Source organism: Sinosporangium album (assembly GCF_900100605.1).
Classification (GTDB): domain Bacteria; phylum Actinomycetota; class Actinomycetes; order Streptosporangiales; family Streptosporangiaceae; genus Sinosporangium; species Sinosporangium album.
The window spans coordinates 228,342-270,505 of sequence record NZ_FNCN01000009.1 but is presented as its reverse complement, the minus strand read 5'-3'; the positions used below and the strand labels follow the sequence as shown (position 1 = coordinate 270,505).

Below are 42,164 nucleotides of genomic sequence, written 5' to 3'. Positions count from 1 at the left end.
CGTTCGTCCTGAGCCAGGATCAAACTCTCCAAACAATGTCTGTCAAGCAGAACCCGGCTGAGCACCCCAAAAAAGGGTGTCAACCAAAGGAACCATCCCCCACCATCGGTGGGTGGACGGAGGTAATGCATCATGCACTGGCTTTTAGCACACTGTTGAGTTCTCAAGAAACGAACGCGTCCACCATCCGCCCGGACCCTCAGGCCCGTTCTTCTGGGGCGTACCCATTCGCTTTTCGCTTGATCCGATTCTACAAGTTCTGGTCGATCTCGGTCAAACCGGCCGATCTTCCCGAACCTGTACAATCTTCACTGCCCCGTCTCCGGAGCAACCCTTCTAACTTACCAGGCCTTCTGGTCAGAAGCAACCAAGCTTCTAGATCCAGGAGATCTGAGGACAGAAGGGGCAGCTACCTCGTCGTCTTCGCCCCTCACTGGGGGCTTGCGATCGGCTCGCTGCACCGCAGACTCTAGCAGTCCGCCGCGCCGTCCACATCACAGACGCAATTTATGAAGCGTTCCCCCTCCGTACACCCCTCAAACACCCCCAAACTTTCAGGCGGGTGTGGCGTGAGCGCAACCGTTCGGCAAGCGCTTCGCAATCAGGCGCCGGTACGAAGTACTCACGAGCCAGTCCTCCTGTGGAGGTGTTCCACTATGACCCGATCGGAGTTCGACGACATCCGGGCTTACATCGCCGCGGAGGCGAACCACGCCGGGGACCTGCTACGGGTCGCCAGGAACCTGCTTGACGACCTTGAGCATGCCCGCATGCGCGAGGCGAACCTTCGCACGCACTACCTGCGGCTCCTCACCGCCGCGCGGGCCGCGATCGCGGCGCAGATGGCGGGTGACGGCGATCCGCTGACGTTCCTTCAGCACGAGTTGGGTGCCCACGGCCAGCTGCCCGGCGTGGGCGAGGGGGTGAACCAGGTCCTTTCCGATGCGCGGAGTGCGTCGGAGATGGTCGCGGCGCTTGAGCCGGCGCCGCCGCGTACGGCGGGGCCGCGGCTTCGCCGGTGTGTGGGCGCCAGCCGTACGTTGCCGGGTTGACGGACGGGTCGGACGGCGCGGTGGGCACCGGATGCGGTGAGCACGGGAGGGGCGGCGCCGTCCGGCGGAGGGTCCGAAGGAAGGGCCGACAGAGGGAAGGTCGAGGGGCCGCACCGGCGTCCGAGGGGGCCGGGTCGGTGCGGTCAATAGGGTCACGAAAGTTGTTGACCTGCACTTGAGGCAAGATCTGTAACACTGCACACATGTGGCAACGGGGGTTGAATTGGGCGGCTATCGCCCTGGTGGGCGGCTTCGGTTTTCTCTGGCTGGGCGTGGTGCTCTTTGCGGCGGTGGACAGTGCGCCGGTGGCGCGTTTGGCGCAGGGGGCGTTCGGGATGGTTCTGATGGCGTGGGCTCTGTACAAGGCGACGTTCATGCTTCGGAGGCCGCGGGAGGACGGTCGGCCTGAGGACGGCCGGGCGGCGAGTGTGCCCCACATCTGACGCCCCCGGTCGGGGGCGTGCGGCGGCTGGGCCTGGCAGGGGCGTCCCCTGCCAGGCCCAGCGGTCGTTAGGTCGGGGGATGCCAGGTGGACCGGGCGGGCGCGGAGCGGGGGTGCACGGGGGTCGTGGCGTTCTTTACTTCGGCTCCGCGGGGGCGTCGGAGAACGAAGTGGCAAGAGAGCCGATGTGATTTGCGTAGCGATGTGAATACCGGAGGTAACTCCGCCTATCCGGCGGGACGACCGGGATGTCGGGGCGGTTCGATCACGCAGGGCAGGCGGGGGAATGCGCGCTCGGAGGGCGCGTGGGAGGTGCGGGAGGGGCCGACCTACGCGCATCGGGTGCCTGCGCCGAGTGGAAGGCCTCCCACTGTGGCCTTAAGGCTGGACGGCGGATATATTTAGATTTCCTACTTTCTGACTAGGTTGTGTCGCTTATCTCGTCGGAGAGGAAGGGCTCAGTGACCGTTTACAGCCGCCGTCGGGCCTACGCGGGGGGTCGTCGGCATGGGATGGCGGAGCAGCGTGGCGCTCTCCGCCCTCTTGATCAACCACGCGGCCGAGCAGCATCGGGCGAGCGTGCGGGCGAAGGGGAGATCTGGCATGCGGTTGTCGCAACTGTCACAACCCGTGGGCGCAGTGTCGGCGCGGAACGCGACAGGCTGTCGCGAGTGTGGCCGGGGGGCCGGCGACACGAAAACTCCATAGGCTTCCATCCATATTCCGTCTGTGACGTCTGCATACGGTGAGTGATTTCACCGTGCTCGACCGAGCAGCGGATCCCAGAACGAGACTCTTTTCTCACACCCCACCTGCCGGACGAGCGACGACAGGCGTGAATCGACGTGCCTTCGGTAAGGGCGGCGAGCGACGTGGTGAGCGACGTGGCGATCGGGGCCTGAAACGTGAGGCGCAACCTACACCGTTCAGATCACTTCAGGGGCATGGAGAACGCCAGGTGGAGTGCATAGAAAGGAATTCACCGGCGATCGGCCGCGTGGAATCGGTCATCGCGTTCCCGGCCCGCACGGTGCGACACCGGGAGAGACGTTTGCTGCGTGAGGCCGTCGACTCCCTGGAGCTGGGGCGGGGCCAGGTCGTGGAGTTGACGGGAGACCCGGGAACGGGCAAGACCCGGCTGGTCGCCGAACTGCTGGGTTACGCGCAGCGCCGGGGGGTGCAGGTCGCGCATGTGAGGAGCACGGAATATGAGCGGCAGGTGCCGTACAGGTCGCTGGCGCTCCTGTTGGAGGAGCAGCCGCTCAGCGGATGGCGATCGCATCTGTCGGCGGAGGAGCACGAACTGATCGGCAAGGCGGTCGGCGCGCGCTCCGGGCAAGCGATGTCGGGGACGCGATCGCGGTGTGGTCAGCGCGTGGCGGGGGCGATGCGCACGCTGCTTGAGCAGCGCATTCGCCACAGGACCATCATTGTCCTGGAGGATTTCCACTGGGCCGATTCCGAGTCCGCGGATCTCGTCGACTTTCTGGTCCGCCACCCGCTGGCCGCTCCCCTGCTGCTGATCGTCGTGCAGCGTCCCCGCCAGACATCTCCCCGTTTCCGTGGCACGCTCGCGCACGGCCTGGAGATGGGTACGGTGACCCGCATCGAGCTGGCGCCGCTGTCGCTGGAGCAGTCGGCCCATTTCCTGGGCACCACGCTGCAGGATCCGCAGCTGCCCGACCTGCACACGGCCTCCCGCGGTATCCCGCTCTATCTGGCCGCGCTCGCCGACGGGACGGGGGAAGGCGGAGACGCCACCCCCTGTGATCACGTGCCGACGCAGATCGCCGATCTGCTGCTCGGCGAGATCGCCGCGCTCGATCCGCGGGATTCGCTCGTGGCGGCGGCGGCGGCGGTGCTGGGTGACCGGTGTGAGGCGGCCTTGCTGGCCTCGGTGACGGAGCTGGGAGAGGAGGACGTCGACGCCTCGATCGGGTCGCTGCTTGAGCGGGACATCTTGCGTACGGGGGTGAACAACTCCGGGTTGACGGTGCGCCACCCGATTCTGCGTAAGGTCATCTACAACAATGCGCTTTCGTCGTGGCGGTGGACCGCGCATCGGAACGCCATCGCAGCGCTGTCCGGGCGCGGGGCGCCGGCGGGCGTGCTCGCGGAGCATGTCGAGTGTGCCGTGTCCGGTGCGGACCTGGGCGATCTGCACATTCTCCGGCAGGCGGCGGAAGACGCGCTGCTCACCGACCCTGAGAGGGCGGCTCACTGGCTGGAGGTCGCCTATCGCGATTTTCCGGAGGAGGCTCTGGAGCCGCGGATCCGGGCGGAGTTGCTGCTGCTGGGCAGCCGGGTGCTGGCGATGTCCGGGAGGCTGCCGGAAAGCCGTGACCTATTCCACCGGACCATCGCGGCCTCCGCGCCGGAGGACGGTGACGTGCGCGCGTCGGCGGTCGCGTCGTGTGCGGTGGTCGAGTGCCTGCTCGGGCACTTCGCCGAGGCGAGAGCTCTGCTCGCCGAGGAGATCGAACGTGCGACGGCCAGCCCCGACCCACCCCGTCAGACCCCGATCCTGCTCATCGAACACGGGCTGATCGGGAGTTTCGACGGTCAGATGCCCACCTGCGACCAGGTGGAGCGCGCCGTACGGTTGGCCCGGCAGCACGGGGACCGGCTGGCGGAGAGCGGGGCGTACGTCCTCAAAGCCCTGTGCGACGCGTTCAACAACCTTCCGAGGGCGAGAACGTCGCTGGCGGTGGGGGCGGAGGCGGTCGACCGGCTTCCGGACGCCGAGTTCGCCGCCCATCCGGAGTTTCTGGGGATGCTCGGGTGGGCGGAGACGCTGGCGGGGCTGTACCAGGACGCTGAACGGCACTTCACCCGCGGGGTGGAGATCGCGCGGAAGTCGGGCCACTCCCACATGCTTCCCGCCCTGATGATCGGGCTGGGCAACATCCACCGGCACATCGGCCATCTGGAGGAGGCCCGGCGGACGGCCGTCGAGGCCAGAGAACTCGCCGACCGTATCAATGCCGAGCACGTCAGCGGCCTCGCGCTGGCGCTGGAGGCCCTGGCCACCACGTGGTCCAGTGGTGAGGAGACCAAGCGGGCGGTCGAGCTGGCGGAGCGGGCGCTGCACGCGCTGCGGTCGCGGGACTTCTACTGGAGCGTGGCGGGCGCCGTCGCTCTCGCCACGACGGCGTGCCTGGACGGCGACCACAACCGGTGCGTGACCATCCTCATCGACGCCGGTCGCGGGCCGGAGCTCTCCCGACTGCCGCCGTTCATTCGCGCTCAGTGTTTCGCGATGGTGCTCGCGGCCACACTGGAGACGGGCGAACCGGCCGACGACTGGGCGGAACGCGCCGAGGAGGCGGCCGAGGGCCTGGAGTTGCGGACTCCGTGCGCGTACGCGTTTCTGGCCCGCGGCGTGGCGTTGCGCTCTCGGGGAGACCTGCTGGCGGCGGCCGACCGCATCCAGCAGGCGGCGGATCTGTTCGCCGAGTCGGGGATGAGCCACGCCAAGGCCCAGATGCTCCTGCTGGCCGCCCGGTGTCTCATCGACTACCACTGCCCGCGGCAGGCCACGCGCCTGCTGGTGCTCGCCAAGGAGCTCGCGCGGCGATGTGGCGGGGGGCGGGTCTATGAGGAGGCCGTACGGCAGGAGCACATCGTGGCGGCGCTGCCCGCGACGCCGGACGCGGTGGGCTGCAACCTTTCGGCGCTGACCAGGCGAGAGCGGGAGATCGCGGGGCTGGCGGGCGACGGGCTGAAGACCCGGGAGATCGCCGCGAGGCTTTCGCTGAGCCCGCGGACGGTGGACGTCCATTTGACCCGGGTCTACCGCAAGCTCAACATCAGCTCGCGGGCCATGCTGGCCCGGGTGCTCGTCGGCAGCAGGCCGCCGGGCGATCGGTGACGCGGCGCCGATGCCGGCGCACGCGCCGGGGCCGGGGGGAGGGCCGGGGCCGGGAGCGGTGCCGGGAGCGGTGCCGGGGGCAGGGCGGTACCGGGGCTGGGGCGGCTGCTTGCTGCTAGATCGGCTTTAGGTCGATCGCGGAGGGTGGGGGCGAAGCGTAAGCCCGCCCGAGCCGACGGAAGGACCGGGATGCACGCCTCGGACCCTTACCTGCTGCCCGACATGCTCGACCTGCTGGATATGCCTGGCCTGCCGAGCCTGCCCGACTTGCCTGACTTGCCCGACTTGCTCAACCCGCTCAACCTGTCTCACGTGCACGGCATGCACGCTATGCACGGCATGTCGCATGTGCGCGGCTGGTCGCGCCGGCCGAACTTACGTGGTCTGCCGGGCGACGCGGCCTTTGTGCATTCGCCGTACGGCGGTGCGGTCGCGTGCGGCGGGACCGGGCTCGTGGCGGGGTGGCCGCGATGAGCGTTGAGCGTGTCGCGGAGCTGTTTCGCGCCGGACGCCTGGCCGCCGAGTATCCGCTGGTCCGCGGGCTGCTGTCCGCCGCGGACGGCGACGGCCTGCGGCGGGCCGGACATGTGTTGGAACGGCTCCGGCCGGACGATGTCCTGCGTGAGCACCCGGACACCTCCGTCCTGACGGTGGCGGTCATCGGCCATGGGACCGTGGGCACGGTGGTGCCGGTTCTGACCGCCGAACTGGCCCGACACGGGCTGCTGATGCGGCCGTTCCTGGGGGATTTCCAGGGCTATGTGGTGGAGCTGGGCGATCCCGGGAGCGATCTGTACGCGGCCGACCCGGACCTCGTGCTCTGTGTGCTCGACCCGGCCGTCGTGTTCGACGAGGTGGGGGTGCCGTGGCGGGTCGACGATGTGGAGCGGGTCCTCGGCGAGAAGGTGCGGCTGGTGGAGCGCCTGGCGGCGCGGTTCGCCGAGACCGCGCGAGGCACGCTGGTGCTCAACACGCTGCCGCTGACATCGCATGCCACCGCACAGGTCACCGATCACCGGTCGCGGGCCCGGCTCGGCGCGGTGTGGCGCGCGGCCTGCTCTGATCTGCTGCGTCTTGGAGAGAGCAACCCTTCGGTGGTGACGATCGACCTCGACCCTCTGATCGCGGAGGGCATCGCCGTGACCGACCAGCGGCAGAGCCTGTACGCGGGGCAGCATCTGTCGGCCGAACTGCTGGCGAGATACGCGCGTGAGATCGGGCACCTGGCGCGGCACCTGGCGGGTCTGACCAAGAAATGCCTGGTGGTCGATCTGGACGGGACGTTGTGGGGCGGGATCCTGGGCGACGACGGGGTTGAGGGCATCGAGGTGGCGGGCGGCTACAGGGGCAGGGCGTTCACCGCCTTCCAGCGCACCGTCAAGCAGCTCGCCTCACACGGTGTGCTTCTGGCGGCGGTCAGCAAGAACGACCTGGGGGCGGTGCGCGAGGCGCTGGACAAGCATCCGGAGATGACGCTGCGGGAGGACGACTTCGTCCGTGTCATCGCCAACTGGCGGCCGAAGCATGACAATCTGCGGGAGCTCGCGGGCGATCTCAACCTCTCGGTGGACTCGATGGTGTTCGCCGACGACAGCGCGTTCGAGTGCGGGCTGGTACGGCGGGAGCTGCCCGGAGTGGCCGTGGTCGCCCTCGACGAGGAGCCCGCGCTGCACGCGGCGAGGCTGCTGGCGGACGGCTGGTTCGACTCCCGGGAGCTGACCGTGGAGGACCGCTCCCGCCCCCGGCTCTACCGGGAAGAACTGGTCCGTAAGGATTTCCTGGACTCTTTCGCGTCGCTGGACGACTATCTCACCTCACTGGACGTGCGGGTACGGCTGGAGGACGCGGCCGACACGCACGTGTCGCGGATCTCCCAGCTCACTTTGCGTACGAACCAGTTCAATCTGACGACCCGCCGGTTGCAGCCGGCCGATGTCCAGGCTTTCGCCGCCGAGCCCGGTCGGCGGGTGCTCGCCGTACGCACTTCGGATCGGTTCGGCGAGAACGGCCTGACCGGGGCGATCTTCGTGCGGGTCGTCGGCGAGGTGCTGCACATCGACAACTTCCTCCTGAGCTGCCGGGTGTTCTCACGGGGCATCGAGCAGGCGTGCCTGCTGGCGGTGCTGCGCCACGCTTCGGCGGCCGGGTTGCGGGAGGTCCTGGGCACGTATCGTCCCACCGCGAAAAACGGCAAGGTCCGCGATTTCTATACGCGCAACGGCTTCGTGTCCGTCGATGGCGGGGCGGACGGCGGGGTGGACAGGGCCGCCGACGGCGGGGTGGACAGGGCCGCCGACGGCAGAGCAGACCGAGCCGCCGACGGCGGAGCGGACGGAGCCGCGTGGTTCCGCCACGACCTTGACGAGATCGCCGATCCGCCGGCGCACGTGCGCCTGTTCGACGGCCTGGCCGTACCGGAAACTGGAGGGACCGCTTCGTGACCACGATCGATGACTTCGTCGCCCTGCTGAGGGACGAGCTGGGCCTGGACGTAGGGCGTGAGGACCTCGGGCGGAGCCTGGACGAGGTGGCGGGCTGGAACTCGATCCACCTGCTCGCCCTGGCGACCAGGTTGGAGCGGGTGAGTGGGCGGCCGGTCGTGCTGCCTGAGCTGTTGAAGGCGGGCTCCCTGGAGGAGATCTACGCGGCGGCGGTCGGGCCGTGACCGCGAGGCCGACCGGCCGGCGGGCCGGCGGAGAACGGGGCGCTGGAGAAGCCGACCGGCGGACCACCGAAGAACGGGTCGCCGCGGAACAGGTCGTTGGAGAACGGCTCACCACGGAAGGGGTCACCAGGGAAGGGGTCGGCACGGAACGGGTCGTCAGGGAACGGCGACACACGCTCTACTTCCTTGATGAGATCCGGCCTTTCTCGCCGGTGTTCCTCGACACCGAGGTGAACATGAGCGCGGTGCTCGCGCATCGCCGGGCCGGCCGGGCGCAGGGGCTCCGCCGTTCGGTGGTGACGTATGTGGTCCGCGCGGCGGCCGGTGTGCTGGCCGTGCATCCGGAGGCGAACGCCGCGATCCGGGGATGGTTCAATCCGCGCGTCGCGCGGTTCGGGCGGGTCCACGCGAAGATCACGCTGGACAAGACCGTCGGGGGGCGGCGGGTGGTGCTGTCGGCGGTGCTGAGGGATGTGGACCGGGCGGACCTGGACGAGGTGCAGCGCCAGGTGGAGAGGTTCCGGGACGGCGACGCCGAGACGATGGACGAGTTCGCGGGGGCGCGGCTGCTGCACCGGCTGCCGGTGCTGGTGGGGCGTGTCGCGTATCGCCGGGTCGTACGGCCGCTGCGGAGGCGGCCGGAGCTGTTCGGCACGTTCGCCGTCACGTCGCTGGGCCATCGGCCGGTGGACGGGTTCTACTCGGTGGGCGGTACGACGGTCACGCTGGGCGTCGGGCGGATCGCCGACCGTCCGGTGGTGCTGGACGGGGTGCTCGGCGTCGCGCCGACCATGCGGCTGAGCCTGGCCTTCGACCACCGGGTCATCGACGGGGCGGAGGCCGCCGACGTGCTCGCGGAGATCAAGGACGCGCTGGAGAAGGCCGCGGAGTTCTGATCGGGTTGCAGGTTCGGGTTCCGGGCTCGGGTCGGGATTCCGGATTCGGGTCTGGGTTCCGGATTCGGAATCCCGCCCCGGTCAGGGTTCGGGCTCGGGTCCAGATTCCGGATTCCGGGTTCGGTCTGGGTTCGGGCTCAGATTCGGGGTTCGGGTTCTGGGCTCGGGTTTTGGGTTTCGGGCTTGGGTTGGGCGTTCTGTTGGCGGGTTCGAGGCTCTGTGGCGGGCAGGGCTCTTTAGACGGCGCCAAGGATGCCCTTTAGCCGCCGAACGCACGCTGGCTGTATGACGAGTGAGGCTGTTTCCGCCCGCGATGAAGCCCCCGACGACGCCAGCGCACGCGGCCGTGAGAACCCCGGCGCAGATCCCCGTGACGACCTCAGGGACGAGGAGGCGGTCGCGATCGTCGGGGTCGCCTGCCGGCTGCCGCAGGCGCCGGACCCGACGGCGTTCTGGGAGATGCTGCGGGCGGGCCGCGACGCTGTCACGGGGGTCCCCGAGGGCCGGTGGGTGGGGGCGGACGCTCCGCGTTTCGGCGCCTTCCTGGACCGGATCGACGCGTTCGACGCGGCGTTCTTCGGGATCTCGCCGCGTGAGGCGGCGGCGATGGATCCGCAGCAGCGGCTCATGTTGGAGCTGAGCTGGGAGGCGTTGGAGGACGCGGGGGTGGTGCCCGGGTCGCTGGGCGGCAGCCGTACGGGGGTGTTCGTCGGGGCGATCTGGGATGACTACGGCACGTTGACGCTCGCCGAGGGGAGCGGGGTGATCGGCGCGCACACGATCACGGGCGTCCACCGGAGCATCATCGCCAACCGGGTGTCGTATGTGCTGGGGCTGCGCGGACCGAGTCTGGTGGTGGACACGGCGCAGTCGTCGGCGCTGGTCGCGGTGCACATGGCGGTCGAGGCCCTGCGGTCGGGCGAGGTCGACCTGGCGCTGGCGGGCGGGGTCAACCTCAACATCCTGCCCGCGAGCGCCACCACGACGGCGCGGTTCGGTGGCCTGTCGCCGGACGGGCGCTGTTTCACCTTCGACGCCCGTGCCAATGGTTATGTGCGGGGTGAGGGCGGCGGCGCCGTGGTGCTCAAGTCGCTGCGCCGTGCCGTGGCCGACGGCGATCCGGTGTATGCGGTGATCCTGGGGAGCGCCGTGAACAACGACGGTCCGGCCGACGGGTTGACCGTGCCGAGTGCGCAGGCGCAGTCGGAGGTGCTGCGGCGTGCTTATGAGCGGGCAGGGGTCGCGGCCGGGGAGGTGCAGTATGTCGAGTTGCACGGCACGGGGACGCGGCGCGGCGATCCGGTGGAGGCGTCGGCGCTGGGTGAGGTGCTCGGGGCGGCGCGTACGGCGGGGACGCCGCTCGTGGTCGGCTCGGCCAAGACGAACGTCGGGCATTTGGAGGGTGCGGCGGGCATCGTCGGGTTGATCAAGGCGTCGTTGAGCATCCGCCACCGCCTGCTGCCCGCGAGTTTGAACTTCGCGACGCCTAATCCCGATATACCGCTGGACGATCTGCGGCTGCGGGTGCAGACCGAGTTGGGCGCGTGGCCTCGGCCGGAGCGTCCGCTGGTCGCGGGGGTGAGTTCGTTCGGCATGGGAGGCACGAACTGCCATCTCGTCCTGTCCGATCCGCCGCGTGCCGCCGAGCGGGTACGGCCCAGGCACTGGCGTCGCGAGCCCGGCGACGCCGTTCCGGTGGTGCCGTGGCTGCTGTCGGCGCGGACGGCGTCGGGGCTGCGTGGGCAGGCCGAGCGCCTGCACGCGTTCCTGGCCGCGGCGGAACAGGCGGACGGGCAGGCGGCGGAAGAGACAGCCGATCCGGTGGTCGGGCAGGCTGTCGGGCAGGCGGGCGGCGCCGGGGAGGACACCGGTGTTCCGCGTTCGGTGGATGTGGCTTATTCGCTGGTCTCGACGCGGACCGCGTTCGCGCACCGGGCGGCGGTTGTCGGGTCGGATCGGGCGGCGTTGATGAGCGGTCTCGCGGCGCTGGCGGCGGGGTCTCCCGCGCCGGGGGCGGTGCGGGGGCAGGTACGGCGGGGGCGCACGGCGTTCCTGTTCTCGGGGCAGGGGTCGCAGCGTGCCGGCATGGGCCGCGGGTTGTACGAGGCGGTACCCGAGTTCGCGGAGGAGCTGGACGAGGTGCTCGCGCACCTGGCCCCCGGGGTGAAGAAGTCGATGTTCGCGCCGGACGGCAGCCCGGCAGCAGCGCTGCTGGAGCGGACGGAGGTGGCGCAGAGCGCGCTTTTCGCGCACGAGGTCGCGCTGTTCCGGCTGTTCGAGCGGTGGGGGGTGGTGCCCGACTTCCTGATCGGGCACTCGGTGGGGGAGCTCGCCGCCGCGCACGTCGGCGGTGTGCTGTCGCTGCGCGACGCGGCCACGCTGGTGGCGGCGCGCGGGCGGCTCATGCAGTCGGCCCCGTCGGGTGGTGCGATGGTGTCCATCCGGGCGTCGGAGGAGGCGGTCATCGCCGACCTGGCGGAGTGCGGGGAGTACGGCTCGCGCATCGACGTGGCGGCGGTGAACGGTCCGGCGTCGACGGTGGTGTCGGGCGACGGGGACGCGGTGGCGGCGTTCGCGGCGCGCTGGGACGACCGCGGGGTGAGGACGCGTGCGCTGCGGGTGAGCCACGCGTTCCACTCGGCGCATATGGACGGTGTTCTCGCGGACTTCAGGGTCGTCGCCGAGGGGCTCCACTACCGTCCACCGGTCGTCCCGGTGGTGTCCAACGTGTCGGGGGCTTTCGCCGGGGAGGAGCTGTGCTCGCCGGACTACTGGGTGCGTCACATTCGTGCGGCGGTGCGGTTCTACGACGGGGTGCGCGCGCTGCGCGACGCGGGGGCTTCGATGTTCGTGGAGGTCGGGCCAGATTCCGTGCTGGCTCCCCTGGCGCATGCGGCGGTGGGGGACGGCGGTGCCGTGGTGGCGGCGCAGCGGCGCGGCCGTCCGGAGGCCGAGGTGCTGGTGGCGGCGCTGGCGCAGGCGCACAACGCGGGTGTGGCGGTGGACTGGGAGGCGGTGCTGTCCGCGCACGGTCCGCGGCGTGTGCCGCTGCCGACGTATGCCTTTGAGCGGGAGCGGCACTGGATCGCCGTGGGCGCGGCCGGTGGAGGCACGGCCTCGGCAGGTGGAGGCGCGGGGGCGGGCGGCGGCGCCGTGCCGTACGGGCCGGATGCGCGGGCTGGACGGGCTGGACGAGATGGATCGGGCGAATCGGGTGGATCGGGTGGGTCCGAGGGGCCGACCGTGCGGGTCGCCGCCCCCGAGGTGAAGGACCGGGAGCGCCACATGCTGGACCTGGTGCACGGGCATGTGGCGGCGGTCCTCGGCCATGGCGCGGGCGGCGCGCCGGACGCGGCTCAGCCGTTCAAGGACGTGGGGTTCGACTCGATGATGGGGGTGGAGCTGAGCGGCCGACTCTCGGAGGCGCTCGGGGTGCGGCTGCCGGACACGTTGATCTACGACCATCCGACGGCGGCGGCCCTGTCGGAGCGGCTGCTGGCGGAGGTGTACGGCGCGGCCGACGACGCCGGCGAGGGCCCGTGGGCCGGCGGAGAGCAGCACCTCGGGGAGCCCGGGGAGCCCGGGGAGCCGATCGCGATCGTGGGCATCGGGTGCCGTTACCCCGGCGGGGTCGATTCGGCCGAGAGTCTGTGGGAGTTGGTGGCGGCGGGTCGTGACGCGATCGGCGAGTTGCCCGCGGACCGGGGGTGGGACCTGCGGCGGCTCTACGATCCGGACGGCGATCGGCCGGGGACGTCGTATACGCGGCGGGGAGGGTTCCTCTACGACGCAGCGCTGTTCGACGCGGGGTTCTTCGGGATCAGTCCGCGTGAGGCGGCGGCGATGGATCCGCAGCAGCGGCTGCTGCTGGAGACGTCGTGGGAGTCGCTGGAGGCCGCGGGGGTCGATCCGTCGGTGCTGCGCGGGAGCCGTACGGGTGTCTTTGTGGGGGCGAGCGCCCAGGATTACGGTCCGAGGCTGCATGAGGCGGCCGACGGGCACGACGGGTATCTGTTGACGGGCACCGCGGCGAGTGTGGCGTCGGGGCGGATCTCCTACGCGCTGGGGCTGGAGGGTCCGGCGGTGACGGTGGACACCGCGTGCTCGTCGTCACTGGTGGCGCTGCATCTGGCGGCGCGGGCCCTGCGCGGCGGCGAGTGCGATCTGGCGCTGGCGGGCGGTGTCACGGTGATGGCGACGCCGGGGATGTTCGTGGAGTTCAGCAGGCAGCGCGGGCTGTCGCCCGACGGGCGGTGCAAGCCGTTCGCGGCGGCGGCCGACGGCACCGGGTGGTCGGAGGGTGTCGGCGTGCTGGTGCTGGAGCGGCTGTCGGACGCGCGGCGCAACGGCCACCGGGTGCTTGCGATGATCCGCGGTTCGGCGGTCAACCAGGATGGCGCGTCGAACGGGCTGACCGCGCCGAACGGGCCTTCGCAGCAGCGTGTCATCCGGCAGGCGCTGGCGGCGGCGCGGCTGTCGCCGGGCGACGTCGACGCGGTCGAGGCGCACGGGACGGGCACGCGGCTGGGCGACCCGATCGAGGCGCAGGCGATTCTGGCGACGTATGGGCAGGGCCGCGACCGGCCGCTGTGGCTGGGGTCGATCAAGTCGAACATCGGCCACACGCAGGCGGCGGCGGGTGTGGCAAGCGTCATCAAGCTGGTGCAGGCGCTGCGGTACGGCACGCTTCCGCAGACCCTGCACGTGGACAGGCCGACTCCGCACGTCGACTGGGAGTCGGGTGCGGTGCGGCTGCTGACCGAGCCCGTGCCGTGGGCGGAGGGGCGGGACGGCGGATACGGCGGCCGGCCGCGCCGGGCGGCCGTGTCGTCGTTCGGGATCAGCGGCACCAACGCGCATCTGATCCTGGAGGAGGCGCCGACGGCCGAGCCGGCCAGCGGCGCGACGGCCGCGACGGCCGAGGCCGGGCCCGGCCTTGTGGTGTGGCCGCTGTCGGCCAAGAGCGAGGCGGCGCTGCGCGCGCAGGCCGTACGGCTGCACGCCCACGTGACCGGCGACCCCGCGGTCGCGCCCGCCGGTGTGGCGCGGACGCTGGCGGAGGGGCGTGCGGCGTTCGGGCACCGGGCGGTGGTCGTGGGCGGTGACGGGGCCGAGTTGGCGGCGGGGCTGGCCGCTGTCGCGGGCGGTGGCCAGGCACCGGGTGTGGTGCGCGGCACCGCGCGCGAGGTGGGGAAGACGGTGTTCGCGTTTCCCGGCGCTGGGTCGCACTGGGTGGGCATGGCGACGGGGCTGGCGGAGTCGTCGCCGGTGTTCCGCGAGGCGCTCGAATCGTGCGCCGAGGCGCTCGCTCCGCATGTCGACTGGTCGCTGCTGGAGGTGATCGGCGACGAGGAGGCGCTGCGCCGGGTGGAGGTGGTCCAGCCGGCGGTGTTCGCGGTGATGGTGTCGCTGGCCGCACTGTGGAGGTCGCACGGCGTGGTGCCGGACGCGGTGGTGGGGCACTCGCAGGGCGAGGTCGCCGCCGCGTGTGTGGCGGGCGTGTTGACGCTGCCGGACGCGGCGCGGCTGATCGCGCTGCGCAGCCGTACGCTGACCGCGCTGGCGGGCCGGGGCGGGATGGCGGCGGTGCCGCTGCCGGTGGAGGAGGTGCGCCGGCGTGTCGAGGCGGGGATGTCGATCGCGGCGGTGAACGGCCCTGCCACGACGATCGTGTCCGGCGACGCGGAGGCGGTGGACAGGTTCCTGGCGGCGTGTGAGGCGGACGGTGTGCACGCGCGCCGCGTCCCGGTGGACATCGCCTATCACAGCGCGCACACCGAGGCGGTGCGGGAGGAGCTGCTGGCGGCTCTGGCGGACATCGCCCCCCGGCCGGCGGAGATCCCCATGGTGTCGACGGTCACCGGCGGCCTGGTCGAGGGGCCGGAGCTGGACGCGGAGTACTGGTATCGCAACCTCCGGCAGACGGTGCTCTTCGCGCCGGCCGTGCGGAGGCTTCATGAGGACGGGCACGGTCTGTTCGTCGAGGTGGGCGCGCATCCAGTGCTCACCGCCGCGATGCAGGACACGGCCGTCGGCGCGGTGGTGGCGGGGACGCTGCGCCGGGGCCGCGGCGACCTGCGGGCGTTCATGACGTCGCTCAGCGAGGTTCATGTGAACGGCGCGGCCGTGGATTTCCGCCCGCCGCCCGGCGCGGCGGTGGAGCTGCCCACTTATCCTTTCCAGCGTTCGCGCCACTGGATCAACACCCCGGCGGGCGCGGTGGACTTCGCCGCGCTGGGGCTGGCGACGGGCGAGCATCCGTTCCTCGGGGCGTCGGTACGGCTGGCGGACGGCGGCACCACGCTCTACACGGGACTGGTGTCCCTCGACACGCGTCCGTGGCTGGCCGACCACGCGATCACGGGCACGGTCGTCCTGCCGGGGGCCGCGGTCGTGGACCTTGCTCTGCATGTGGGTGAGCGGGCGGGGGCGGGACGGGTCGACGAGCTCACGTTGGAGAGTCCGCTGGTGCTGTCCGCGGAGGGGGCGGTCCGCCTTCAGGTGGCGGTCTCCCCCGCCGACGAGGGCGGCGGACGCGCGATCAGCGTGTATTCGCAGCCCGAGGAGGAGCCGGGCGAGGTGTGGACACGGCACGCGAGCGGGCGGCTCGCGCCCTCGGCGGACCCTGCCCCCGCTGCTGCGCCGGTGCGGGTTCCGGGGGGTGCGGAGCCGGTGGACCTGGCCGGGCTCTATGAGCGCCTAGGGGCGCAGGGCTACGACTACGGGCCCGCGTTCCAAGGGGTGCGCGCGGCCTGGCGGCACGACGGCGACGTCTACGTCGAGATCGAGACCGGTGTGGAGGCGGACGGCGCTTTCGCGGTGCATCCGGCGCTGCTGGACGCCGCGCTGCATCTGGCGGTGCTCGCCGACGACGCGGCGGCGGCGTCCGCGGCTCCCCGGTTGCCGTTCTCGTGGGCGGGAGCCGTACGGCATGCGGGGTCGGGCGGGCAGGCGGGCGGGCAGGCGTCCGCGGGGCTGGCGCGGTTGCGGCGGCTCGGGGATGACGCTGTGGCGGTGACCTTGGCGGAGCGCGGCGGAGCGCCGCTGGTCACGGTGGAGCGGCTCAGCCTGCGCGCGATGCGGGCGCGGCCGGCACAGCGGGATTCGCTGTTCACGGTCGAGTGGTCGGTGCGGGCGGCCGGGTCCGGGTCGCCGGGCGTGGTGCGGACGGCCGTCGTGGGCGACGGGCCGGACGGGCTGCCCGGGAGCCGCCACCCCGATGTCGCGTCGGTGGTGGAGGCGCTCGGCGGGGATCGGCATGCGGTGCTGCTTCCCGTCTACGACCTGTTCCCGGGGGACGGAGCGGTGGGGCGCGCTCACGCGGTGACGGGCCATGTGCTGGGCGTCCTGCGGGAGTGGCTCGCCGAGGACGCGCTCGCGGCGTCCACGCTCGTGGTCGTGACCCGGGGGGCGGTCGCCGTACGCCCCGGCGACGACGTGCCCGAGCCGGCGGAGGCGGCGGTGTGGGGCCTGGTGCGTACGGCGCAGGCCGAGAACCCCGGCCGACTGGTGCTGCTGGACACCGACGGCGGCGCGGCCTCCGAGGAGGCGCTGATCGCGGCGCTGACCTCGGCCCTGGCCTCGGGCGAGCCGCAGCTCGCGCTCAGGGACGGCGCCGTTCATGTGCCGAGGCTGGCGCGGCCGGCGGCGGCGGCCACGGCGCCGCGCGACCTCGACCCGAACGGCACGGTGCTCATCACCGGAGGCACGGGCACGCTCGGCGGGCTGGTGGCCCGGCATCTGGTGACGGCCCGCGGCGTGCGCCGCCTGGTGCTGCTCGGCCGGCGGGGCGCGGCCGGCGAGCGGGCCGCGCGGGTGAAGGCCGAGTTGACCGGGCTCGGTGCGGAGGTGGAGGTCGTCGCCTGCGACGCCGCCGACCGCGACGCCCTTGCCGCGGTGCTGGCCGCCGTACCCGCCGAGCATCCGCTCACCGGGGTGGTGCACGCGGCCGGGGTCCTCGACGACGGGGTCGTCGCGTCGCTCACGCCCGAGCGTGTGAGCGGCGTGCTCCGCCCCAAGGTGGACGCCGCCTGGAATCTGCACGAGCTGACGCGGGAGCTGGACCTGGCCGCGTTCGTGCTGTTCTCATCGGTGACCGCGACTCTCGGGAGTCCCGGCCAGGCGAACTACACCGCCGCCAACGCGTTCCTGGACGGCCTCGCCCAGCACCGGCGGGCGCGGGGGTTGCCGGCGGTCTCCCTGGCGTGGGGGCTGTGGGAGGAGTCCAGCGGGATCACCGGCCATCTCGCGGAGCGCGACATCGCCCGGATGGCCCGGGGCGGCCTGGTGCCGATCGGCACCGAGGCGGGGCTCGCGCTGTTCGACGCGGCGTTGGGGCTGGACCTGCCGTTCGTCGTTCCGGCCGCGCTCGATCTGGCGGCGCTGCGGTCGCGCGGGGATGGCGCGATACTCGCGGGCGCGATACCCACGGGCGCGAACTTCACGGGCGCCGCCTCCCGGGGCGCGGTCCCGCCCGGCGCGGCCCTTCCGGGCGCGGCGCGCGGCGGGTCGCCGTCCTCGGGGGCGGCGCTCTCCGGGGCGGCGCTCTCGGGGGCGGCGCTCTCCGGGGTGGCGGCGCAGGGGGACGGGCCGCTCGCGGGGCTGCTCGCGCTGCCGGAGGAGGAACGCGAACCGGCGGCGCTGGCGTTCGTCGTCGCCCAAGTGGCCGCGGTCCTGGGCCACGGGACCTCTGACGACGTCCAGGCCGGGCTGGCGTTCAAGGATCTCGGGTTCGACTCCCTCACGTCCGTGGAGCTGCGCAACAGGCTCAACGCGGCGACGGGGCTGCGGCTCCCGGCCACGCTCGTGTTCGACCATCCGTCGCCGACGGCGCTCGCGGGGTTCCTCCTCGGTGTGCTGCCCGGCCGGGAGGCCCGGGAACCGGCGCGCGAACCCGCGCGCGAACCGGCGGCGGCGTCCGCGCGGGCGGACGAGCCGATCGCGATCATCGGGATGGCGTGCCGCTATCCGGGTGACGTGCACACCCCGGAGGAGCTGTGGCGGCTGGTGGTGGACGGCGTGGACGCCATCACCGAGTTCCCCGCCCAGCGCGGGTGGGACCTGGACGAGCTCTACGACCCCGACCCGGACGCGCCCGGCAAGAGCTACACCGTGCGGGGCGGTTTCCTGCACGACGCCGACCGGTTCGATCCGGCGTTCTTCGGGATCAGCCCCCGGGAGGCGCTCGCCATGGACCCGCAGCAGCGGCTGCTGCTGGAGACGGCCTGGGAGGCGTTCGAGCGGGCGGGGATCGACCCGGCGTCGGTGCGCGGGAGCCGTACGGGGGTGTTCGCGGGGGTGATGTACAACGACTACGGGTCGCGGGTGGCGGCCAGCCCGCCTGAGCTGGAAGGTTATCTGCGCAACGGCAGCTACGGCAGCGTCGCGACGGGCAGGGTGGCCTACACGTTCGGGCTTGAGGGACCCGCGGTGACGGTCGACACGGCGTGTTCGTCGTCGCTGGTGGCGCTCCACCTCGCGGTGCGGGCGCTGCGCGGCGGGGAGTGCTCGCTGGCGCTGGCCGGCGGCGTCACGGTGATGTCCACGCCCGCGACGTTCGTGGAGTTCAGCAGGCAGCGCGGGCTGTCCCCCGACGGGCGGTGCAAGGCGTTCGCGGACGCCGCCGACGGCACCGGGTTCGCGGAAGGCGCCGGGCTGCTGCTGGTGGAGAGGCTGTCGGACGCGCGCCGCAACGGGCATCCGGTGCTGGCGGTGATCCGCGGCACCGCGGTCAACCAGGACGGCGCGTCCAACGGGCTCACCGCGCCGAACGGCCCGTCGCAGGTGCGGGTGATCCGGCAGGCGCTGGCCGACGCCGGGCTGTCGAGCGCCGATGTCGACGCGGTGGAGGCCCACGGCACCGGCACGTCGCTCGGCGATCCGATCGAGGCGCAGGCGCTGCTGACGGCGTACGGCGAGGGCCGCGCGCCCAGCGAGCCGCTGCTGATCGGCTCGCTGAAGTCGAACATCGGCCACACGCAGGCCGCCGCCGGGGTCGGCGGGATCATCAAGATGGTGCAGGCCATCCGGTATGGGCGGCTGCCGAAGACGCTGCACGTGAACGAGCCGTCGGGGCACGTCGACTGGTCGGACGGCACGGTCAGGCTGCTCACGGAGGCGACGCCGTGGCCGGATCGGGGCCGCGCGCGGCGGGTCGGGGTCTCGTCGTTCGGCATCAGCGGCACCAACGCCCACGTGGTGCTGGAGGAGGCGGCTCCGGTGGCGGAGGCCCCGGAGGAGCCGCGTGCGGTGCCGTGGCCGCTGTCGGCCCCCACGCCGGCGGCGCTGCGGGCGCAAGCGGCGCGTCTGCACGATCACGTGGCGGCCACCGGCCCGCGTGCCGTGGACGTCGGTTTCACCCTGGCGACGGGCAGGTCGGTCTTCGCCGAGCGGGCGACGGTCGTGGGGCGCGACCGTGAGGCGCTGCTGCGGGGGCTGGCCGCGGTCGCCCGGGGCGACGGCGCGGCGCCCGGCGCTCCTGGTGCACCCGGTGCGCCCGGTGCGCCCGGCAGGACGGCGTTCCTGTTCACCGGGCAGGGCAGCCAGCGGCTGGGCATGGGGCGGGAGCTGTACGCCGGGTATCCCGTGTTCGCGTCGGCGTTCGACGCCATCGCCGCCGAGTTCGACCGGCGACTGCGGGTGCCGTTGGCGGAGGTGCTGTTCGCCGAGCCGGAGTCCGAGGCCGGGGCGCTGCTCGATCAGACGCTGTACGCGCAGGCCGCGCTGTTCGCGGTGGAATGCGCCCTCTACCGTCTGGTGAGCGCGTTCACGGGCGCGCCGGACTACGTGATCGGGCATTCGATCGGCGAGCTCGCCGCCGCCCACGTCGCCGGGGCGCTCGACCTGCCGAACGCGTGCGCGCTGGTCGCCGCGAGAGGCCGCCTCATGCAGTCGGCCCCGGCCGGCGGCGCCATGGTCGCGGTCGAGGCGGGCGAGGCGGAGATCGAGCCGCTGCTCGCCGGCGCCGACGGGCGGTACGGCACCGCCGAGATCGCCGCGCTGAACGGCCCCCGGTCGACGGTGGTGTCCGGCGACGAGGAGGCCGTGGAGCGGGTCGCCGCGCACTGGCGGGACCAGGGGCGCCGGACCAGGCGGCTGCGCGTCTCCCACGCGTTCCACTCGGCGCACATGGACGGCGTCCTCGCGGAGTTCCGCGCCGCCGCGCGGGAGGTGGTGTTCACTCCTCCCCGGATCCCGCTCGTGTCGAACCTCACGGGGGCGCTCGCCACGGCCGAGGAGCTCGCCTCGGCCGACTACTGGGTGCGTCATCTGCGCGGCGCCGTACGGTTCCTCGATGGGGTCCGCCTGCTCGGCGGGCTGGGGGTGACCACGTTCGCCGAGCTGGGGCCGGACGGGGTGCTGAGCTCGGCGGCGCTGTCGTGCCTGCCGGAGGGGAGCGCGGACGCGTTCCCGGTGCTGCGGCCTGGCGCCCCTGAGGCGGACACCCTGCTGCGGGCGGTGGCCCGGATGCACGCGGGCGGCGCGCGTGTCGACTGGCGGCCGGCGCTGCGCGGGGGGCGGCCGGTGGAGCTGCCGACCTACCCGTTCCAGCGGGAGAGCTACTGGCTGGACACGGCGTCGCTGCCGGTGGACACCTCGGGGCTCGGCCTGTCCCCCGCCGGGCACCCGCTGCTCGGGGCGGCGACCGAGCTGGCGGACGGCGGGCTGCTGTTCACCGGCGGGCTCGCGCCTCGGCGGCAGCCGTGGCTGTGGGAGCACGCCGTCGGCGGTGTGGCCGTGCTTCCGGGGGCGGCGCTGGCGGAGCTGGCGCTGCGCGCGGGCGACGAGGCGGGCTGCGACCGGGTGGAGGAGCTGGTTCTGCGCGCGCCGCTGACGCTGCCCCGGGGCGGGGTGCGGTTGCGGGTGACCGTACAGGCCGCCGGTGAGGACGGCACGCGGGCGCTGGTCGTCGACGCGCGGCCCGAGAGCGGGCAGGAGTGGACGACGCACGCGACCGGTGTGCTCGGTGGGGCTGTGCCGGGTGTGACTGTGCCGGGTCAGGCTGTGTCGGGTGGGGCCGCGGGCGTGCCGGTGGACGGCCTCGCGGACTGGCCGCCGCCCGCCGCGGAAGCGGAGGTCTCGTACGCGGCGCTGGCCGACCGCGGCTACCACTACGGGCCGGCGTTCCAAGGGGTGACGGCGCTGTGGCGGGAGGGCGACACCACGTACGCGGAGGTCCGGCCGCCCGAGAGCCTCGACACGGCGGGGTTCGGTATCCATCCGGCGCTTCTCGACGCAGCCCTGCACCCCGCGCTCTTCGCCGACGGCGGCGAGCCCGGCGCGGTGACGCTGCCGTTCTCGTGGGAAGGGGTGCGGCTGCACGCGGTCGGGGCTCGGGAGCTGCGGGTCAAGGTCACCCGACGCGGGAGTACGGCTGTCGCGGTGGACGTGGCCGACGCGGCCGGCGGCCCGGTGCTGTCGATCGACACGCTCACGCTGCGGCCCTTCCACGGGGAGCCGGAGTCCGAGCGGCTCGACGGACTGTTCGACATGGCGTGGCGGCACGTCCCCCAGGTGCCGGCGGTCGCCGATCACGTGGTCGCGGCGTCCCCGCCTCCGTTCGACCCGTCCGACCCGATCGGCTCGGTGCACGCGGCGGCGCGGGCCGCGCTGGAGCTGGTGCGTACGCACCTTGACGGCGCACACGCCCCCGCGGTGGTGGTCACACGCAGGGCGGTGCCCGCCGACGGCGTCGTCGCCGACCTCGCCGGGGCCGCCGTCTGGGGGCTGCTGCGGTCGGCGCAGACGGAGAACCCGGGCGCGTTCACGCTGCTCGACGTGGACGGCGCGGGCGCCCCGCCGGCCGAGCTGCTCGGCCGGGCCGTCGCCATGGGCGAGCCGCAGCTCGCGTGGCGCGGCGGACGGCTGCTCGCGCCCCGGCTGGTGCGGGCCGCGCGCGAACGGCGGAACGCCCCGGATCTCGGCGGCACGGTGGTGATCACGGGCGCGAGCGGGGAACTCGGCGGGCACCTGGCGCGGCACCTCGTCGACCGGCACGGCGTCACCGGCCTGCTGCTGGCGAGCCGCCGCGGCCCCGACGAAGCGCTCGTGGCGGAGCTGCGGGAGCGCGGCGTCCACGTCGAAGGGGTGCCATGCGACGTATCGCGGCGCGACGACGTCGCGCGGCTCCTCGCGGCGGCGCCGGAAGGCCGCCCGGTCTCGTGGGTCTTCCACGCGGCGGGCGTGCTCGACGACGCGACCGTCGAGACCCTGACGCCCGAGCGGCTGTCGGCCGTGCTGCGGCCGAAGGTCGACGCCGCGTGGCACCTGCACGAGCTTCTCGGCGACGACGCCGGCCTGGTGCTGTTCTCGTCCGTCGCGGGGGTGTACGGCACCGCCGGCCAGGCCGCCTACGCGGCGGCCAACGCCTTCCTCGACGCGCTGGCCGGGCACCGTTCCGCGCTCGGGCTCCCCACCAGGTCCGTCGCCTACGGACTGTGGGCCACCGAGAGCGGCATGGCGGGCGGGCTCAGCGAAGCCGACCGGGCCCGCCTGGCCCGGTCCGGGGTCGCGCCGCTGGACCCGGGGCATGGGCTGGCGCTGCTCGACGCCGTACTCGCCGGGGAGCGGCCGACGCTCGTGGCCGCCCGGGTGGAGCTGGGCGCGGTAGACGCCGAGGCGGCTCCCGCCGTACTGAAGGAGCTGCTTCCCGCGGCGGGCCGGCGGCGTGCCGCCCGCCGAGCGGGGGGTGCTCAGGCGGGGCTCTCCGCGCTGCCGGAGGGGGAGCGCCTGGCCGCGCTGCTGGACCTCGTGCGGGAGACGACGGCGAACGTCCTCGGGCACGCGAGCGCCGACACGGTCGCCGAGACGCTCGCGTTCACCAACCTCGGCATCGACTCGCTGACGGCGCTGGAGCTCCGCAACCGGCTCGCCGAGCGGACCGGGCGGCGGCTCGCCAGCACGGCGGTCTTCGACCACCCGACGCCTTCAGCGCTGGCCAGACACCTGCACGGGGAGCTGTTCGGCGAGCAGTCCGGCGGTACGGCCGCGCCTTCCAAACCGGGCGGGCGGGCCGCGGCCGAGGCGGCGTCGGAGCCGATCGCGATCGTGGCGATGGCCTGCCGCTACCCGGGAGGGGTAGACGGGCCCGAGGCGCTCTGGCGGCTGGTGCGCGGCGGTGTCGACGCGGTGTCGGAATTCCCCGCGGACCGGGACTGGCAGGTGGACCGCCTCTACGACCCCGACCCCGACGCGGCCGGCAAGACGTACACCAGGCACGGCGGTTTCCTCTACGACGCGGGCGACTTCGACCCGGAGTTCTTCGGGATCAGCCCGCGTGAGGCGCTCGCCGTCGACCCGCAGCAGCGGCTGCTGCTGGAGACCGCGTGGGAGGCGTTCGAACGGGCCGGGATCGACCCCGGGACGCTGCGCGGCACCGCGACGGGCGTGTTCACAGGCGTGATGTACAACGACTACGGCGCGCGGCTGCACCAGGCGCCGAGCGCGCCCCCCGGCCACGAGGGCTATCTCGTCAGCGGCAGCGCGGGCAGCGTGGCCTCCGGCCGCGTCTCCTACACCTTCGGCTTGGAGGGGCCCGCCGTGACCGTGGACACGGCCTGCTCGTCGTCGCTGGTGGCGCTGCATCTGGCGGCTCAGGCGCTGCGCACCGGGGAGTGCTCGCTGGCGCTCGCCGGAGGAGCCACGGTGATGGCCTCCCCCGCGACGTTCGTGGAGTTCAGCCGCCAGCGCGGCCTCGCGCCCGACGGGCGGTGCAAGGCGTTCGCCGCCTCCGCCGACGGCACCGGCTGGGGCGAAGGGGTCGGGCTGCTGCTGCTGGAACGGCTGTCGGACGCGCGGCGCAACGGGCATCCGGTCCTCGCCGTGGTGCGCGGTTCCGCCGTCAACCAGGACGGCGCCTCCAACGGGCTCACCGCGCCGAACGGGCCGTCGCAAGAGCGCGTCATCCTGCAGGCGCTCACGAACGCCGGGCTCGCGCCCGGCGACGTGGACGCCGTCGAAGCACACGGCACGGGCACGGTGCTGGGCGACCCCATCGAGGCCAACGCCCTGGCCTCGGCCTACGGGCGCGACCGCGACCCGGGCCGCCCGCTGCTGCTCGGGTCGCTCAAATCGAACATCGGGCACACGCAGGCGGCGGCCGGGGTCGGCGGCGTCATCAAGATGGTCGAGGCCATGCGGCGGGGCGAGCTGCCCAAAACCCTGCACGTCGACGCGCCCTCGCCGCACGTCGACTGGGAGGCGGGGGCGCTGCGGCTGCTCACCGAGCACACGGCCTGGCCCGACCTCGGGCGGCCCCGCCGCGGCGCGGTGTCGTCGTTCGGGATCAGCGGCACCAATGCGCACGTGGTGCTGGAGCAGTGGGCCGAACCCCAGGACCACCCCGGGGCTTCGCCGGAGGCCGGACCGCTACCGCTGCCGCTGCCGCTGCCCTGGGTGATCTCGGCGACGACGCGGGAGGCGCTGCGCGGGCAGGCCCTGAAGCTGGCCGACCATGTGGAGTCGGCCGCCGGCGCCGACCTGGCGGCCATGGCGGCCACCCTGGCCGGGGGGCGGGCGCGGTTCCCGGAGCGCGCCGCCGTCGTCGCGGCGGACCGGGGCGAGCTCGCCGCGGCGCTGCGGCGGCTGGCCGGCGGGGCGGCCCCCTCGGAGGGGGCGTGGCACGGCGGCGCCGACCCGGCGGGCCGTACGGCACTGCTGTTCACCGGCCAGGGCAGCCAGTATCCCGGCATGGGCCGCGACCTCCACGCCGCCTACCCGGCCTTCGCCGACGCCTTCGACGACGCCTGCGCCCACCTGGACCCCCACCTCGGCGTGGGGCTGCGCGACCTGGTCTTCGGCTCCGGGGACTCTGGTGCCTCCGGGGACGACGCGTCGGGTGCGCTGGGCCGTACGGCGTATGCCCAGCCGGCGCTGTTCGCGCTTGAAGTGGCGCTGTTCCGGCTGCTGGAGGCGTGGGGGGTGCGCCCGGACTACGTGATGGGGCATTCCGTCGGCGAGATCGCGGCGGCGCATGTGGCCGGGGCGCTGGCGCTGCCGGACGCGGCGGCGCTCGTCGCCGCGCGGGGCCGCCTCATGCAGGCGCTGCCGGAGGGCGGCGCGATGGTGGCGCTGCAGGCGTCGGAGGAGGAGGTGGCGGAGCTGCTGGACGGGCAGGGGCCGTCCGGGGTGCGTGCGTCGATCGCGGCGGTCAACGGGCCTCGGGCCACGGTGGTGTCCGGGGACCCGGACGTGGTGGCGGCGGTAGCCGTACAGGTGGAGGCGCGGGGCGGCAAGACGAGGAGGCTGCGGGTCGGGCACGCGTTCCACTCGCCGCACATGGACGGGATGCTCGACGATTTCCGCGGCGTGGTGGCGGAGCTGCGTTTCGGGCCGCCCGCGATCCCGGTGGTGTCGAACCTGACGGGGGACGTGGCGTCCGCCGATGAGCTGGGGTCGCCCGACCACTGGGTGAACCAGGTGCGGCGGCCGGTCCTGTTCGCCTCCGGGGTCCGCCGCCTGGCGGAGCTGGGCGTCACGCGTTTCGTCGAAGCGGGTCCCGACGCGGTGCTCAGCGGGCTGGTACACGACTGCCTGCCCGAGGGAGGCGCGCGGGTGCCGGCGGTGCCGCTGCTGCGCCGGGGCCGCCCCGAGGTCAGGACCGCGCTGTCGGCGGTCGCGGCGGCGCACGTGTCGGGTGTGCCGGTGGATTGGAAGGCCGTCATGGGCGGCGGCGCTCCGCAGGTGGCCGACATGCCGACGTACGCGTTCCAGCGCCGCACCTTCTGGCTGTCGGCGTCGCCTCGCGGCGGAGACGCCGACACGTTGGGCCTCGGCTCGGCGCGGTACCCCCTTCTTGACGCGGCCGTCGATCTGCCCGACGACGGCGGCGCGGTGTACACGGGCGAGATCTCCCTCGAACGTCGGCCGTGGCTTGCCGACCACGCGATCCGGGGCACCGTGCTGGTGCCGGGTTCGGCGTTCGTGGACCTGGCCCGATGGGCGGGTGAGATGTCCGGCTGCGACCATCTATACGAGCTGGTGCAGCACGCTCCGCTGGCGCTGACGCCGACCGGGCGGGTGCACCTTCGCGTCACCGCGGGCCGGGCCGACGGTGAAGGCCGGCGCGCGGTCACGGTGCATTCGCGGGACGCCTCCGAGGCGGGCCCGTGGACGTTGCACGCGGCGGGCGAGGCGGGCCCCGACCAGGCCGGTGAGCCTGAGCGTCCGGCGGGCGTCTGGCCGCCGGTGGGGGCGGTGGCCGTGGAGCTCGCCGACCCCTATGCCGCGTTCGGCGATGCGGGCTACGAGTACGGGCCCCTGTTCCAGGGGCTGCGGGCCATGTGGCGGGCCGGCGACACGCTGTACGCCGAGGTGTCGCTGCCGGGCGGGTCTCCGGACGGGCCTTTGGACGGGTCTTTGGCGGGGTCTTTGGCGGGGCCTTTGGAGGGGGCGGGCGAGTTCGGGCTGCATCCGGCGCTGCTCGACAGCGCCCTGCACCCGCTCGTCCACGAACTTGTCCATGGGGATCTCCCCTCGGGCGCCGGCGAGATGCGCCTGCCGTACTCGTGGTCAGGTGTACGGCTGCACGCCGCCGGGGCCGCGACCGCGACGCTGCGCGTCACGCTCACCCCGACCGGGACCGACACCTACGCGGTGCTGCTGGCGGACGGCACCGGGGGCCCCGTGGCCTCCGTCGAGTCCCTGGTCCTGCGCTCGGCCACCGCCGCCGCCCCCGACGACCTGTTCCAGGTCGAATGGCCGACCGTCCCCGCCTCGGCCCCCGCGGCCTCCTCCGGCTCTCTGGTCGCGGTCGGGCCCGACCCGCGGCGGCTGGCCGAACGTTGGCGGGCCGCCGGGCGGGAGGCGGTGCGGCATTCCGACCTGGCGGCCTACCTCGGCGGCCTCACCGGGCCCGCGCCCTCGGAGGTCGTATATCTGTGCGGCTCCGGCGACCCGGCCCCCGACCTGGCTTCCCGCCCAGCGTCCGAGCCGGCGTCCGAGGTGGCATCCGGCCCAGCGTCCGAGGTGGTAACCGGGTCGGCCTTGCCCGGCGCGGCCTCCACATCGACTTTCCCTCCGGCGCCCGACCCGGCATCCGACCCGGCGTCCGACCCGGCGTCCAACCCGGTGTCCGAGGTGGCATCTGAAGCGGTGTCCGGCCCGGCCTCGCTCGGCGCTGCTTTCGACTTGGCCGGGGCGGCGCGGGCCACGGCGCACGCCACGCTCGCCGATCTGCGCGCCTGGCTCGCCCATCCGCACACGGCCGGGGCACGCCTGGTCGTGGTCACGAGCGAGGCGGTAGCCGTACACCCGGGCGACGGGGTGGCCGGGCTGGCGTCGGCCCCGGTGTGGGGCCTGGTGCGGTCCGCGCAGAGCGAGCATCCCGGCCGGTTCCGGCTGGTCGACCTCGACGCGGACGACGCCTCGGCCGACGCCCTGCCCGGGGCTCTCGCCTCCCGGGCCGAGCAGATCTCCATACGCGCGGGGCGGCTGCACACGCCTCGGCTGGCGCGCCTGCGCCCCCGCCCCGGCGGGGGCGGCACGCCGTGGCGTGAAGGCACCGTCCTCGTCACCGGGGCATCGGGCGCGCTCGGCGGCCTCGTCGCCCGGCACCTGGCCGCCGAACACGGCGCCCGGCACCTGCTGCTCGTCAGCCGCCGGGGGCCAGACGCGCCCGGGGCCGCGGAGCTCGCCACCGACCTGGCCGCGCGCGGCGCCGACGCCACCTGGGCCGCCTGCGACGTCGCCGACCGCGACGCGCTGCGCGAGCTGCTGGGCTCGATCCCGGCCGACCGGCCTCTCCGCGGGGTCGTCCACACCGCGGGGACCCTCGCCGACGGCGTGCTGGAGTCCTTGACCCCCGACCGCTTCGACGTGGTGGCCCGGCCTAAGATCGACGCCGCGTGGCACCTGCACGAACTGACCGCCGACCTGGGCCTCGCCGCCTTCGTGCTCTTCTCGTCCCTGGCGGGTGTCGTCGGCACCGCCGGCCAGGCCGGCTACGCCGCCGCCAACGCGTTCCTCGACGCCCTCGCACAGCACCGGACCTCCCGGGGGCTCCCGGCGACCTCCCTGGCCTTCGGCCTCTGGCACGACGACGGCCCGGAGACAAGCTTGGGGACGGGATTGGGAACGGGATCGGGGAACGGCATGGGCTCTGACCTGGGCCGGGCCGACCTGGCCCGCATGGCGGGGCTGGGTGTGGCGCCTCTGCCGGCCGCCGACGGGCTGGCGTTGTTCGACGCGGCCGTCGCGGCGTCGGCGAGTACGGCGGTGCCGACGCGGCTGGACCTGCGGGCGCTGCGCGCCAAGGCCGACTCGGGCGCGCTTCCCGAACTGTTCGCCGGTCTGGTCCGCCGTACGGCCCGGCGGGCCGCGCCCGACGCGGCGGGCACGGCGGGCCGGGCAGGCCAGTGGGCGCAGACCCCGGCGGGGCTGCCGGAGGCGGACAGATATCCGTTCGTGCTCGACCGGGTGCGCGCCGCCGTCTCGCGTGTCCTCGGCCACGCCGACGCGCACGCCGTCGACCCCGACCGCGGCCTGCTCGACCTCGGGCTCGACTCCCTCACCGCCGTCGACCTGCGCAACGAGCTCGCCTTCGGCACCGGACTGCACCTGCCCACCACCGTGGCGTTCGACCACCCGTCGGCCGCCGCGCTCGCCCGGCACCTGCTGGCCGAGGTGCTGCCGTCCGAGGCGGACGGCCTGGCCGGCCTGCTCGCCGACCTCGACCGGTGGGAGACGGCCGCGCTCGCCACCACCGCGGACCAGGGCGACCGCACCCACCTGCTGGCCCGGCTCCGCGGCCTCGTCGGCAGGCTGGACGGCACCGCCGAAGCCGGCGACCTCCTCACCGCCGACCTGGCGAACGCCTCCGACGAGGAGATGTTCCTCCTCATCGACGGCGACGGCGACCTGCCTTCTTGACCCCCGACGCCGTACCGCCCTCCCCCTGAGCCAGGGGGAGGGCGGTACGGCGGTTTCGGGTCGGGGTTAGGGGACGGGGAGGAGGGAGGCGGCGAGGAGTTGGCGGGCGTAGGGGTGGCGGGGGGCGGCGAAGACGGCGGCGGTCGGGCCCTCTTCGAGGATGTGGCCGTCTTTCATGATGGCAACGCGGTGGCTGATGCGGCGCACCACGGACAGGCTGTGGGTGATGAAGAGCATGGCCACGCCGGTTTCGTGCTGGAGGTCGGCGAGGAGGTCGAGGATCTGCGCCTGGATGGAGACGTCGAGCGCGGACACCGGCTCGTCGCAGATGAGGAGGGCCGGGCGGGGGGCCAGGGCCCGGGCTATGGCCACGCGTTGGCGTTGGCCGCCGGACATGTGGTGGGGCCTGCGGGTGAGGAAGTCCTCGTCGAGGCCGACTTGGCGGAGGAGCTCGGTGATTCGGGCGCGGCGCGCCGTACGGCCTCGCTCGGTGACGCCTTCGCCGACGATGTCGGCGACGGTGAAGCGGGGGTCGAAGGCAGCGGTGGGGTTCTGGTGGATCAGTTGGATGGTCGCTCGCCTGCTCCGGCGGAGCCGTTCGGGGATGGATGACCAGGGCTTGCCGTGGAGGAGGACGTCGCCTTCGTCGGGCGGCAGCAGGCCGAGGGCTATGCGGGCGAGGGTGCTTTTGCCCGAGCCGGATTCGCCGACGATGCCGAGGGTCTCTCCGGGCCGCACTGTGAGGGAGACGTTGTGGAGGGCGCGGCGCTGCCGGCCGGCCGTGCCGTACGTCTTGCCCACGCCGGTGACGGTGAGGACGGGCGTGCCGTCCGGGCGGGGCACGGTCTTCACGTCGGCCGCGGGGCCGGCCGTCCCGTTCGGGCGGGCCGCAGGGTCGGCGGGGCGGCGGTCGGGGAGGGCGTCGACGAGGGTTCGGGTGTAGGGGTGGGTGGGGGCGGACACGAGGGCGGCGGCCGGCCCGGTTTCGACGATGGCGCCGTCTTTCATGACGGCGACGCGGTCGGCGAGGCGGGAGACGACGCCGAGGTCGTGGCTGATGAGGAGAAGTCCGCGCCCGGCGGCCTTGGCGTCGCCGAGGAGGCGCAGGATCTGCTCTTGCACGATGACGTCGAGCGCGGTGGTGGGCTCGTCGGCCACGATGAGTGCGGGGTCGGCGGCCAGGGCGGACGCGATGAGGGCCCGTTGGCGGAGGCCGCCGGACAGTTCGTGGGGGTAGCTGCCGCGGCGGGCCTCGGGGTCGGGCACGCCGACCTGGCGGAGGAGTTCGATCACGCGCTCGGCCACACCGGCGGGGGCTCCGCGGGCGAGGCCGCGGCGGCGTGCGTGGATGTGGATGGGTTCGGCGATCTCATCGCCGATGCGGCGCAGCGGGTCCAGACTGACCATGGCGTCCTGGAGCACCATGCCGACCGTGGCGCCGCGCAGGGCCTGCCATTGGCGTTCGGTGAACGCGGTGACGTCGTGGCCGTCGATGCGGAGGGCGCGGGCGGAGACCTCGGTGTTCCGGCCGGTGAGGCCGAACAGCGCGCGGGCGGTGAGGCTTTTGCCGGCGCCGGACTCCCCCACCAGCGCCAGGCATTCACCGGCCTGGATCTCGAAGGAGACGCCGTCCACGGCGGGCTTGGCGCGGCCGGCGAAGCGGAGGGTGAGGTTTTCGACCTGGACAAGGGTCATCGCAGGCTCCTGACCTGGAGGTTCCTGCCGACAAGGGTGAAGGCGACCACAACGAGGGCCACGGTCATGCCGGGGAAGACGGCGATCCACCAGGCGGTGCCCAGCAGATCTTTGCCTTCGGCGAGCATGGCTCCCCATTCCGCGGTCGGCTGGGGTGGTCCGAGGCCGAGCAGGCTGAGGCCGGCGGCGGTGACGATGGCGGTGCCGCCGCCGATGGAGGCGAGTACCACGACGGGTCCCGCGACGTTGGGGACGACGTGCCTGGCGAGGTAGACGCTTCTGCGGACGCCGAGCACGCGGGCGGCCTCCACGTATTCCGAGAGGATGACGGTGCCCGCCTGGCCGCGGACGACACGCGCGTAGGCGGGGATGGCGGCCGTCCCGATGGCGACGGCAATGTTGACGGCGCCGCCGCCGATGACCGCCACGACGAGGAGGGCGAGGATCAGTTCGGGGAAGGCGAGCAGCACGTCGACGCAGCGCATGAGGACCCCGTCGACGATCCGTCCTCCCACAGCGCTGAGCAGGCCCAGGAGCATGCCGCCGAGCACGCCGATGGCCGTCGCACCGAGGGCGATGGTGAGGGATACGCGGGCGCCGTACACGACGCGGGAGAACACGTCGCGCCCGAGCTGGTCGGTGCCGAAGAAGTGGTCTGCTCCGGGGGGTTGGAACGTGCGGGCGAAGTCGGTCGCGTCGGGGTCGTGGGTGGCGAACAGCGCGGGGAACAGCACGACGAGGAGAGCGAGCGCGAGTACGGCGAGGCCCGCGGCGAACACCGGCCGCCCGGCGGCCGGGGCCCGCCGGGCGGTGAAGGTGGTGGCGGTCATCGGGCGGCCTCGGCTCTCAGCCGCGGGTCGATCAGCGGGTAGAGGAGGTCCACCACCAGGTTGATGACCACGAAGGCCGCCGCGGACAGCAGCACGATGGCCGTCACGACGGGGAGGTCCCGGGAGGCGGCGGCCGAGGCGAGCAGGCGGCCGAGTCCTGGCCGCGCGAAGATGTTCTCGATGAGTACGGCACCGCCGGCCAGCGAGCCGAGGACCCACCCCGACAGGGTGACCACGGGGAGCGCGGCGTGGCGGAGGGTGTGGCGGGCCCTGAGGTGGAACAGGCCGGCTCCCCTGGCGAGGACGCTGACCGCGAACGGCCGGGTCTCGGCGGTCTCCAGCTCTTGCCGCATCACCTGGGCGAGCACGCCCGCCGCGGGCAGCGCGAGGGCGAAGGCCGGCAGCACCAGCCCGGCCGGGCCGGGCGCGCCGACGGCGGGGAAGATCGGAAACGTGAAGGAGAACAGGGCGAGCAGGACCGTGCCGACCCAGAAGTTGGGCAGCGACACGGCCAGCAACTCCAGTCCCGACACGGCGGCGCGGACGAGCCGCCCGCGCCCGGCGGTGAGGAGGGTGGCGGCGACGGCGAGCAGCACGCTGAGCAGGGCGGCGGCGACGGCCAGTTGGAGGGTCGGCCCGATCTGGTCGGCGAGCAGCCGGGCGACCGGCTGGTCACGCTGGTAGGACCAGCCGAGGTCGCCGGTGAGGAGCTCGCGGAGGCGTCTGCCGTACTGCACGAGCCACGGGTCGTCGAGCCCGTATTCGGCGATGATCTGCCGGCGCAGCTCGGGGGTGGGGGGCTGGCCGGGGCCGAGGATGGCGCCGACGGTGTCGCCTCGCAGGGAGACGGTGAGGAAGCAGAGGGTGGCGGCGCCCCACAGCACGAACACGCCGGACAGCAGGCGGAGGAGGATGTGTCTGCCGAGGCCCGGTCTCACGGCTCCGCCAGCCAGGTGTCGTAGAGGGAGAGCACTCCGCTGCTGCTGAACGTCAGGCCGCGCACTTTGTCGCGCAGCCCGACGTTGCGTTTGGCGGCGTAGGCGGGCAGGGCGTATGCCTGGTCGATGACGCGCTGCTGTACCTGCCGGTAGAGCTCGTTCTGCTTGTCGAGGTCGAGCGTCGCGCGGGCGTCGTCGAGCCACTCGTCGAGCCGGGTGTCGCGGACCATGCCCTGGTTGCCGCCGCCGTTGCGCAGCAGCCGCGTCGAGTGGAAGATCTCGCGCAGGAGCGCCGGGTCGGCGCTCCCCCAGGCGACGGCCTTCACGTCGTAGTCGCCTTTGACGACCTTCTCGGCGTAGTTCGCGTTGTCGGTGGCGTAGAGGCGCACGTCGAACCCGACGCGTTTGAGGGAGTCCTGGACGGCGACGTCGAACAGTCTGCGGTCGTGGGTGGTGTAGTCGGCGGCGAAGGGGAAGTCGACGCGGAGCGTGCGGCCGTCCTTTGTGCGGAAGCCGGCGCTGTCGCGGCCGGTGTAGCCGGCCTTGTCGAGGAGGCGTTCGGCCTCGGCCCGGTCGAACCGCACCGCCGACTCCAGCTCCTTGGCGTATCCCCTGGTGACGCGGCTGAGTATCGACGAGGCCCGGAGTTGTTCGCCGCGGAAGACGCCTTTGATGATCCCTTCGACGTCCACCGCGTGGAGGAAGGCGCGGCGGACGTCGGGGTCGTCGAACGGCGCGCGTGAGGTGTTGAGGTAGTAGCTGTACGGCGTGCCCGGCGTCTCGCCGGACAGGATCGTCAGCCCGGGCCGGCCGCGTAGGGCGGACACCTGGCTCGACGGGATCTGGTCGGCGGCGTCGAGCTGCCCGGAGGTGAGGGCGCCCACTCTGGTCTGGTCCTCGGTGAGGAACGACACCTGGATCCCGTCGAGGTACGCCTCGCCGGTGTGGGCGGCCGTCGCGGGCCCCCAGGCGTAGCCGGGCCGCCTGGCGAAGACGGCCTGCTGGCCCGGCACCACCGACTGGAAGGTGAAGGCGCCCGTGGTGGCCGTGTGCTTCCCGCCGCCGGCGAGGTCGCCGCCGTGATCGCGCAGCGCCTTGGGCGAGTGGAAGCCCAGAAAGGTCGTGCTCAGGGCTTGGAGCAGCGACGAGTACGGCTCCCGCATGCGGATGCGGACGGTGTGGGTGTCGACCACGTCGGTGCCGGCGTAGGGGCCGAGCAGCGAGGCCGGGTAGTTCGACTTCGTCGCCGGGTCGACGATCCGGTCGAAGTTGGCTTTGACCGCGTCGGCGTCGAAGGGCTCGCCGTCGCTGAAGGTGACGTCGGTGCGCAGGGCGAAGGTGTAGCTCAGCCCGTCGTCGGTGACGCGCCAGGAGGTCGCGAGCCAGGGGTGGAAGGTGCCGTCGCCCTTGGTGGCGACCAGGGAGTCGAAGACGGGCCGCAGGAGCTGCGAGGTGATGTCGGTGGCGGCGGTGTGGGGGTCCCAGCTATCGGCCTGGGTGGCGACGGCGAGTCGGAGCGTTCCACCTTTGCGGGGGGAGTCCGAGGCCGGGGTGTTCGCCCGCTGCGGCGTGGCGGCGCAGGCGGCGAGCAGGGGGCCGGTGAGGCCGAGTCCGATGAGGGAACCCGCCGACGCCGTCAGGAAGGATCGTCGTGTGCGCATGCGTCAGCCCGCCCGTAGAAGCCGGATGACCGGGGCGAAGTCGTCGGCCGCCTCGTCGGTCACGGTGATGTAGGTGAAGCCGTACCGCTCGGCGCTGTCGCGGAGCCGGTCGGCGATCTGCCGGTGGGTGCCGATCAGCACGTGCGGCAGGTCGAGGAACTCCTCGTCGGTGAGGTGCGGTGCGGTCTCGGGGCGCAGTGCCGCGGCGGTGGCCTCCCGGTCGCCTGTCACGACGACGCGTTTGACCGCGAGGTTGAGTTCGAGGGTGTCGCCGCTGGGGGCGGAGCGGATGCGTTTGACCTGGTCGGCCAGGATGTCGGCGCTCAGGAGCCGCAGGGTGCCGCCGTCGCCGAACTCGGCGCCCACCAGCGCGACGGTGTCGGCGTGTTCGGCGGCGAAGTCGAGGTCGGCCTCCTCGCGGGCGGCGATGAGCACCCGGGGCGGGCGACGCCCGGATTCGGCTGCGGTGTCCTTCAGCGTGGCGAGCGCGTCGGCCAGGGTGTCCAGGCGTGCCCGGGTGTCGGCGTATTCGACGCCGGCCGCACGGTATTGGGCGGGTGGGAATCCGGCGCTGAGCCCGAGTTCCAGTCGGCCTCCGCTGAATTGGTCGCTGCCGAGGATTTCCCGGGCGAGCACGGCGTGGTTCCACAATGCGGGGTTGATGGCGTATGTCGCTAACCGGCTGCGTGTCGTCGAGGTGGCGGCGATGGCCAGCGCCTGAAAGGGCGGGAGAAAGCCAAGGACGTCGGTCATCGCTATGACGTCATATCCCGACTCCTCTGCCGCGCGGGATTTCGCCGCCCATTGGTCGGCGGTGGCGGAAAACAGGCAAATGCCAAACCTGAGCGGCAGTGCACCCACGAACTCCTCCTCGTATGTCCTGACGGCCGAGCACAGGCGGAGCTGGCCAGGGCCGCAGGCATACATTCTTCTACATCCACCTAAAGCCAAACTAAACACTAAAGACCGACTTAAGCGATATTGCCCACCACCGAATCCAGAGCTATTCTCTGCACCCAGAACAGCGATTTGTCACGTCTTTAAGCCAGAAAATTTGGTGGTTCACCGGTGGGGGTCGGATGAAGGATCTCAAGACGGCCGGGCAGGCGACCGATCTGCCCGAATTCCCGATGCAGCGCGCCTGCCCCTACGAGCCGCCCGAGGGCTACGCGGCGCTGCGCGAGCAGTCCCCGCTGACCGTGGTCACGCTGTTCGACGGGCGCCCGGCGTGGGTGGTCACCTCTCACGCGCTGGCCCGGGAGCTGTTCACCGACGAACGGCTCAGCTCGGACTGGACCAACCCACGGTTCCCCGTGACCAGCCCCGCCCGCGGCGCGCTGCAGAAGCACAACGTGATGGTGGGGATGGACCGGCCGGAGCACGGCCACTACCGCAAGATGGTGATCCCGAGCTTCACCGTGAAACGGATGAACCGGCTGCGCCCGAGGTTGCAGGCGATCGTGGACGAGCGCCTCGATGCCATGCTCGCGGCCGGCCCGCCCGCGGACTTCGTGGAGTCCGTCGCCGTCCCCGTGCCGTCGATCGCGATCTGCGAGCTGCTCGGCGTGCCCTACGCCGACCACGAATACTTCGAGTCCGAGACGCGCAAGCTCGTGATCCGCACGAGTGGCGAGATCGCCGCCTCCGCGCTGGCCAACCTCCGCGCCTACCTCGACAAGCTCATCGCGGTGAAGGAGGCCGAGCCCGGCGAGGGGCTGGTGGACGACTTGATCGCCGACCAGCTCCATCAGGGCAGGATCGACCGCGAGACGCTGGTCAAGCTCTGCACCATCATGCTCACCGCCGGCCACGAGACGACGGCGAACGTCATCTCGCTCGGCCTGCTGGCGCTGCTGCGGCACCCGGAGCAGTTCGACGCGCTGCGCGACGACCCCGACCTCGTGCCGGGCGCCGTGGAAGAGATGCTGCGCTACCTGTCGATCGCGGAGGTCGTCTCCCGGGTCGCGACGGCGGACTTCGAGGTGCACGGGCGGAGGATCCGCGCCGGGGACGCGGTGTTCTTCACCAACTCCGCCGTCAACCGCGACCCCGACGCCTTTCCCGACCCCGACGTCTTCGACGTGCGCCGGGCCCCGCGCCTCCACACCGGTTTCGGGTACGGCGTGCACCAATGCGTCGGGCAGAACCTCGCCCGAGCCGAGCTGGACATCGTCTTCCGCGCCGTCGCGACCCGGCTGCCCCGCGGCCTGCGCCTGGCGGTGCCGTTCGAGGAGGTCAAGGCCAAGGGCCCGGCCGGGCCGCAGGGCATCATCGACCTCCCCCTGACCTGGTGAGACATGCGCGTCACCACGGACACCGGGCGCTGCGTCGGCGCCGGGCAGTGCGTCCTGGCCGCCCCCGAGGTCTTCGACCAGGACGACGACGGCACCGTCGCACTCCTCACCGACTCACCGCCGGACGAGGAGCACGAGAACGTCCTTGAAGCAGTACAGCGCTGCCCGTCGCTGAGCATCGCCCTCGGCGGCGCGTGAGCGCCCGAACCACCAGCCGGATCACGACAACGAACAGGATCGAACCTTTATGAGCGACCGCAGTCCCCTCGCCATCTCCGTCCTGGACACCATGCCCGTCTGGGAGGGGCTGCCGGCGTCGGCCTCACTGCACAACGGCCTTGAGCTGGCCGCCGCGGTCGAACGCCTGGGCTATCGGCGGTACTGGGTGGCCGAGCACCACAACACCCCGAGTGTCGCCTCCTCCTCCCCCGCGGTGCTGATCGGCCAACTCGCCGCCCGGACGTCCACCCTGCGGGTGGGGTCGGGCGGCGTGATGCTGCCGAACCATCCGCCGCTCGTGGTGGCCGAGCAGTTCGCGACGCTGGCGTCGTTCTTCCCGGGCCGTATCGACCTCGGCATCGGGCGGGCGCCCGGCACCGACGGTCTGACCGCCACGGCGCTGCGCCGTTCGACGAGCCCGCTGTCGGCGCAGGAGTTCCCGCAGCAGCTCAAAGAGCTCGAACATTACCTCGACGGCGGCCGGCACCCGCGGACCGGCGGGGAGATCCGGGTGACGCCCGAGGTGCAGGACCCGCCGCCGGTATGGCTGCTCGGGTCCAGCCCGTCGAGCGCCGCGTTCGCCGGATCCCGGGGGCTGCCTTTCGCCTTCGCCCACCACCTCGCCCCGCATGCGAGCGCCGAGGCGCTGCGGGCGTATCGGGAAAGCTTCACGCCGAGCGACCACCTGGCGGAGCCGTACGCGGTCGTCTCCGCGATGGTGATCGCGGCCGAGAGCGACGAGGAGGCGCACTTCCAGGCGGCGCCGCTCCGGCTCGCGATCGTGGACGGCATGGCCGATCCGTTCATCCGGTTCACGCCGCCCGAGCACGCCGCGCGGCGGACCTACGCTCCCGTGGAGCGGGAGCTGCTGCACCGGCTGCTCGACGGGCAGCTCATCGGCGGCCCGGAGACCGTGCGGGACGGCCTCGCCCGGCTGGTCGAGCGCACGGGGGCCGACGAGGTCATGGGGCTCACCCAGGTCTACGACCACGGGGCCCGGGTGCGGTCGTATGAGATCCTCGCCGACGCGGTGGCGGCGCTGGGCTGAGCCCGCGCGCCGTCACGTCGCACCTCGAACGTCACACCTCGAACGTCACACGTCGAACGTCGAACGGCACTCAGTCGAACGTCAGCACGTCGAACGTCAGCACGTCGAACGTCAGCACGTCGAACGTCAGCACGTCATCGCTCGCGGCAGAGCGGCAGCAGGAGGCCGTCCACGACGGCCTCTATCTGTGTGTCGGTGCTCTTCAGCGAACCGCTCATGCAGTGGTACATGAGCATGGCGGGACCGGCGGCGGCGATCAGCGGCCGGTCCTTGTCCGGCACCGCGGTGTGTAGCCGCAGGAGCTCGGCGATGCGCTCCTGGCACGGCACGGACACCGTCTCGTGGAGGAACGCGCGCAGCTCCGAGGGCTGGTCGGCGGCGGCGGCGGCGAACGCCTGGAAGGCGGCGCCCTTGGAGTCGAACAGCGTGCTGTTGAGGTAGGTGAGCTGGGCCAGCAGCCCGTCGCGCAGGGACGCCGACAGGTCGACCCGCGGCGGCTCGGGGAGCAGGTCCAGCAGCGCGTCGCGGACCAGCTCCTCCTTGTTGCTCCAGCGCCGGTAGAGCGCGGCCTTGCCGGTGCCGGCCGCTGCGGCGACCCGGTTGGTGCTGAGCTTGGCGTAGCCGACGCTGCCCAACTGCTCGATGACCGCGTCGAAGATGGCCCGTCGCAGCGCCTCGCCTCGTCTGCGTGAGGCAACGGGCGCGGAGACCTCCGCTGACGCCTCCATCAGCCACTCCTCGGCCGCGATCCGAAACTGCTTGTCCGTTCGACTATAGGCGACCTATAGTGAACCAACTGGTTCACTAAATTCCGCCGATCGCCCGTCCTGGAGGAACCATGGCGAGTCCGTCACGCAGCGCCACCGACCCCGGGGAGGTGTCGCCGACCAAGCTGGGCCGAGCATCCGGACTCGCCTTGGCGATCATCGTGTCCTGCGAAATGGTCCTGATGCTCGACGGCACGATCATGAACGTCGCCCTCCCGGAGATCCGCGAGGGACTCGGCTTCACCCCCGCCGGACTGTCCTGGGTCACCAACGCCTTCCTGCTCGCCTTCGGCGGGCTCCTGCTCCTCGGCGGCCGAGCCGGCGACATTCTCGGCCGGCGCAAGGTGTTCCTCGCCGGCATGGCCCTGTTCACCCTCGCCTCACTCATCGGCGGGCTCTCGACCACCGCTGAATGGCTCATCGCGGCCCGCGTGCTGCAGGGCGTAGGCGCGGCGCTGGCCGGGCCGAGCACGCTCGCCCTGCTGATCACGAACTTCCAGGGCGCCCTCCAGGCCAAGGCACTCGCCGTCTACTCGTCGGTCACCGCCGCCGCCATGACGCTCGGCCTCATCCTCGGCGGTGTGATCACCACGCTCCTCTCCTGGCACTGGGTGCTGTTCGTCAACGTGCCCATCGGTGTGATCGTGCTGCTGCTGGCCCCCAAGTACGTCCAAGAGTCCGAACGGCATCCCGGCAGGTTCGACCTGGCCGGCGCGGTGGCCTCCGTGGTGGGTCTGGTCGCCCTCACGTTCGGGCTGGTCCGCGCCGCCGAGCACAGCTGGAGCAACACCGCCACCGTCGCCACCCTCGCCGCCGGTGTGATCCTGATCGCGGGGTTCGTGCTGATCGAGAGCCACGCCAAGCAGCCGATCATGCCGCTGCGCCTGTTCGCCGACCGTAACCGGGCCGGGGCCTTCGCCATCATGCTGCTGGTCCCCATGGTGACCTTGAGTATGCAGTTCCTGACCGTCCAGTTCCTCCAGGAGGTGCTGGAGTTCACGCCGCTGTTCGCCGGGCTGGCCTTCCTGCCGATGGCCGTCGGCATGCTGGTCGCCGCGCAGAACACCGCCAAGGTCCTCGGACGCGCCGGCCCGAAGAAGACGGGCCTTGCGGGCATGGTGGTGCTGCTGGCGGGCCTTGCCTGGCTGACCCAGCTCTCGCCGGCCACCGGCTACTTCACCGGCGTGTTCGGCCCGATGCTGCTGCTCGGCGTGGGCATGGGCCTGGTGATCGTCCCGTTCAACATCCTGGTGATGTCCACCGCCGACCCGGCGGAGTCCGGCGCCGCCTCCGGCGTGCTCCAGACGGTCAACATGACCGGCGCGTCGCTCGGTGTGGCGATCCTGTCGGCCGTCTACACCTCCGTGCTCACCGGGGGCACGGGCGCGGGCGCGACGTTCGCCGCCGAGACCGTCTCCCAGGGCATGCGCACCGCCTTCACCGTCAGCCTCGGCATCGGGGTGGCCGCGCTCCTGGTCGTGCTCCTCGTCATCAAGACCCCGACCCCGGCGCCCGCGGCACCGGAGCCCGAGGCCGCCGAGCCGAAGGGCCAGCCGGAGCCCATCCCTTAAGCCATCTGCCCACCCCCGCAGGGCACCGCTCGCGGACCTACCTCCGTGTCCGCGAGCGGTGCCCGGGTGTGCGGGGGATGTTCACGGGCTCGCGGGATGTGTACGGCCGGAGCCGGGATCGCCCGCGCCCGTGAGACCGGCGGTCAACGCGTTGTCGGTGCCGCTTGCGGCGCCGCGTGGGGCACCGAGGGCGTGGCCGCCTCGGCCAGCAGCTCGCCGATCTGCGCCACCAGGGCGTCCAGGGTGTCCCGGCCGGCGACCGCGGGGGGAAGCGCCACATCGACGCTCAGCCGCCCCTGGTAGGTGGTCACCACGTAGGTGGGGTTGATCGGCGGCTGGTTGATCAGGACGCGCACGTCCGAGACCGATGTCCCGTCGGGCAGACGGGGCTCGGGGATGCGCCCCATGTTGGTGACGACGGCGTCGCACGGCCGGAGGATGTAGCGCAGCGTGCGCTCCGGGTCGAGGACCAGCCGGTGGGGTTCGCCCCGCTGGATCGCCTCGTCCAGTTGCCGTTTGACGGACCTGGCCACCACCGCCAGGTCGTCCTCGATGTCCACGGCCGTGATCCAGCCGCTGATGAAGTTCGTGGCCTCCGTGGGCTCCACCTTCGGGACGACCCGGTCGCGCAGGTCGATCGGCGTACGGCACGTCAGCGTCGTGCGGGCGCCGGCGAGGCCCGACCGCGCGACCGCGGTGAGCAGGGCGGCGCAGACCAGCGTGTGCAGGGAGGTGCGGGTCACCGAGGCGGTGGTCAGCAGCCTGCGGGTCTCGGCCTCCGGCAGGACGAGCCGTCCCACCCGGGGCCGGTCACCGGGCACGGGAAGCGCGCCCTCCGGAGCGCCCCCGGCCGCGGGCGAGGGCGCGGCCGGGGGAACCGGTGAAGGCGCGGCCGGGGGCACGCTCGGAGGCCCGGCCTGGGACACGGCCGAGGACAGGGTTGCGGGTACGGCCGGGGGCGCGGGTGGGAGCACGGCTCCGGGGCCGGTGCCGGGGACCACCCCGGGCACGGTGGCGCCGGGGCCGGCCGTCTCCCGGCCCGGCGCAGGGTCTGGGGCGAGGAGCGCGGGCGGCAGCCGTACCGGGAGCAGGCTTTCGATGGACCCCGGAAGGGTGTGGCCGCGCTCGGGCGGTGGGAGGGCGACGCCGTGGGCGAGGTCGGTGTAGATCTGCCACAGCCGGTCGAACAGCGCGATGCCGAAGCGTGCGTCGGCGATGGCGTGGTGGAGGGTGAGCATGACCCTGCTCTGCTCCCCCTCTCGGACGCGCACCAGGCGGACGAGGCCGCGCGCGGCGTCCAGGCCGGCGTAGAGGAGGTTCCAGTAGTCGTCCTCCCCTCCGTCCACGAGCTCCAGCGTGGGCGCGGCCTGCGGCGACACGGCGAGGAGCAGTCCGTGCCCTTCGGGCACGATGGTCGCCCGCAGTACGGCTTCCGCCTCCGTCAGCCGGTCGAACGCGGCGGCGAGCAGGTCGTCGTCGAGGGGGCCGGTGACGGTGGCCGCGTGGGTCACCGTCACCTTGGCGAGGGCGAACTTCGCCTCGCTGGGGTCCAGGTAGCGTCGGGGGCGCATGCCGTACTCCTTCTTCACAGGCTTGACGGGCTTCCCGGGCTTCCCGGGCTTGACGGGCTTCCCGGCTCCGGGGCGGGGTCGCCGAACCAGGTCCGCAGGGCCGAGGCGAACCGTTCGGGCGCGCCGCCGGAGTCGACGGCGGCAACGCGGCCGTCCGGCCTGACGAGCACGGCGGCGGCGCCCGCGGCGAGGCCGGTTCCGCCGGCGGGGACGAGGTCCAGACGCGGCGGGAAGGCGGTTCCGAGGCGGGCGAGCCAGTCGGCGTCCGGGTAGACGAGGGCGCCTCTCCCCCGTCGCAGCGCGCCCGCCACCGCGCCGTCCCCCAGGATCTTGAGCTGGGCCGGTGACAGGCGGACGCCGACGAGGCCGGTCGGGTCGTCGTCATCGGCCGCCGGGTAGCGCACGCCCAGGCCGGTGACCATGTCGACGAGGTAGCGGTTCGCCTGGGGGGCGCGCACGAGACGGGCGAAGATCTCCCGCAGGGGCGCGACGCTTTCGGCGGGGTGGCCGAGGGCGACCTGGGCCTGCGTGCCGGTGACGGCCTCGGCGGCCACGGGACGCCGCTCCTGCGCGTAGGTGTCGAGCAGGGCGTCCGGCGCGCCGCCGCCGACCGTGCCGCCAGCCGCGCCACCGACCGCGCCACCGACCGCGCCACCGACCGTGCCGCTGACCGTGCCGCTGACCGTGCCGCTGAACACGCCACCGAGCACGGCGCCGAGTTTCCAGCCGAGGTTGACCGCGTCTTCGAGGGAGGTGTTCAGCCGTTCGCCGCCGAACG

At 73.0% G+C, this 42,164-nt stretch carries 20 protein-coding genes (1 of these 20 only partly in view); 12 read left to right on the top strand and 8 right to left on the bottom strand.

From position 1 onward, the window contains the following. Positions 1–656: 656 nt before the first annotated feature. From BLQ73_RS12325 to BLQ73_RS33405, 8 genes are all read left to right on the top strand, one after another. The gene (locus BLQ73_RS12325) at positions 657–1,052 is read left to right on the top strand and encodes a hypothetical protein (protein WP_093170529.1); all 396 of its coding nucleotides are present in this window, start codon (positions 657–659) and stop codon (positions 1,050–1,052) included. Between the two features lie 203 nt (positions 1,053–1,255). Then, positions 1,256–1,495 carry a hypothetical protein gene (locus BLQ73_RS12320; protein WP_093170528.1) on the top strand — a complete coding sequence of 80 codons (240 nt, stop codon included), beginning with the start codon at positions 1,256–1,258 and terminating at the stop codon, positions 1,493–1,495. A gap of 744 nt (positions 1,496–2,239) precedes the next feature. After that, on the top strand, positions 2,240–5,365 hold the full coding sequence (locus BLQ73_RS32345; protein ID WP_093170527.1) for an AAA family ATPase: 3,126 nt from the start codon (positions 2,240–2,242) through the stop codon (positions 5,363–5,365). A gap of 189 nt (positions 5,366–5,554) precedes the next feature. Continuing rightward, entirely contained in the window at positions 5,555–5,839 is a 285-nt protein-coding gene (locus BLQ73_RS12310) for a hypothetical protein (protein WP_093170526.1), read from the top strand. Beyond that, the gene (locus BLQ73_RS12305; protein ID WP_093170567.1) at positions 5,836–7,806 is read left to right on the top strand and encodes an HAD-IIIC family phosphatase; all 1,971 of its coding nucleotides are present in this window, start codon (positions 5,836–5,838) and stop codon (positions 7,804–7,806) included. The genes BLQ73_RS12310 and BLQ73_RS12305 overlap by 4 nt, the downstream gene beginning before the upstream one ends. Then, positions 7,803–8,030 (top strand): acyl carrier protein, encoded by a 228-nt coding sequence (locus BLQ73_RS12300; protein WP_093170525.1) that lies wholly within the window; start codon positions 7,803–7,805, stop codon positions 8,028–8,030. The genes BLQ73_RS12305 and BLQ73_RS12300 overlap by 4 nt, the downstream gene beginning before the upstream one ends. After that, complete coding sequence (locus tag BLQ73_RS12295) at positions 8,027–8,926, top strand: 2-oxo acid dehydrogenase subunit E2 (RefSeq protein WP_218125796.1); 900 nt, start codon at positions 8,027–8,029, stop codon at positions 8,924–8,926. Before BLQ73_RS12300 ends, BLQ73_RS12295 begins: the two co-directional genes overlap by 4 nt. A 285-nt stretch (positions 8,927–9,211) precedes the next feature. Then, positions 9,212–28,792, top strand: coding sequence for a type I polyketide synthase (locus BLQ73_RS33405; protein WP_218125795.1), 19,581 nt, complete (start codon positions 9,212–9,214; stop codon positions 28,790–28,792). Positions 28,793–28,858: 66 nt separating this feature from the next. On the opposite strand, the gene BLQ73_RS12285 is transcribed toward BLQ73_RS33405, so the two are convergent. From BLQ73_RS12285 to BLQ73_RS12265, 5 genes are read right to left on the bottom strand one after another with little or no spacing between them, the layout of a single operon-like run. Further along, the gene (locus BLQ73_RS12285; RefSeq protein ID WP_093170523.1) at positions 28,859–30,487 is read right to left on the bottom strand and encodes a dipeptide ABC transporter ATP-binding protein; all 1,629 of its coding nucleotides are present in this window, start codon (positions 30,485–30,487) and stop codon (positions 28,859–28,861) included. Next, positions 30,484–31,317, bottom strand: a complete 834-nt coding sequence (locus BLQ73_RS12280; protein ID WP_093170522.1) for an ABC transporter permease — start codon at positions 31,315–31,317, stop codon at positions 30,484–30,486. The genes BLQ73_RS12285 and BLQ73_RS12280 overlap by 4 nt, the downstream gene beginning before the upstream one ends. Then, positions 31,314–32,255 (bottom strand): ABC transporter permease, encoded by a 942-nt coding sequence (locus BLQ73_RS12275; RefSeq protein ID WP_093170521.1) that lies wholly within the window; start codon positions 32,253–32,255, stop codon positions 31,314–31,316. The genes BLQ73_RS12280 and BLQ73_RS12275 overlap by 4 nt, the downstream gene beginning before the upstream one ends. Next, positions 32,252–33,916: an ABC transporter substrate-binding protein gene (locus tag BLQ73_RS12270; protein ID WP_093170520.1), complete on the bottom strand. Its 1,665-nt coding sequence runs from the start codon at positions 33,914–33,916 to the stop codon at positions 32,252–32,254. The genes BLQ73_RS12275 and BLQ73_RS12270 overlap by 4 nt, the downstream gene beginning before the upstream one ends. A gap of 3 nt (positions 33,917–33,919) precedes the next feature. Continuing rightward, a complete protein-coding gene (locus tag BLQ73_RS12265) occupies positions 33,920–34,843 on the bottom strand; it encodes a TIGR03621 family F420-dependent LLM class oxidoreductase (protein WP_093170519.1) in 924 nt (307 codons plus the stop codon). A gap of 152 nt (positions 34,844–34,995) precedes the next feature. Here BLQ73_RS12265 and BLQ73_RS12260 point away from each other — a divergent pair, with 152 nt between their 5' ends. The 3 genes from BLQ73_RS12260 to BLQ73_RS12250 are packed head-to-tail and all read left to right on the top strand — an operon-like array spanning position 34,996 to position 37,477. After that, on the top strand, positions 34,996–36,210 hold the full coding sequence (locus BLQ73_RS12260; protein ID WP_093170518.1) for a cytochrome P450: 1,215 nt from the start codon (positions 34,996–34,998) through the stop codon (positions 36,208–36,210). 3 nt (positions 36,211–36,213) lie between these two features. Continuing rightward, positions 36,214–36,408 carry a ferredoxin gene (locus BLQ73_RS12255; RefSeq protein WP_093170517.1) on the top strand — a complete coding sequence of 65 codons (195 nt, stop codon included), beginning with the start codon at positions 36,214–36,216 and terminating at the stop codon, positions 36,406–36,408. Between the two features lie 49 nt (positions 36,409–36,457). Continuing rightward, a complete protein-coding gene (locus BLQ73_RS12250; protein ID WP_093170516.1) occupies positions 36,458–37,477 on the top strand; it encodes an LLM class flavin-dependent oxidoreductase in 1,020 nt (339 codons plus the stop codon). A gap of 134 nt (positions 37,478–37,611) precedes the next feature. Here the strand turns inward: BLQ73_RS12250 and BLQ73_RS12245 are convergent, their stop codons facing one another. Beyond that, positions 37,612–38,205: a TetR/AcrR family transcriptional regulator gene (locus tag BLQ73_RS12245; protein ID WP_093170515.1), complete on the bottom strand. Its 594-nt coding sequence runs from the start codon at positions 38,203–38,205 to the stop codon at positions 37,612–37,614. Between the two features lie 110 nt (positions 38,206–38,315). On the opposite strand from BLQ73_RS12245, the gene BLQ73_RS12240 reads away from it, so the two are divergent. Beyond that, positions 38,316–39,815: an MFS transporter gene (locus tag BLQ73_RS12240; protein ID WP_093170514.1), complete on the top strand. Its 1,500-nt coding sequence runs from the start codon at positions 38,316–38,318 to the stop codon at positions 39,813–39,815. 143 nt (positions 39,816–39,958) lie between these two features. Here the strand turns inward: BLQ73_RS12240 and BLQ73_RS34595 are convergent, their stop codons facing one another. Together BLQ73_RS34595 and BLQ73_RS12230 are read right to left on the bottom strand one after the other, a co-directional pair. After that, the gene (locus BLQ73_RS34595) at positions 39,959–41,386 is read right to left on the bottom strand and encodes a phthiocerol/phthiodiolone dimycocerosyl transferase family protein (protein WP_143020219.1); all 1,428 of its coding nucleotides are present in this window, start codon (positions 41,384–41,386) and stop codon (positions 39,959–39,961) included. A 14-nt stretch (positions 41,387–41,400) separates the two neighbouring features. After that, positions 41,401–42,164 carry the end of an FAD-dependent monooxygenase gene (locus tag BLQ73_RS12230; RefSeq protein WP_093170512.1) on the bottom strand. It continues 898 nt past the right edge of the window, so only the last 764 of its 1,662 coding nucleotides appear in the window; its start codon lies off the right edge, out of view; the stop codon is at positions 41,401–41,403.

Excerpts from the sequence above, each read along its gene's own strand:
- BLQ73_RS12325 (WP_093170529.1), top strand. The coding sequence starts at position 657 with ATGACCCGATCGGAGTTCGACGACATCCGGGCTTACATCGCCGCGGAG.
- BLQ73_RS12320 (WP_093170528.1), top strand. The coding sequence starts at position 1,256 with ATGTGGCAACGGGGGTTGAATTGGGCGGCTATCGCCCTGGTGGGCGGC.
- BLQ73_RS12310 (WP_093170526.1), top strand. The coding sequence starts at position 5,555 with ATGCACGCCTCGGACCCTTACCTGCTGCCCGACATGCTCGACCTGCTG.
- BLQ73_RS12305 (WP_093170567.1), top strand. The coding sequence starts at position 5,836 with ATGAGCGTTGAGCGTGTCGCGGAGCTGTTTCGCGCCGGACGCCTGGCC.
- BLQ73_RS33405 (WP_218125795.1), top strand. The coding sequence starts at position 9,212 with ATGACGAGTGAGGCTGTTTCCGCCCGCGATGAAGCCCCCGACGACGCC.
- BLQ73_RS12285 (WP_093170523.1), bottom strand. The coding sequence starts at position 30,487 with ATGACCCTTGTCCAGGTCGAAAACCTCACCCTCCGCTTCGCCGGCCGC.
- BLQ73_RS12280 (WP_093170522.1), bottom strand. The coding sequence starts at position 31,317 with ATGACCGCCACCACCTTCACCGCCCGGCGGGCCCCGGCCGCCGGGCGG.
- BLQ73_RS12270 (WP_093170520.1), bottom strand. The coding sequence starts at position 33,916 with ATGCGCACACGACGATCCTTCCTGACGGCGTCGGCGGGTTCCCTCATC.
- BLQ73_RS12265 (WP_093170519.1), bottom strand. The coding sequence starts at position 34,843 with ATGTATGCCTGCGGCCCTGGCCAGCTCCGCCTGTGCTCGGCCGTCAGG.
- BLQ73_RS12260 (WP_093170518.1), top strand. The coding sequence starts at position 34,996 with ATGAAGGATCTCAAGACGGCCGGGCAGGCGACCGATCTGCCCGAATTC.
- BLQ73_RS12255 (WP_093170517.1), top strand. The coding sequence starts at position 36,214 with ATGCGCGTCACCACGGACACCGGGCGCTGCGTCGGCGCCGGGCAGTGC.
- BLQ73_RS12250 (WP_093170516.1), top strand. The coding sequence starts at position 36,458 with ATGAGCGACCGCAGTCCCCTCGCCATCTCCGTCCTGGACACCATGCCC.
- BLQ73_RS12245 (WP_093170515.1), bottom strand. The coding sequence starts at position 38,205 with ATGGAGGCGTCAGCGGAGGTCTCCGCGCCCGTTGCCTCACGCAGACGA.
- BLQ73_RS12240 (WP_093170514.1), top strand. The coding sequence starts at position 38,316 with ATGGCGAGTCCGTCACGCAGCGCCACCGACCCCGGGGAGGTGTCGCCG.
- BLQ73_RS34595 (WP_143020219.1), bottom strand. The coding sequence starts at position 41,386 with ATGCGCCCCCGACGCTACCTGGACCCCAGCGAGGCGAAGTTCGCCCTC.